This window comes from Pseudomonas sp. NPDC090233, assembly GCF_044772285.1.
In the GTDB taxonomy this organism is placed as follows: domain Bacteria; phylum Pseudomonadota; class Gammaproteobacteria; order Pseudomonadales; family Pseudomonadaceae; genus Aquipseudomonas.
The window spans coordinates 57,452-115,122 of record NZ_JBIVYQ010000008.1; the positions used below are offsets into that span (position 1 = coordinate 57,452).

At 60.3% G+C, this 57,671-nt stretch carries 42 protein-coding genes, 1 other RNA gene and 1 pseudogene (2 of these 44 running past the window's edge); 17 read left to right on the forward strand and 27 right to left on the reverse strand.

Annotated elements, in window-relative coordinates:
* From carB to grpE, 6 genes are all read right to left on the reverse strand, one after another.
* Positions 1–1,056: the 5' end (the start) of a carbamoyl-phosphate synthase large subunit gene (gene carB, locus ACIQUF_RS22060; protein WP_403135423.1), read on the reverse strand. 2,166 nt of this gene lie to the left of the window's left edge; only the first 1,056 of its 3,222 coding nucleotides appear in the window; the start codon lies at positions 1,054–1,056; the stop codon falls past the left edge of the window.
* Positions 1,057–1,162: 106 nt separating this feature from the next.
* The gene (gene carA / locus ACIQUF_RS22065) at positions 1,163–2,299 is read right to left on the reverse strand and encodes a glutamine-hydrolyzing carbamoyl-phosphate synthase small subunit (protein ID WP_403135425.1); all 1,137 of its coding nucleotides are present in this window, start codon (positions 2,297–2,299) and stop codon (positions 1,163–1,165) included.
* 311 nt (positions 2,300–2,610) lie between these two features.
* Positions 2,611–3,414 carry a 4-hydroxy-tetrahydrodipicolinate reductase gene (dapB, locus tag ACIQUF_RS22070; protein ID WP_400798508.1) on the reverse strand — a complete coding sequence of 268 codons (804 nt, stop codon included), beginning with the start codon at positions 3,412–3,414 and terminating at the stop codon, positions 2,611–2,613.
* A gap of 13 nt (positions 3,415–3,427) precedes the next feature.
* Positions 3,428–4,552 carry a molecular chaperone DnaJ gene (gene dnaJ, locus ACIQUF_RS22075; protein ID WP_400798511.1) on the reverse strand — a complete coding sequence of 375 codons (1,125 nt, stop codon included), beginning with the start codon at positions 4,550–4,552 and terminating at the stop codon, positions 3,428–3,430.
* 198 nt (positions 4,553–4,750) lie between these two features.
* Positions 4,751–6,676, reverse strand: a complete 1,926-nt coding sequence (gene dnaK / locus ACIQUF_RS22080) for a molecular chaperone DnaK (RefSeq protein ID WP_403135427.1) — start codon at positions 6,674–6,676, stop codon at positions 4,751–4,753.
* Positions 6,677–6,777: 101 nt separating this feature from the next.
* Positions 6,778–7,332 (reverse strand): nucleotide exchange factor GrpE, encoded by a 555-nt coding sequence (gene grpE, locus ACIQUF_RS22085; protein ID WP_403135429.1) that lies wholly within the window; start codon positions 7,330–7,332, stop codon positions 6,778–6,780.
* A 191-nt stretch (positions 7,333–7,523) separates the two neighbouring features.
* Between grpE and recN the strand changes: the two genes are divergently transcribed.
* Complete coding sequence (gene recN / locus ACIQUF_RS22090; RefSeq protein WP_403135432.1) at positions 7,524–9,197, forward strand: DNA repair protein RecN; 1,674 nt, start codon at positions 7,524–7,526, stop codon at positions 9,195–9,197.
* Positions 9,198–9,290: 93 nt separating this feature from the next.
* Here the strand turns inward: recN and fur are convergent, their stop codons facing one another.
* Positions 9,291–9,695 (reverse strand): ferric iron uptake transcriptional regulator, encoded by a 405-nt coding sequence (gene fur / locus ACIQUF_RS22095; protein WP_046788147.1) that lies wholly within the window; start codon positions 9,693–9,695, stop codon positions 9,291–9,293.
* Positions 9,696–9,792: 97 nt separating this feature from the next.
* On the opposite strand from fur, the gene ACIQUF_RS22100 reads away from it, so the two are divergent.
* On the forward strand, positions 9,793–10,329 hold the full coding sequence (locus ACIQUF_RS22100) for an outer membrane protein assembly factor BamE (protein WP_403135434.1): 537 nt from the start codon (positions 9,793–9,795) through the stop codon (positions 10,327–10,329).
* A 60-nt stretch (positions 10,330–10,389) separates the two neighbouring features.
* Here ACIQUF_RS22100 and ACIQUF_RS22105 read toward each other — a convergent pair whose 3' ends face one another.
* Positions 10,390–10,824, reverse strand: coding sequence for a type II toxin-antitoxin system RatA family toxin (locus tag ACIQUF_RS22105; protein ID WP_403135437.1), 435 nt, complete (start codon positions 10,822–10,824; stop codon positions 10,390–10,392).
* Between the two features lie 148 nt (positions 10,825–10,972).
* Here ACIQUF_RS22105 and smpB point away from each other — a divergent pair, with 148 nt between their 5' ends.
* The gene (smpB, locus tag ACIQUF_RS22110) at positions 10,973–11,455 is read left to right on the forward strand and encodes an SsrA-binding protein SmpB (RefSeq protein ID WP_400798526.1); all 483 of its coding nucleotides are present in this window, start codon (positions 10,973–10,975) and stop codon (positions 11,453–11,455) included.
* A gap of 122 nt (positions 11,456–11,577) precedes the next feature.
* Here the strand turns inward: smpB and ACIQUF_RS22115 are convergent, their stop codons facing one another.
* On the reverse strand, positions 11,578–12,345 hold the full coding sequence (locus ACIQUF_RS22115; RefSeq protein WP_400798528.1) for an FCD domain-containing protein: 768 nt from the start codon (positions 12,343–12,345) through the stop codon (positions 11,578–11,580).
* A 255-nt stretch (positions 12,346–12,600) separates the two neighbouring features.
* Between ACIQUF_RS22115 and ACIQUF_RS22120 the strand changes: the two genes are divergently transcribed.
* The 12 genes from ACIQUF_RS22120 to ACIQUF_RS22175 all read left to right on the forward strand — a co-directional run bounded on the left by ACIQUF_RS22120 (position 12,601) and on the right by ACIQUF_RS22175 (position 25,688).
* On the forward strand, positions 12,601–14,271 hold the full coding sequence (locus tag ACIQUF_RS22120; RefSeq protein ID WP_403135442.1) for a lactate permease LctP family transporter: 1,671 nt from the start codon (positions 12,601–12,603) through the stop codon (positions 14,269–14,271).
* Positions 14,272–14,334: 63 nt separating this feature from the next.
* Positions 14,335–15,480: an FMN-dependent L-lactate dehydrogenase LldD gene (lldD, locus tag ACIQUF_RS22125; RefSeq protein ID WP_403135445.1), complete on the forward strand. Its 1,146-nt coding sequence runs from the start codon at positions 14,335–14,337 to the stop codon at positions 15,478–15,480.
* A 74-nt stretch (positions 15,481–15,554) separates the two neighbouring features.
* On the forward strand, positions 15,555–18,365 hold the full coding sequence (locus ACIQUF_RS22130) for an FAD-binding and (Fe-S)-binding domain-containing protein (protein WP_403135447.1): 2,811 nt from the start codon (positions 15,555–15,557) through the stop codon (positions 18,363–18,365).
* A gap of 438 nt (positions 18,366–18,803) precedes the next feature.
* Entirely contained in the window at positions 18,804–19,073 is a 270-nt protein-coding gene (locus tag ACIQUF_RS22135; protein WP_403135450.1) for a hypothetical protein, read from the forward strand.
* A gap of 4 nt (positions 19,074–19,077) precedes the next feature.
* Positions 19,078–19,326, forward strand: coding sequence for a DUF3077 domain-containing protein (locus tag ACIQUF_RS22140; protein ID WP_403135452.1), 249 nt, complete (start codon positions 19,078–19,080; stop codon positions 19,324–19,326).
* A 199-nt stretch (positions 19,327–19,525) separates the two neighbouring features.
* Positions 19,526–19,819 carry a hypothetical protein gene (locus ACIQUF_RS22145; protein WP_403135454.1) on the forward strand — a complete coding sequence of 98 codons (294 nt, stop codon included), beginning with the start codon at positions 19,526–19,528 and terminating at the stop codon, positions 19,817–19,819.
* Positions 19,820–19,917: 98 nt separating this feature from the next.
* Positions 19,918–20,309, forward strand: a transfer-messenger RNA (tmRNA) gene (ssrA, locus tag ACIQUF_RS22150).
* 187 nt (positions 20,310–20,496) lie between these two features.
* A complete protein-coding gene (locus ACIQUF_RS22155; protein WP_403135456.1) occupies positions 20,497–21,753 on the forward strand; it encodes an integrase domain-containing protein in 1,257 nt (418 codons plus the stop codon).
* 964 nt (positions 21,754–22,717) lie between these two features.
* Positions 22,718–24,115: a YfjI family protein gene (locus ACIQUF_RS22160; protein ID WP_403135458.1), complete on the forward strand. Its 1,398-nt coding sequence runs from the start codon at positions 22,718–22,720 to the stop codon at positions 24,113–24,115.
* A complete protein-coding gene (locus ACIQUF_RS22165; RefSeq protein WP_403135460.1) occupies positions 24,099–24,458 on the forward strand; it encodes a hypothetical protein in 360 nt (119 codons plus the stop codon). Before ACIQUF_RS22160 ends, ACIQUF_RS22165 begins: the two co-directional genes overlap by 17 nt.
* On the forward strand, positions 24,436–25,416 hold the full coding sequence (locus ACIQUF_RS22170; protein WP_403135463.1) for an integrase domain-containing protein: 981 nt from the start codon (positions 24,436–24,438) through the stop codon (positions 25,414–25,416). The genes ACIQUF_RS22165 and ACIQUF_RS22170 overlap by 23 nt, the downstream gene beginning before the upstream one ends.
* Positions 25,413–25,688, forward strand: a complete 276-nt coding sequence (locus tag ACIQUF_RS22175; RefSeq protein ID WP_403135464.1) for a hypothetical protein — start codon at positions 25,413–25,415, stop codon at positions 25,686–25,688. Before ACIQUF_RS22170 ends, ACIQUF_RS22175 begins: the two co-directional genes overlap by 4 nt.
* Positions 25,689–25,756: 68 nt before the next feature.
* Here ACIQUF_RS22175 and ACIQUF_RS22180 read toward each other — a convergent pair whose 3' ends face one another.
* From ACIQUF_RS22180 to ACIQUF_RS22255, 16 genes and pseudogenes are all read right to left on the reverse strand, one after another.
* On the reverse strand, positions 25,757–28,795 hold the full coding sequence (locus tag ACIQUF_RS22180) for a DEAD/DEAH box helicase (protein ID WP_403135466.1): 3,039 nt from the start codon (positions 28,793–28,795) through the stop codon (positions 25,757–25,759).
* Positions 28,796–30,841, reverse strand: coding sequence for an EH signature domain-containing protein (locus ACIQUF_RS22185; RefSeq protein ID WP_403135469.1), 2,046 nt, complete (start codon positions 30,839–30,841; stop codon positions 28,796–28,798).
* A complete protein-coding gene (locus ACIQUF_RS22190) occupies positions 30,838–31,602 on the reverse strand; it encodes a flagellar motor protein MotB (protein ID WP_403135471.1) in 765 nt (254 codons plus the stop codon). Before ACIQUF_RS22190 ends, ACIQUF_RS22185 begins: the two co-directional genes overlap by 4 nt.
* A complete protein-coding gene (gene zorA / locus ACIQUF_RS22195) occupies positions 31,602–33,947 on the reverse strand; it encodes an anti-phage ZorAB system protein ZorA (RefSeq protein ID WP_403135473.1) in 2,346 nt (781 codons plus the stop codon). The genes ACIQUF_RS22190 and zorA overlap by 1 nt, the downstream gene beginning before the upstream one ends.
* 46 nt (positions 33,948–33,993) lie before the next feature.
* Positions 33,994–35,967 (reverse strand): DUF262 domain-containing protein, encoded by a 1,974-nt coding sequence (locus ACIQUF_RS22200; protein ID WP_200928820.1) that lies wholly within the window; start codon positions 35,965–35,967, stop codon positions 33,994–33,996.
* A 29-nt stretch (positions 35,968–35,996) separates the two neighbouring features.
* On the reverse strand, positions 35,997–37,709 hold the full coding sequence (locus ACIQUF_RS22205) for a restriction endonuclease subunit S (protein WP_403135476.1): 1,713 nt from the start codon (positions 37,707–37,709) through the stop codon (positions 35,997–35,999).
* A complete protein-coding gene (locus ACIQUF_RS22210; RefSeq protein WP_200928822.1) occupies positions 37,706–39,190 on the reverse strand; it encodes a class I SAM-dependent DNA methyltransferase in 1,485 nt (494 codons plus the stop codon). Before ACIQUF_RS22210 ends, ACIQUF_RS22205 begins: the two co-directional genes overlap by 4 nt.
* 2 nt (positions 39,191–39,192) lie before the next feature.
* On the reverse strand, positions 39,193–40,026 hold the full coding sequence (locus tag ACIQUF_RS22215; RefSeq protein ID WP_403135481.1) for an HNH endonuclease: 834 nt from the start codon (positions 40,024–40,026) through the stop codon (positions 39,193–39,195).
* A 3-nt stretch (positions 40,027–40,029) separates the two neighbouring features.
* The gene (gene hsdR, locus ACIQUF_RS22220) at positions 40,030–42,402 is read right to left on the reverse strand and encodes an EcoAI/FtnUII family type I restriction enzme subunit R (RefSeq protein ID WP_403135484.1); all 2,373 of its coding nucleotides are present in this window, start codon (positions 42,400–42,402) and stop codon (positions 40,030–40,032) included.
* A gap of 793 nt (positions 42,403–43,195) precedes the next feature.
* Positions 43,196–43,720: pseudogene (locus ACIQUF_RS22225) on the reverse strand (helicase-related protein); the annotation flags it as partial.
* A gap of 308 nt (positions 43,721–44,028) precedes the next feature.
* A complete protein-coding gene (locus ACIQUF_RS22230) occupies positions 44,029–44,757 on the reverse strand; it encodes a hypothetical protein (RefSeq protein WP_403135486.1) in 729 nt (242 codons plus the stop codon).
* A 135-nt stretch (positions 44,758–44,892) separates the two neighbouring features.
* Positions 44,893–45,555, reverse strand: a complete 663-nt coding sequence (locus ACIQUF_RS22235; protein WP_403135489.1) for a hypothetical protein — start codon at positions 45,553–45,555, stop codon at positions 44,893–44,895.
* 665 nt (positions 45,556–46,220) lie between these two features.
* Positions 46,221–48,614 (reverse strand): TonB-dependent siderophore receptor, encoded by a 2,394-nt coding sequence (locus tag ACIQUF_RS22240; protein WP_403135492.1) that lies wholly within the window; start codon positions 48,612–48,614, stop codon positions 46,221–46,223.
* A 239-nt stretch (positions 48,615–48,853) separates the two neighbouring features.
* The gene (gene gabP / locus ACIQUF_RS22245; RefSeq protein WP_403135494.1) at positions 48,854–50,245 is read right to left on the reverse strand and encodes a GABA permease; all 1,392 of its coding nucleotides are present in this window, start codon (positions 50,243–50,245) and stop codon (positions 48,854–48,856) included.
* A 367-nt stretch (positions 50,246–50,612) separates the two neighbouring features.
* Positions 50,613–51,956, reverse strand: a complete 1,344-nt coding sequence (locus ACIQUF_RS22250) for an MFS transporter (RefSeq protein WP_403135497.1) — start codon at positions 51,954–51,956, stop codon at positions 50,613–50,615.
* A gap of 125 nt (positions 51,957–52,081) precedes the next feature.
* Positions 52,082–53,032, reverse strand: coding sequence for a 2-hydroxyacid dehydrogenase (locus ACIQUF_RS22255; RefSeq protein ID WP_403135499.1), 951 nt, complete (start codon positions 53,030–53,032; stop codon positions 52,082–52,084).
* 100 nt (positions 53,033–53,132) lie between these two features.
* Here ACIQUF_RS22255 and ACIQUF_RS22260 point away from each other — a divergent pair, with 100 nt between their 5' ends.
* Complete coding sequence (locus ACIQUF_RS22260) at positions 53,133–54,020, forward strand: LysR substrate-binding domain-containing protein (RefSeq protein ID WP_403135502.1); 888 nt, start codon at positions 53,133–53,135, stop codon at positions 54,018–54,020.
* 77 nt (positions 54,021–54,097) lie between these two features.
* On the opposite strand, the gene gudD is transcribed toward ACIQUF_RS22260, so the two are convergent.
* Together gudD and ACIQUF_RS22270 are read right to left on the reverse strand one after the other, a co-directional pair.
* Entirely contained in the window at positions 54,098–55,453 is a 1,356-nt protein-coding gene (gudD, locus tag ACIQUF_RS22265; protein ID WP_403135505.1) for a glucarate dehydratase, read from the reverse strand.
* A gap of 19 nt (positions 55,454–55,472) precedes the next feature.
* Entirely contained in the window at positions 55,473–56,825 is a 1,353-nt protein-coding gene (locus ACIQUF_RS22270) for an MFS transporter (protein WP_403135508.1), read from the reverse strand.
* A gap of 253 nt (positions 56,826–57,078) precedes the next feature.
* Here ACIQUF_RS22270 and ACIQUF_RS22275 point away from each other — a divergent pair, with 253 nt between their 5' ends.
* Positions 57,079–57,671, forward strand: the 5' portion of a protein-coding gene (locus ACIQUF_RS22275) for a FadR/GntR family transcriptional regulator (protein ID WP_403135511.1). It continues 106 nt past the right edge of the window; 593 of the gene's 699 nt are visible here — the first part of the coding sequence; its start codon is at positions 57,079–57,081; the stop codon falls past the right edge of the window.

Here is a 57,671-nt window from a genome sequence, read left to right on the forward strand (position 1 = left end):
GATCGACGGCTCGAAGGACGCCGGGGTGCGACCGCCGGTGATGTCGTTCTGCAGTTCGTCGAGGGTGTAACCGATGGCCAGCTTGGCGGCGATCTTGGCGATCGGGAAGCCGGTGGCCTTCGACGCCAGGGCAGACGAACGCGATACGCGCGGGTTCATCTCGATGACGACCATGCGACCGGTGTTCGGGCAGATACCGAACTGCACGTTGGAACCGCCGGTTTCGACGCCGATTTCACGCAGCACCGCCAGCGAGGCGTTGCGCATGATCTGGTATTCCTTGTCGGTCAGGGTCTGCGCCGGGGCAACAGTGATCGAGTCGCCGGTGTGCACGCCCATCGGGTCGAAGTTCTCGATCGAGCAGACGATGATGCAGTTGTCCTTTTTGTCGCGGACCACTTCCATCTCGTACTCTTTCCAGCCGATCAGCGATTCGTCGATCAGCAGCTCTTTGGTCGGCGACAGGTCCAGACCACGGGTGCAGATTTCTTCAAATTCTTCACGGTTGTAAGCGATACCGCCGCCAGTGCCGCCCATGGTGAACGATGGGCGAATGATGCATGGGAAGCCGAGCTTCTCGAGGACCGCATTGGCCTCTTCCATGCTGTGGGCGATACCGGAGCGCGGGCACTCCAGGCCGATGTCCTTCATTGCCTTGTCGAAGCGCGAACGGTCTTCGGCCTTGTCGATGGTGTCGGCGTTGGCACCGATCATCTCTACGCCGAATTTTTCCAGAACGCCGTGGCGCTCCAGGTCCAGGGCGCAGTTCAGTGCGGTCTGGCCACCCATGGTCGGCAGCACCGCGTCCGGGCGCTCTTTCTCGATGATCTTGGCCACCGATTGCCACTTGATCGGCTCGATGTAGGTGGCGTCGGCCATGGCCGGGTCGGTCATGATGGTGGCTGGGTTGGAGTTCACCAGGATGACGCGGAAACCTTCCTCGCGCAGGGCTTTGCAAGCCTGGGCGCCGGAGTAGTCGAATTCACAGGCCTGGCCGATCACGATCGGGCCAGCGCCGAGAATCAGGATGCTTTTGATGTCTGTACGTTTTGGCATGGTTGTCACTCAAATCCGCGGGTCAGTCGGCAAGCCGTCTTGAACAATCTGGGTCAGGCGCGTCCGGGCGCGGCAGATGCCGCCCCGGGGCCTTGATGCAGGATGCTCAGCGGCGCTTGGCCATGGCATCGGTGAAACGATCGAACAGTGGCGCGACGTCGGTCGGGCCTGGGCTCGCTTCAGGGTGGCCCTGGAAGCTGAACGCGCTCTTGTCGGTACGCTCGATACCCTGCAGGGTGCCGTCGAACAGCGACTTGTGGATGGCGCGGACATTGCCCGGCAGGGTGGCTTCGTCGACGGCGAAACCGTGGTTCTGGCTGGTGATCATGACCACGCCGGTGTCCAGGTCCTGGACCGGGTGGTTGGCACCATGGTGGCCGTGGCCCATCTTCACGGTCTTGGCACCGGAAGCCAGGGCCAGCAGCTGGTGGCCGAGGCAGATGCCGAACACCGGGATCTCGGTTTCGAGGATCTCTTTGATCGCCTGGATGGCGTAGTCGCAAGGCTCCGGATCGCCAGGGCCGTTGGACAGGAACACGCCATCGGGGTTGAGCGCGAGCACTTCGCTGGCCGGGGTCTGGGCAGGCACCACGGTCACGCGGCAGCCACGGGCGACCAGCATGCGCAGGATGTTCAGCTTGACGCCGTAGTCGAAGGCGACCACGTGGTAAGGCAGGTCAGCGGCTTCGATGGTCGGGTGGCTGTCGGTTTTCAGTTCCCACACGCTGGAGCGCCACTCGTAACGCTCCTTGGTGGACACGACCTTGGCCAGGTCCATGCCCTTCAGGCCTGGGAAGGCGCGGGCAGCGGCGATGGCGGCTTCTTCGCTGATGTCGTCACCGGCGAGGATGCAACCGTTCTGAGCGCCCTTTTCACGCAGGATACGGGTCAGGCGGCGAGTGTCGATGCCAGCGATGGCGACGACATTGTTGGCCTTCAGGTAGTCAGGCAGCGACTGGGTGTTACGCCAGTTGCTGGCCAGCAGCGGCAGGTCACGGATGACCAGGCCAGCGGACCAGACACGGTTCGATTCGGCGTCTTCCGGGGTGGTCCCGGTGTTGCCGATGTGCGGATAGGTCAGGGTAACGATTTGCTGCGAGTAGGAAGGGTCTGTAAGGATTTCCTGGTAGCCGGTCATAGCGGTGTTGAATACCACCTCACCAACGGTCTGACCGTCGGCACCAATGGCTTCACCGCGAAAAATACTGCCGTCGGCAAGGGCGAGTATGGCTGGCTTTGTCAAGAAGACCTCCCGTAAATCAAGCATGAAAGGGCGATCGCAGGTTGCAAAAAAGCGGAGTGACGTATGGACACGTCACCCCGCTTTCATGTGCTGAATTCAATTCGCTGCGCGCTTTTAGTGGACACACTAAAGCTGTAGCTTACAGAAAAGTGCTTTTTGGGTCTACCGTAAATGTGCCTCTAAAACACATGATTGCGACAGAGCCGATGAACCGTGATGTCCTCTCGCGGATGAATCCGCTCCTACAGGTAAATCGCAAAACCGCGTAGGAGCGGATTCATCCGCGAAACGAACCCCGCCGATCTGAAGGATCAACGCAGCTCCAGCACATCCTGCATGTCGTACAGGCCTGCCTCACGCCCATCCAGCCACAGCGCGGCACGCACCGCGCCCTTGGCGAAGGTCATGCGGCTGGAGGCCTTGTGAGTGATTTCCAGACGCTCACCTTCAGCAGCGAACAACACCGTGTGATCACCAACCACATCACCTGCGCGTACGGTAGCGAAACCAATGGTCTTGCGATCACGCGCACCGGTCTGCCCTTCACGGCCATACACCGCCACTTCCTGCAGGTCCCGCCCCAGCGCATTGGCAACCACTTCACCCATGCGCAGCGCGGTACCCGATGGCGCATCGACCTTGTGCCGGTGGTGCGCCTCGATGATCTCGATGTCGACATCATCGCCCAGCACCCGCGCCGCCATATCCAGCAACTTGAGGCTGAGGTTGACGCCGACGCTGAAGTTGGCAGCGAACACGATTGGGATGTCCTTGCCCGCCTCGGCCAGCAGTTGCTTCTCCTCGACAGAGAAACCGGTGGTACCGATGATCATCGCCTTGCCGTGCTTGCGGCAGAACGCCAGGTTCTTCAGGGTCACCGAAGGGTGAGTGAAGTCGATCAGCACGTCGAATTCGTCGGCAACTTTGGCCAGGTCATCGGACAGCAGCACACCGATTCGACCGAGGGCCGCCAGTTCACCCGCATCCGCGCCGACCAGCGAGCTGTCCGGACGATCGATCGCCGCCGTCAGCCCGGCACCTGGGGTTTGCTGCACGGCTTCGATGAGGGTCTTGCCCATCCGCCCTGCCGCGCCCATCACTGCAATACGTCGCATAGCCATGTCCTTGTCAGAGATCGCCGAAGAAGCGCTTCACACCATCGAACCAGCCACTGGCCTTGGGCGAGTGGGAGCTGTCGCCTTCGAGCGAGTCACGCAACTCTTCGAGCAGCTCGCGCTGGCGACGGCTGAGGTTGACCGGGGTTTCCACCGCCACACGACACAGCAGGTCGCCCGCACCACCACCACGCACCGGCGCGACGCCCTTGCCACGCAAGCGGAACTGCTTGCCGGTCTGGGTGCCTTCCGGAATTTTCAGCTTCACACGACCATCGAGGGTCGGCACTTCCAGCTCGCCACCCAAAGCGGCATCGGTGTAGCTGATCGGCACTTCGCAGTACAGGTGCTTGCCGTCACGCTGGAAGATCTCGTGCTCACGCACGTTGATGACCACGTACAGGTCGCCAGTCGGGCCACCGTGAGTACCCGCCTCGCCTTCGCCAGACAGGCGAATGCGGTCGCCGGTATCGACGCCTGCCGGCACTTTGACCGACAGGGTCTTGTATTCCTCGACACGGCCTTCGCCATGGCACGAGCTGCAAGGGTCGGTGATGATCTTGCCCTGACCATGGCAGCGCGGGCAGGTCTGCTGCACCGAGAAGAAGCCCTGCTGCATGCGCACCTGGCCGATGCCGCCGCAGGTTGGGCAGGTGGACGGGGTCGAGCCCTTCTTCGCGCCGCTGCCGTCGCAAGGCTGGCAGTTGACCAGTGTCGGTACGCGGATGCTGACCGTGGTGCCGCGCACGGCTTCTTCCAGGTTCAGCTCCAGGGTGTAGCGCAGGTCGCTGCCGCGCGCGGCACCACCACGGCCACCGCCACGGCCACCGCCGAAGAAGTCGCTGAATACGTCGCCGAAGATGTCGGAGAAGTTGGCGCCGCCGAAGCCCGCACCACCGCCACCCATGCTTGGGTCGACGCCGGCATGGCCGTACTGGTCGAACGCGGCGCGCTTGCTGGCGTCGGACAGCACTTCGTAGGCCTCGTTGGCCTCCTTGAACTTGTCTTCCGACTCTTTATCACCCGGGTTGCGGTCCGGGTGGTATTTCATCGCCAGGCGACGATACGCCTTCTTCAGGTCACCTTCACTGGCGCCGCGCTCGACACCCAGGACCTCATAATAATCACGCTTGGACATAGGTCATTTGCACCTTGTTGGGCGTTCGGCATCCGCGCCGCGCCATCAGCACCTGCCCGCGAACCACGCGTGGCAGCAGACAAATACTGTAAAAATTCTCGAATTCCAGATACGCCAACGCGGGAGCAAGCCCCCGCGCGGCGACATCCTACCAGCCCACCGACAAAGGCCGGTGAGCTGGCCGACCACATGCAACGATTACTTCTTGTCGTCGCCTTTGACTTCTTCGAACTCGGCGTCAACCACGTCATCGTGCTTGGCTTCCGGCTCGGCCTGTTGAGCGCCGCCCTGAGGCTGTTCGGCCGACTGCTCGGCGTACATCTTCTGGGCTACCGGCGCAGAGACCTTGGACAGCTCTTCGACCTTGGCGTCGATGGCAGCCTTGTCGTCGCCTTTGACAGCGGCTTCCAGGGCAACCACGGCCGCTTCGATGGCAGTCTTCTCTTCGGCAGTGACCTTGTCACCGGCGTCAGCGACCATCTTGCGGGTCGAGTGAACCAGCGCGTCACCCTGGTTACGGGCAGCGGCCAGCTCTTCGAACTTGCGGTCTTCCTCGGCGTTGGCCTCGGCGTCACGCACCATTTTCTCGATCTCTTCATCGGACAGGCCTGAGTTGGCCTTGATCACGATCGACTGAGTCTTGCCGGTGGCCTTGTCTTTAGCGCCGACGTGCAGGATGCCGTTGGCGTCGATGTCGAAGGTCACTTCGATCTGCGGAACACCACGCGGTGCAGGCGGGATGTCAGCCAGGTCGAACTTGCCCAGCGACTTGTTGCTGGCCGCTTGCTTACGCTCGCCCTGCAGCACGTGGATGGTCACGGCGCCCTGGTTGTCGTCGGCAGTCGAGAACACCTGCGACTTCTTGGTCGGGATGGTGGTGTTCTTCTCGATCAGCGGAGTCATCACGCCGCCCATGGTTTCGATACCCAGGGTCAGCGGGCTGACGTCCAGCAGCAGCACGTCTTTCACGTCACCGGCCAGCACCGCGCCCTGAATGGCAGCACCCATGGCGACAGCTTCGTCCGGGTTGACGTCCTTGCGCGCTTCTTTACCGAAGAAGTCGGCAACGGCCTTCTGCACCAGCGGCATACGGGTCTGGCCACCGACCAGGATCACGTCGTCGATCTTGCTGGCGTCGATGCCGGCGTCTTTGAGGGCGATGCGGCATGGCTCGATGGTGCGCGAGACCAGGTCTTCGACCAGCGACTCCAGCTTGGCGCGGGAGATCTTCACGTTCAGGTGCTTAGGACCGGTGGCGTCTGCAGTGATGTACGGCAGGTTGACGTCGGTCGATTGCGCCGAGGACAGCTCGATCTTGGCTTTTTCAGCAGCTTCTTTCAGACGCTGCAGGGCCAGCGGATCGTTCTTCAGGTCCATGCCGGACTCTTTCTTGAACTCGTCGACGAGGTAGTCGATCAAGCGCATGTCGAAGTCTTCGCCACCCAGGAAGGTGTCGCCGTTGGTGGCCAGTACTTCGAACTGGTGCTCACCGTCGACTTCGGCGATTTCGATGACCGAAACGTCGAAGGTACCACCACCGAGGTCATAAACGATGACAGTGTGGTCGCCCTTGGCCTTGTCCATGCCGTAAGCCAGCGCAGCGGCGGTCGGCTCGTTGATGATGCGCTTGACGTCAAGACCTGCGATGCGGCCGGCGTCTTTGGTGGCCTGGCGCTGGCTGTCGTTGAAGTAGGCCGGAACGGTGATGACCGCTTCGGTGACTGGCTCGCCGAGGTAGTCTTCGGCGGTCTTCTTCATCTTCTTCAGCACTTCGGCGCTGATCTGCGGTGGCGCCATGTCCTTGCCGCTGGCCTGTACCCAAGCGTCGCCATTATTGGCCTTGACGATCTTGTACGGCACCAGCTTGATGTCTTTCTGTACGACGTCTTCTTCGAAGCGACGGCCGATCAGGCGCTTCACGGCGAACAGGGTGTTGTGCGGGTTGGTGACGGCCTGGCGCTTGGCCGACTGGCCAACCAGGATCTCGCCGTCGTTGGCGTAGGCCACGATCGAAGGGGTAGTACGCGCGCCTTCGGCGTTTTCGATGACCTTGACGTTACCGTTTTCCAGAATGGAGACGCACGAGTTGGTGGTCCCCAGGTCGATACCGATGATTTTGCCCATGTTATCTCTCCCGAAACTTGAATTAGGTGGCAGCGGCTACATTGGCCAACTGCGGTAATACTTGAATGCTTGACACCTAGATGGGGTTGCCCAAACGGATTTCAAGCCTTCTCATCGATAGAAGGTTGCGCCGCCGCTGGCGCCTTGCTGACCACCACCATGGCGGGGCGCAGCAGGCGGCCGTTGAGCAGGTAACCCTTCTGGAAGACGTTCAGCACGCTGTTCGGCTCCACCTCGGCGCTTTCCTGCATGGCCATCGCCTGATGATGCTCGGCGTTGAAAGGCTGGCCGTGCGGGTCGATGGCTTCGAGGTTGTAACGCTTGAGGGTGTCCTGGAACATCTTCAGGGTCAGCTCGACGCCTTCGCGAATTTTCTTCACTTCGTCGTTTTCGGCACTGGAGTGCGCGAGAGCGAGTTCCAAGCTGTCGATCACCGGCAGCAGGTCGGTGGAAAATTTCTCAAGGGCGAATTTGTGTGCCTTCTCGACATCCAGTTCGGCGCGGCGGCGCACGTTCTGCATGTCGGCGGCAACGCGCAGGGATTGATCCTTGGCGGCGGCCAGCTGCTCCTCGAGCTCCTGAACGCGGGCGCCGTTATCCACTGCACCAGTCTCTTCGGGGTTAAGGTCTTGGTCTTTCAGCTGTTCGTCAGCCATGGGGTCTCTCCTGCGCAATTTCTGTGGTACGAGCAAAGCTCGCCGTGTCTGCCGGCTATATGGGGCCGGAAAAACCAGCTTCAAGGGGCAGGCGGCTTTTAAGGGCACACGCAAAATCCGCCAGAGGGCATTGGCAGCCTGGAAAAAACTACTGTATAAATAACCAGACTTGATCTCCGGGAGCCGCCCCCATGCTGGTGCACCTGTCCATTCATAACTACGCCATCGTCGAGCACCTCGACCTCGAACTTGCCCGCGGCATGTCCGTCATCACCGGCGAGACCGGCGCCGGCAAGTCGATCATGCTCGACGCCCTAGGCCTGACCCTGGGCGACCGCGCCGACAGTGGCGTGGTGCGCCCCGGCGCCGACAAGGCGGATATCCTGGCCACCTTCGACCTGGTGGACATCCCCGAAGCCCATATCTGGCTCGCCGAGCGCGACCTGGCCAACGAAGGCCTGTGCATCCTGCGCCGGGTGATCACCGCCGAGGGCCGCAGCCGCGGCTATATCAACGGCACGCCCTGCCCGCTGGGCGACCTCAAGGCTCTCGGCGAGCTGCTGATCGACATCCACAGCCAGCACGAACACCAGTCACTGCTAAAGACCGACACCCACCGCCGCCTGCTCGACGAGTACGCCGGCGCCATCGACCTGGCGCGCCAGGTGCAACTGGCCGCCAAGCGCTGGAACCAAACCCGCCTGGAGCTGGAGCGCCTGTCCAATTCCGGCGACGAGCAACGCGCCCGTCACCAGTTGCTCAGCTACCAGCTGGAAGAGCTGGACAACCTCGGCCTGGGCGAAAACGAACTGGAGCAGTTGGAGCAGGAGCACAAGAACCTGACCAACGCCGAGGCCCTGTTCGGCATCTGCCGCCAGGTCATCGACCAGTGCAGCGAGAGCGACTCGGGCAATGTGCTCGCCGCCCTCACCAACAGCCTCAACCGCCTGGGCGCCGCCGCCAACACGCCAAAAGCCCTGGGCGAGGCCTCCAACCTGATCGCCAGTGCGCAGATCCAGATCGAGGAAGCGATCGGCGAACTCAACCGCTTCCTCGACAACTTCGACGCCGACCCCATGCGCCTGCAAGCCCTGGAAGAGCGCCTCGACACCATCTACACCCTGGCGCGCAAGCATCGCGTGCACCCGACCGAGCTGCCCCACCTGCAGCAACAGTTGATGGATGAGCTGGAAGGCCTGAATGCCAGCGACGAGTCAGTCGAGCGCCTTGGCGAAGAGCTGTCCGCCTTTGCCCAGCATTATCAGGAGCGGGCCATCGAACTGAGCGCCCTGCGCCAGCAGGCGGCGCAGCAGCTGGCCATTGCCGTGGAGCAGGAAATCCAGCGCCTGGGCATGCCGGGTGGACGCTTCTGCATCGAACTGACGCCCAATGAAGGCAGTGACCCTTCGCCACATGGCCTTGAGCAGATCGAACTGCTGGTCAGCGCCAACCCCGGGCAGCCGCTCAAAGGCTTGGCCAAGGTCGCTTCGGGCGGTGAGCTGTCACGCATCAGCCTGGCAATTCAGGTGATCACCGCGCAGACCTCGCGCATTCCAACGCTAGTGTTCGACGAGGTCGACGTGGGCATCGGCGGCCCTACCGCCGAGATCGTCGGCCAATTACTTCGCCGGCTAGGTGAACGCGGCCAGGTGCTGACCGTCACACACCTGCCACAGGTCGCGGCGCAGGGCCATCACCACCTGTTCGTGCACAAGGTGCGCAACAGCGATACCACTCACACCGCCGTGGCCAATCTGGGCAAGCGGGAGCGGGTCGAGGAAGTGGCGCGGATGCTAGGCGGCATCGACCTGACCAAGGAATCGCTGGCGCATGCGCGCAAGATGGTGGTCAGCGGCAAGGCTTGAAGTCTAGTTGCCCCGCGAAGAGGCCGTCACAGCCAGCAGAAAGCACAAAGGCGACCCTAGGGTCGCCTTTATTATTGGTAACGACCGAAATCGTTACTTTTTCTTACGCACATAGAGGACCAGGTTATGGTCCACCAGCTCGTAGCCATGCTCGGCCACGATTTCCTTTTGGCGCCGCTCGATTTCAGCGTCCATGAACTCGATGACTTCACTGGTATCCACGTTGACCATATGGTCGTGGTGGCCGCCGTCCGCCAGCTCAAATACCGCGTGGCCGCCATCGAAGTTGTGGCGTACCACCAGGCCAGCAGCCTCGAACTGGGTCAGTACGCGATAAACGGTTGCCAGACCGACGTCCTCGCCAGCCTCCATCAGCGCCTTGTAGACATCCTCGGCGCTCATGTGACGTTGCTCGGTCGAGTCGAGCATCTGAAGGATCTTGACTCGAGGCAGTGTCACCTTGAGACCGGCTTTGCGCAATTCGCTATTTTCAACCATGGTCAGCTTTCTCGCCGATGCTGCTTCGCAGCTTCTCTTAATACGGGTATGATCGGGGTTTACGTTGTCCAGCCAAGATAGTGGAAGTCGCCCACCGATGCAAAACAACACCAAGCACTTGCTAACCAGCCTCACCTTCGTGGGACTGCTCGCACTCGCCGGTTGCTCGTTTCCCGGGGTTTACAAAATCGACATCCAGCAGGGCAATGTCGTCACGCAGGACATGATAGACCAATTACGCCCCGGAATGACCCGTCGGCAAGTAAGGTTTATCATGGGCAACCCCTTGCTCCAGGATACGTTCAACACCAATCGTTGGGACTACCTGTACAGCTTGCAGCCTGGTGGCGGCCAACGCCAGCAGGAGCGCATGAGTATCTTCTTCAATGACAGCGACCAACTGGTCAGCCTGTCGGGCGATTTCATGCCAGGTGTAAGCCGCGACCAGGAAATCCTCGGTGGCAGCAGCGACACCACGGTCAGCCCAGGCACGCAGCCTGAGCAGCCAGCGCCGCAGCCAGACGAAAAACCGGCCAAACCAGGTTCGGTGGAAGAGTCCATCCAGCGCGAAATCGACACCATCGAGACTACGCCGGTCCCGACCCCAGCACCACTGGAAACTTCGCCGCAGTAATTGCAGGCGACACAAAAAGCCCGGATCAATGTCCGGGCTTTTTTGTGGGCGGGCGAGACGTCAGCTGTAGAGCTCTTTAGCCCGCTGGCAGAACGCATCCACCAAGGTATTGGCCGCCTGATTGAACAGCGGGCCCAAGGTGGCGCGCACAATCGACCCCGCATAATCGAACGACAGGTCCAGGCTGATCTTGCAGGCCTTCTCACCCAGCGGCTTGAACACCCACACGCCATGTAGCTGGGTGAACGGCCCTTCCTCCAGGTTCATCTCGATCGACTGCCCCGGCACCAGCACATTGCGGGTAACGAAATGCTGGCTCATACCACCCTTGGCCACATCCAGCTTGGCACGCATGTGCGTGTCGCTGGCCTCGATCACGGTCGAATCCGAGCACCAGGGCAGGAATTTGGGGTAGCTGGCTACATCATTGACCAGATCGTAGAGCGCCTGGGCAGGGTACGGCAGCAGGGCGGAGCGTTGAATATGGGTGGTCATCCAGGCATCACTTCCAAGGCTGGGTAGCGGCGAAAACAGGTTCTGTGCGTATGACAGGGGCTGTATTGTCCGGTATTCATTGCAGTGGCTCAAGCGCACCTAAATCCCGTAGCCGACTGCGCAATGAGTTGCCTATAATGCCGCCCCTATGGCTAAACAAAAGAAACATCCGACCGGGACCATCGCGCAAAACAAGAAAGCGCGACACGATTACTTCATCGAACACAAGTTCGAGGCCGGGCTGGTCCTGTCCGGTTGGGAAGTAAAGAGCCTGCGGGCCGGCAAGGCGCACCTGACCGACAGCTACGTGCTGCTCAAGGATGGCGAAGCCTGGCTGTTCGGCAGCCACATCACCCCGCTGACCACCGCCAGCACCCACGTCATCGCCGACCCTATTCGCACGCGCAAGCTGCTGCTGAACAAGCGCGAGCTCGAGCGTGTGGAGGCCGCGGTGGCGCAGAAGGGCTACACCTGTGTGGCCTTGGCGCTGTACTGGAGCAAGCACCTGATCAAGTGCGAGATCGCGCTGGGCAAGGGCAAGAAGGAATACGACAAGCGCGACACCGTGCGCGAGCGTGATTCCAACCGCGAGCTGCAGCGGGCGGTGCGCAACAAGGGCAAGGAAGACTAAGTCTTTCTGTTGCTCATGCGGGCCTCTTCGCGGGGCAAGCCCGCTCCCACAGTGACAGCGTTGAGCTCAAGAACTGTGGGAGCGGGCTTGCCCCGCGAAGAGGCCAGCATGCCAAAAAGATCTCAGCGCCCGCTGCGCCGCTCTGCCCGCGCCACCCGCTGTGCCTCATGCTGCGCCTCTTCCAGCACCTCCTGCACATACAGAATGTGCCGACTGGACACCTCTCGCGCCTCCTCCGCCCTACCCTCGACAATCGCCTGATACAACTCACGGTGCTGACTGATCAGCATGTCGCGCGTTTCCGTGCGCTGCTGGTACATGCCACCAATGTTGGTCACCACGTTGCGCTTGAGCAGGTCGAACAGCCCGCGGATGGTATGCAGCAAAACCGCATTGTGGCTAGCCTCGGCAATCGCCAGATGAAACTGCGCATCCGCCGTCCCCTCCTCCGCACGCGTCACCTCGTCAGCCCGCGCATAGCAGTCCTGCAGCCTGTCGAACGCGGCCTTGAGGCGGAGCCGATCAGGTTCCGTGGCCCGTTGCGCCGCGTAATACGCGCACGAGGCTTCCAGCGTATGGCGAAACTCCAGCAGGTCGCGCTGCGCCTCGGCACTGTGTTCGAGCAACTGCAGCAACGGGTCGCTGAAGGTCGAGCCCAGTGACTCAGCCACGTAATTGCCGCCACCCTGGCGACTGACCAGCAGCCCCTTGGCCACCAGCTTCTGAATGGCCTCACGCAGTGACGGCCGCGACACGCCGAACTGTTCGGCCAGGGCGCGCTCGGCCGGCAGCCGCTGGCCAGAGGTCAGCGTGCCTTCCAGGATCATCCCTTCCAACCGATCGACGATGTCGTCGGACAGGCGCCGTTGGCGGACCTGATCAAAAACCATCACTCACTCTCCACGAACCCCCGGCAAATTTCAGGGGGCGTCTATTCTCGCCGATCCGCGCCACGCCAGCACCCATCAGTCGACAATTTTCCCAGGCCATCAGCCGCCCGCTCATCGGCACACGACCAAAGTTTTGCACAGGACAAATTGACACACCCACGACTGCGCTTTTAACCTAGCGACCAGCCATTGTAAATTGGTCTTACCAATTATCCAATGCCAGTGCTGACCAACAACAATTAGGGGTTACCCCATATGCAAACCTGGCAACAACTCTATTCCCCGCTTGGTAGTCTTGGCCTGTCCGCACTGGCGGCGGTCATCCCGATCGTGTTCTTCTTCCTGGCCCTGGCCGTGTTCCGCCTCAAAGGCCACGTCGCCGGCAGCATCACCCTGGCGCTGTCGATCCTGGTGGCGATATTCGCCTTCCAGATGCCTGTCGACATGGCCCTGGCCGCCGCAGGGTACGGCTTCCTCTACGGCCTCTGGCCGATTGCCTGGATCATCGTTGCCGCGGTGTTCCTGTACAAACTCACGGTCAAGAGCGGCCAGTTCGAAGTGATCCGCAGCTCGGTGCTGTCGATCACCGACGACCAGCGCCTGCAAGTGTTGCTGATCGGCTTCTGCTTCGGTGCCTTCCTCGAAGGTGCGGCCGGCTTCGGCGCCCCGGTGGCCATCACCGCCGCACTGCTGGTGGGCCTGGGCTTCAACCCGCTGTACGCCGCCGGCCTGTGCCTGATCGCCAACACCGCACCGGTGGCCTTCGGCGCCCTGGGCATCCCGATCATCGTCGCTGGGCAAGTGACCGGCATCGACGCCTTCCACATCGGCGCGATGACAGGCCGCCAACTGCCATTGCTGTCGCTGTTCGTGCCGTTCTGGCTGGTGTTCATGATGGACGGCCTGCGCGGCGTGAAAGAAACCTGGCCTGCCGCCCTGGTCGCCGGCCTGAGCTTCGCCGTCACCCAGTACTTCACCTCCAACTTCATCGGCCCAGAACTGCCGGACATCACCTCGGCCCTGGCCAGCCTGATCAGCCTGACCCTGTTCCTGAAAGTGTGGCAGCCCAAGCGCGCGTTCGCCGAAGCCAAGGGCAGCGTCGGCGCCGCCGTGGTGCAACCGAGCGGCAGCCAGCCAAGCCCCTACAGCTTCGGCGAAATCTTCAAAGCCTGGTCGCCGTTCCTGATCCTCACCGTGCTGGTCACCATCTGGACCCTGAAGCCGTTCAAGGCCGCGTTCGCCCCGGGCGGCGCGATGTACAACTTCGTGTTCAACTTCGCAATCCCACACCTCGACCAGTTGGTGATCAAGACCGCCCCGATCGTCACCGCGCCGACCGCAATGCCAGCCGTATTCAAGCTGGACCCGATCTCCGCCACCGGCACGGCGATCTTCCTCTCCGCACTGATCTCCATGGCAGTGCTGAAGATCAATTTCAAAACTGGTCTGACCACTTTCAAAGAGACCTTCTGGGAACTGCGCTGGCCGATCCTGTCGATCGGCATGGTGCTGGCCTTCGCCTTCGTCACCAACTACTCGGGCATGTCCTCGACCATGGCCCTGGTCCTGGCCGGCACCGGCGCCGCGTTCCCGTTCTTCTCGCCGTTCCTCGGCTGGCTGGGCGTGTTCCTGACCGGCTCCGACACCTCGTCCAACGCCCTGTTCAGCTCGCTGCAGGCCACCACCGCGCACCAGATCGGGGTCAACGACACCCTGCTGGTAGCGGCCAACACCAGCGGCGGCGTGACCGGCAAGATGATTTCGCCACAGTCGATCGCCGTGGCCTGCGCCGCCACCGGCCTGGTCGGCAAGGAATCCGACCTGTTCCGCTTCACCGTCAAGCACAGCCTGTTCTTCGCCACCATCGTCGGCCTGATAACTCTGGTCCAGGCCTATTGGCTGACCGGCATGCTGGTTCATCACTAAAGTGAAAGGGGCCGGGCGCCCAGGCGCGCCCGGCATCTCCTTCAACCCACGCTGCGAGAATCCATGATCATTTCCGCCTCCACCGACTATCGCGCCGCAGCACAGCGCAAGCTGCCTCCCTTCCTGTTTCACTACGCCGATGGCGGCGCGTACGCCGAGCACACCCTGCGCCACAACGTCTCGGACCTGGCCAGCATCGCCCTGCGCCAGCGCGTGCTGAAGAACATGTCCGAGCTCAGCCTCGAAACCAAACTGTTCGACGAGACCCTGAGCATGCCCGTGGCCCTGGCCCCGGTCGGCCTCACCGGCATGTACGCCCGCCGCGGCGAAGTGCAGGCGGCCCGCGCAGCTGCCGCGCATGGCATCCCGTTCACCATGTCCACCGTGTCGGTGTGCCCGATCGAAGAAGTCGCCCCGGCCATCGACCGGCCGATGTGGTTCCAGCTGTACGTCCTCAAAGACCGCGGCTTCATGCGCAACGCCCTGGAGCGGGCCAAGGCCGCCGGGGTGAAAACCCTGGTATTCACCGTCGACATGCCCGTACCCGGCGCCCGCTACCGCGACGCCCACTCCGGCATGAGCGGCGCCAACGGCCCGATGCGCCGCGTGCTGCAGGCCATGACCCGCCCCGAGTGGGCCTGGGACGTCGGCGTGATGGGCCGCCCGCACGACCTGGGCAATATCTCCAAATACCGTGGCAACCCCACGGGCCTGGCCGACTACATCGGCTGGCTGGGCAACAACTTCGACCCATCGATCTCGTGGAAAGACCTGGAGTGGATCCGCGAATTCTGGGACGGCCCGATGATCATCAAAGGCATTCTCGACGCCGACGACGCCCGTGACGCAGTCAAGTTCGGCGCAGACGGCATCGTCGTTTCCAACCACGGCGGCCGCCAGCTCGACGGCGTGCTGTCCAGCGCCCGCGCCTTGCCGGCGATTGCCGATGCAGTGAAAGGCGACCTCAAGATCCTCGCCGACTCCGGCATCCGCAGCGGCCTCGACGTGGTGCGCATGATCGCCCTCGGCGCCGACACCGTCTTGATCGGCCGCGCCTTCCTCTGGGCCCTGGCCGTACATGGCCAGGCCGGGGTGAAAAACCTGCTCGAACTGTTCGAGAAGGAAATGCGCGTGGCCATGGTGCTTACCGGCGCCAAGACCATCAGCGAGATCAGCCGCGACTCGCTGGTCCGCGAACTGGGCGCCTGAACGCCTGCAACAACACCGCCTGAATGACCGGGGCACACCGCGCACCAGACGCCGTGGCCCCGCGAGGAGATTGCATGAGCCTGCCCGCCGCGTTCCTGCGTGATGCCGAGCGCCTGATACCCGCCGAACGCCGCTTCGACGACCCCACCTCGACCCTGGCCTTCGGCACCGACGCCAGTTTCTACCGGCTGATTCCCAAGTTGGTGGTGCGCGTCGAGTCCGAAGACGAAGTGGTCGGGCTGCTGCACCTGGCCCAGCGCGAGCGCGTGCCGGTGACCTTCCGCGCCGCCGGTACCAGCCTGTCCGGCCAGGCCATCAGCGACTCGGTGCTGATCGTGCTCGGCGATAACTGGAACGGCCGGGAAATCCGCGGCCAGGGCGAGCAGATCCGCCTGCAACCCGGCGTCATCGGCGCCCAGGCCAACGCCTGGCTGGCCCCCTTCGGGCGCAAGATCGGCCCGGACCCGGCCTCGATCAACGCCTGCAAGATCGGTGGCATCGTCGCCAACAACGCCAGCGGCATGTGTTGCGGCACCGCGCAGAACACCTACCACACCCTGGCCGGCCTGCGCCTGGTGCTGGCCGATGGCACCCGCCTGGACAGCGAAGACCCGGCCAGCGTCGCCGCCTTCGAAACGTCCCACGCCGAACTGCTCGAATCCCTCGCCAGCCTCGGCCGCGAAACCCGCGCCAATACCGAACTGGCCGACCGCATCCGGCACAAATACCGGCTGAAAAATACCACAGGCCTGTCACTCAACGCCCTGGTGGACTACGACCAGCCGCTGGATATCCTGCAGCACCTGCTGGTCGGCTCCGAAGGCACGCTGGGCTTCATCAGCGCCGTCACCTACGACACCGTGCCCGACCACCCGCACAAGGCCAGCGCTCTGCTGGTATTCCCCAGCGTGGAAAGCTGCTGCCGCGCGGTCACCGTGCTCAAGCGCCAGCCAGTGTCCGCCGTTGAGTTGCTCGACCGCCGCAGCCTACGCTCGGTGCAGAACATGCCTGGCATGCCGCTGTGGGTAAAAGGCCTGTCGGACAATGCCTGTGCCCTGCTGATCGAATCCCGCGCCGCCAGCCAGACGCTGCTGCACGAGCAGCTGCAACAAACCATGGCCGCCATCGCCGACTACCCGCTGGAACAAAAGGTCGACTTCAGCGAAGACCCGGCGGTGTACAACCAGCTGTGGAAAATCCGCAAGGACACCTTCCCCGCTGTCGGTGCCGTGCGCCAGACCGGCACCACGGTGATCATCGAAGACGTGACCTTCCCCATCGAGCAACTGGCCGAGGGCGTCAACCGCCTGATCCAGCTGTTCGACAAACACCGCTATGACGAAGCGATCATTTTCGGCCACGCGCTGGAAGGCAACCTGCACTTCGTCTTCACCCAAGGCTTCAACAGCGCCGAAGAAGTCGCCCGCTACCAAGCCTTCATGGACGACGTGGCGCAGCTGGTGGCGGTCGAGTTCGGCGGTTCGCTCAAAGCCGAACACGGCACCGGCCGCAACATGGCGCCATTCGTGGAGCTGGAATGGGGCCACGACGCCTATCAGCTGATGTGGACGCTCAAGCGCCTGCTCGACCCCAACGGCATCCTCAACCCCGACGTGGTGCTCAGCGAAGACCCCGACATCCACCTGAAAAACCTCAAGCCGCTGCCCGCCGCCGACGAGATCGTCGACAAATGCATCGAGTGCGGTTTCTGCGAACCGGTGTGCCCGTCCAAAGGCCTGACCCTCAGCCCGCGCCAGCGCATCGTCATGTGGCGCGACATCCAGGCAAAAAAACGCGCCGGCATCGACACCCGCGAACTGCTTCAAACCTACCAGTATCAAGGCCTCGACACCTGCGCCGCCACCGGCCTGTGCGCCCAGCGCTGCCCCGTCGGCATCAACACCGGCGAGCTGGTGAAGAAGCTGCGCAGCCAGGCCGCCGACCACGCCAAAACCGCCAACTGGCTGGCCGACCATTTCAACACCGCCCTGGCCGGCGCCCGCCTGACCCTCACCGCCGCCAACACCGCCCGCAAGCTGCTCGGCGCCCCGCGCCTGGCCCGCCTGAGCGCCACGTTCAGCAAGACCAGCAAAGGCCGCCTGCCGCAATGGACCCCGGCCATGCCGCAGCCCCTGCGCAGCATCGCCTTCGGCCCCGCCAGCAACGACGCCCGCCCCCGCGTGGTGTACCTGGCCGCCTGCGTCTCACGGGTGATGGGCCCAGCCTTCGCCGACCGCGAACAAAGCTCACTGCTCGACAAGACCCGCGCCCTGCTGGAAAAAGCCGGTTACCAAGTCGTCTTCCCCGACAACCCCGACAGCCTCTGCTGCGGCCAGCCGTTCGCCTCCAAAGGCTACCCCGAGCAGGCTGAACACAAGCGTCAGGAGCTGATCACCGCCCTGCTGCACGCCAGCCGCGGCGGCCTCGACCCGATCTACTGCGACACCAGCCCCTGCACCCTGCGCCTGGTGCAAGACCTGGGCGACACCCGCCTCGACCTGTACGACCCCGTGCGCTTCATCCGCACACATCTGATGGACAAACTGGAGTTCACCCCACAGGAAGAACCCGTGGCCGTGCACGTGACCTGCAGCACCCAGCACCTGGGTGAAAGCCAGGCGCTGATCGACCTGGCGCGGCGCTGCAGCAAGCAAGTGGTGATACCAGAGGGGATTCATTGTTGCGGGTTTGCCGGTGACAAAGGCTTCACTACGCCGGAGCTGAATGCGCACTCGCTGCGCAGCCTGAAGGACGCCGTGCAATATTGCAGTGAAGGGATTTCCACCAGCCGGACCTGTGAGATCGGGCTTTCCAGCCACAGCGGCATCGACTATCACGGCCTCGTCTACCTGGTAGACCGCGTAACCCGCGCCCGCATTATTTGACGCCGCGCACGGCTCAAATAAAAGCAACTGCCTAGCGCAAAACCCTGAAGCCCGCGCGATCCCTGTGGGAGCGGGCTTGCCCGCGAACGAGGGCAAAGCCCTCGCCCGCACTCCAGCCGTACGACATTTCCGAACCTGCAACCAAATGCTTCTGAATTGGATGCTTTGGGAATTATCCTACGACCCACGCTGCCGTTTCGCTGTTGTTGCTCACACCCATCAGGGCTAATTTCCCAGAGTCGTTTTCGGACGACGGGGTGTGAGAACCTCGTAAACATGACAGCAGCCTCGTAATGGCGGCCCTGCGTGGGCAGACCTCGGTCTGGCCGGATTTCCCATGTTTACCGGTTTCTCACCCCACGCATGGCTGCCACCCAATCCCGTGAGAAAGGATCGAGTTGGTAGCTCCTGTCGAGCAATCAAACTGGGATTTGCATCATGAAAAAAATCGTCCCCGACCCACCCCGCCTCAAACTCATCGCCAACCCTTACTTCTCCATCCACACCGACATGCCCACCCCAGACGCCCTGGCCCACGCCAGCGAGCTATTACGCGGCGTCATCGAAACCATCGACGAACACTGCCGCACCTACGCCGGCGAACCCGGGTTCAACATGCTCAGCAACGCCGCCCACGCCTCCGAAACCTCCCGAGCGCTGATCGAGCACGCCTTGACCGACCTCTACAACGCACAAAGGCAAAGGTGATCCCATGAGTGACGAACTGAAGAAGATCACCACCGCCGGCAAGGAATCATTCGACCTCTTCCGCCTGCAACCCGGCGTCCCCTTCGAACACGCCTTCAGCCAGCTGTCCGTCCTGCTCGGCTGCATCCGCCACCTCACCACCGAAGCCGAAATGGAAAACGACCGCCAGGCCGGCAGCGCCGCGCGCATCCTCAGCGAGATGGCCAAGGCACTGATCGATGACATGGAACGCGGCCTGAGCAAACCTCACTAAACCCACCCCACTCCCGCAGCCCCAGCACAATCTACCCTGTGGGAGTGGGCTTGCCCCACGAATCGAGGGCAAAGCCCTCCCTCGCAACATCCCGCCACACCCATCATGCCGCCTAGCCACTATCTCAATGGAACCCTCGCCAACCCACAGCAGTCCACCCTTACAGGCCCACCTCCCAGAGGCCTTCAAGGAGACACCCATGAAAGGTACCGCGCTTTCGGCCCTCTTCGCGGCCGCCACCCTCCTGGCTTCCCCGGTGTTCGCCGCCGACGACCTGTGCACCATCAACCTGCAGAAGATCGACGACAGCATGGCCACCGCCGGCGCCACCTCCGAAGGCCTGGACAAAGCCATGACCGAACAAGTCGACAAAGCCAAGGCCGCCCAAGCCTCGGGCGACACCAAAGAATGCATCGCCATCACCAGCAAGGTGCTGGAACGCCTGGAGAAAACCGAAAAAGGCAGCGGCTCGGCCGGCGGCAGCGGTGCCTGACCTAAAGCGGGCGGCCGAACCCGCAGTCGACGCCGCCCGCTTTAGCGCGTATACTCCACCCCACGTGCCGAAAGGTACGGTCAGCTAGAGCTGAGTGTGGGGCCGATTAGGATTCGACGCCGGTAGCGAAACTCTAGGTGCATGCCGAGTTGGTAACAGAACTCGTAAATCCACTGTTGCAACTTTCTATAGTTGCCAATGACGAAAACTACGAGGGCTACGCTCTCGCTGCGTAAGCAGCTGAGCCCGCTCTCCTGGTAGCTTCGGCTCCAGCAATCATCAGGGGATGCCTGTAAACCCGAAATGATTGTCATACAGAACAGGATCGTCGTGTAGCACGTTGGGGGCAAAGCGACTAAAACTTACCCAACTCATCCAAAGCACCCTGCCCGTCGGGCGGCTGCGGATTAAATCAATAGACACGGCTAAGCATGTAGTACCGACAGCGGAGTACTGGCGGACGGGGGTTCAAATCCCCCCGGCTCCACCAAATGATCAATCAAAGACGTCCATGGACGTCTTTTTTTGTGCCTGTAACTCAATAAAATCAATCACTTGCAGCGCTTTTGAGGGCCAGAGAGGTTTTTTGAGTTCCAGACGGTTTGGTATCCCAGGTGGTATCCCGGGCCACCCGGTGCTATTTTTAGGATACCAAAACGGTGCCGGAGGTAGCTCTCATGCCTACTCAAGCAAGCCGTCTCTCCGACCGCCAGCTCAAGGCGGTCAAGGCAACTGGTAAAGATTTCGTCCTCAGCGATGGTGACGGCCTACAGCTTCGCGTCAGAGCCAGCGGCTCGATGATGTGGAACTTCAATTACCGCGAACCGTTGACCAGAAGCCGTATCAACATGGCACTCGGTCCATACCCCGACCTCTCACTAGCCAATGCTCGGAAAAAAGCTGTCGAGGCGCGCGAGCTGCTTGCCCTGGGTATTGATCCCAAGGTCCAACGTGATGAAGTAAGGCAAGCCAAGCTTGCAGAGACCGAGCACACCTTCGAGAAGGTGGCCACCGCCTGGTTCGAACTGAAGAAAGACTCGGTAACCCCCGCCTACGCCGAGGACATTTGGCGATCGCTCACCCTTCACGTTTTCCCGAGCATGAAGACAACGCCGCTTTCGGAAATCACCGCCCCGATGGTCATCAAGATCCTTCGACCCATCGAAGCCAAAGGCAGCTTGGAAACCGTGAAGCGGCTTAGCCAACGACTCAACGAGATCATGACCTATGGGGTGAACGCCGGCCTGATACACGCGAATCCGCTCAATGGAATTCGTGCGGTGTTCAAGAAACCGAAAAAAGAAAACATGGCTGCGCTTCCACCAGAAGAGCTCCCCGAGCTCATGCTGGAGATCGCCAATGCCAGCATCAAACGCACTACCCGCTGCCTGATCGAGTGGCAGCTACACACGATGACTCGCCCCGCCGAGGCGGCGACTACTCGCTGGGCAGACATCGATTTTGCGCGGCGTGTCTGGACCATCCCACCGGAGCGGATGAAGAAGCGCCGCCCGCACAGCATCCCGTTGAGCGATCAAGCCATGTCATTGCTGGAGATACTGAAGTCCCACAGTGGTCATCGGGAATACGTCTTCCCCGCAGACCGAAACCCTCGTACTCATGCCAATAGCCAGACCGCCAACATGGCATTGAAACGCATGGGCTTCCAGGACCGCTTGGTCAGCCACGGCATGCGCTCGATGGCCAGCACCATCTTGAATGAACATGGGTGGGACCCGGAGCTCATCGAAGTGGCGTTGGCGCACGTCGACAAGGATGAGGTGCGCAGTGCCTACAACCGGGCCGACTACATCGAGCGACGGCGGCCGATGATGGCTTGGTGGAGCGAGTACATTCTGAAGGCATCGACGGGCAATCTCTCGGCCAGCGCGATGAATGTGGCTAGGGATCGAAACGTAGTACCCATCCGATAGGGCGGCGACAACGGCGACACTGGCGACAGACCGCGTGCCATCTACATCCTTGCCGTCTGAGCGGATGGCGACAGTCGCCAACTCGCCTCGATTTTGGCTTCTCCGGCTAAGCCCGTGAGCATGGGGAGGCTTCGCATCCCCATGCTCACGGGCTAACACTAGAAAAGCGACAAACGGCCACTCTGCCACTGACACCCACCGACTTCCAAGGCACGCCAGAGGTGGAATCTGGCGCATTTCCATGTGCCCGTCACCAATTGACCCGTGCCGCGGTGACCGATAGAACGAAGATTCAAAGCGCTGCCTTAGGCAGCACCCCAGATGGCCAGAGCCTTCAAGGTCATGCCGCTAATCCGGTGGTTCATCCCAAAGTGCGATTCGCGCCCGGAGGCTCGCACGGTCATTCGCCAGAATGATGGACGCCCTCTAAACAATCCGCCCAGTGCGGCTGCCCACTAACCCTTTAGCCCTGCAGCAACGAACCTGCTCGGCCAGCGTTTTGCGCCAACCGTTCGCCCGTCTCTTTTTCCAGAAAAGAGACGGGCGCTCCTACCACTGCTGCAGCCCTCATCGCACAGGGCTTTGCGGCAATTCCCCGCGTGACAATCGGCGTGACAAACGCCGATGTCACCAGCAACAGCGCTGTAGATGATGGTGCCGCAGACCAGGGAATGGACTGCACCTGACTGACAGTCAGGCATGCCCCGGTCATCGCAGTGCTGCTTGCACCTGGCTCAGGATCTCGCGGCACTGGTCTCGTCAGCCAATGCAGCCTCCACCCGCCTACCGGCAACGGTGCTCAGGAGGCCAGATCATGGGATGCCCTCGCTCCTGGTAGTAAGGAGCCGCCAGTCCCGCGTCAGTGGACACCCTCACAGGTCGCAGGGGCCTTGATCCCTGATAACACTCAGCATTCTTGGCGGGACGACGTGAGGGAGAGGTCGGTAATTTATGGAGGAAGGCTATGCAACTGCGCGAAGTACAAGGGCCACCACGCCGCTTGTTGGAACAGCAGATAACGCCCCTACCCTACCCGGTCGTGGCGCTGGGCGATCTATTGGGGCCTGCCGTGGAACGCATGGCCGATGTGATCGGCGTGCCCTGCGCCATGGCCGCGCAATCCGCTCTAGCCACGGCAGCTTTGGCGAGCCAGGCGCACGCCAATGTTCACCTCGACGGCCGAATCTATCCGTTGTCGCTGTACTTGCTGACGGTGGCTTGCTCGGGTGATCGCAAAAGCGCGGTGGACCATATTGCGCTGCAGGCCGTACGCGACTGGGAGAGACAGCAGTGGATCGCCTATGGCGAACAACTCAAGGCACACCGCGCTGCAATGAGTATCACCGCTAAATCACCGACCTCGAAAAAATCCGCACAGGCAGCGTCAGATGCCCAACCTGAACCAGTCCAACCAAGACTGCTCAGTGCTGAGCCAACCATTGAAGGTCTGGTCAAAAGTCTGTGCCATGGTTTGCCGAGCATGGGGCTGTTCAGCGATGAAGGCGGGCAGTTTTTGGGCGGCAGCACCATGAGCAAAGACAACATGATCAAGGCGATCACTCACTTGTCGACGCTGTGGGACGGAAGCCCGATTGATCGGTCGCGCGCGATGGCTGGGGAAAGTCTGCGTGCCTATGATCGCCGCCTCAGCATGCACTTGATGCTTCAGCCCCGCCTGGCAGACCGCTTGCTGCAGGACGCTGATATCAAAGACCAGGGCATCCTGGGACGCTGCCTGATCAGTTGGCCAGAGCGTCTGGTTGGACAACGGCTGTACAAAGCCATCGACCTGACCCGAGATCCAACGGTGCACCTGTACCAGCAGCGCATTGCCGCGCTCATGCAGAAGCCTTGGTCACGCCATAAAGACGGCGGCCTCAACCCTGTAACCCTAGAGTTAAGCCCCCGCGCCCGTGAAGCATGGATTGCCATTCACGACACCATTGAATGCGAGTCAGGGGAGTTCGGCGAGCTGGTCAACATCCAAGCTGCTGCGGGCAAAGCCGCCGCGAACGTTCTTCGCATGGCTGGTGTGGTGGCGGTGGTTGAGGAATCGACCGTCTTGGAAGAAGTGCACATTCAGCGCGCCTCTACGCTGATGGATTACTACCTGGCCGAGAACCAACGACTGACTGAACAGGAACCACTGAATAAGCTTCGCGCAGAGGCTGATTGCCTGCTGCGCTGGTTGATAAAGAAGAACTGGCCACCGTTTCGCCTGCGCGACCTTACGCGCAACGGCCCCCGCTTTGCCCGTAAAAGCACGCGGCACACCTTCGAGTTATTGCTGCAACTGGTTGCCCATAACTGGCTGGACAATGACGGGGACATATTCGAGGTGCGCCATGTTCCGACTCAATGACGCCGTGCGTCGCTACCAGGCGCAACATCGCTCGCCGACCGAGTTACGGTGTGTCGCCGCCACTGCCACCACTTTGTCGCCACGTGCCAATCAAGATGCGGCAGGGGTTGTCGCCCGTGTCGCCGCTGTCGCCGCTCCAACATCTGAGTCAATCGACCTCGCTCGGCTCATCGAGCAATTGCAAGGAGAAGGGGCTTTGCTGCAACACAGCGAAAATGCCCTTCTCATCCGCCCAGCGCACTGGGGACAGTTGGACAGCGTCAGTGCCCACTGGAAAGCCCTGCTGCTGAATCTACAAACCAACGATCAAGGTGAAGACAATGGCGCTGGTCGGTCGGCGTGACGGTCGCAACTTTGGCTATGGTCGCCAACTGAGCTACGCCGGTAGGCAGGCATTGGAAGATCTGTTTGCCGGCGGCCACTTCGCCACCGTGAAAGCGCACAACGATCGCTGGCAAGCCTTCGTGCGCTGGTGCCGCTCAGAGAACGGTCCCGGCTACAACGATGCGCGCCAGATCGATAGACAGACGCTACAAGACTACACCGAGTATCTGCGCCATCAGATTCAGCAAGGTGCACTCTGCATCGCCACCGCGCAGAACCGCCTGAGCAGCGTCAACCGCACCCTTGCTGCGCTGCGCGGTGATCAGGATGTTAGGATCGCCAGCCCGAGTCGGGCGTTGAGACAGCAGCGCTCGAGCGTACGCAGTCGCGCGCCGGATGGACAAGATCACCAACAGGTGCAGCGACTGGCTGAGATGCTCAGCGAACAGCAACACGATCGGGTAGCCGCCATAGTCCTTTTAGCTCGAGCAACCGGCATGCGCCTGCGCGAAGCGATCCTGGCTGACCTGCCACGCTTACACCGCGAAGCCGAACGCTTAGACCGCATCAACATCCAGGACGGCACCAAAGGCGGCCGTTCAGGCTCATCAGCGCCGCGATGGGTCGTGACCAGTGAAGCGGTGAAAACAGCCCTGCAGTTGGCTCGTCAGGCATCGCCGACCGGCAGCCGCAACTTGCTGGCCCGAGACGAAAGCTACGCCTTATTTCTTCACCAAACCGTGCTCCCCGCCCGCGAAACGCTGCACGCACACGGGCTGAAGAGTTTTCATGAACTGCGCGCAGCTTACGCCTGCGAACGTTACGAGCAGCTCACGGGCCACGCCGCACCGGTCAATGGCGGCCACTGCTATCGCATTGACCGTGACCTTGATCAACAGGCTCGCCAACAAATCAGCCTAGAGCTCGGGCATAACCGGATCGATGTGGTGTCGGCCTACATTGGCGGGAGAACATGAGCAAACCCTTCGATATGACGCTGTTCCTGAGCGGCGTACTGACCGGCTCAAAGGCCACGCAGCAACGTCACCTACGCCAAGCACGAATCATGCAAGCAGCCATTCAACAGCGATGGCAACGCGATAATCCCTGGACCTGGCAGCTCAAGCATGTGCGCTGGTTTCTCACTCAGCACCTGAAAGACCATTCCGACGCCACCCGGTATTACTATCGACTCACCGCCCTATTGATCTGGAAGCGATTAGGGAGCGGCCGAGGATTGCTAATCTGACGCTCGAATCGAGGGTAGGCAGTCCATCAATAAATCTATCCCCCTTTCACCTCGCCCGTACAGATTCTTTAAAGGCCCATCGACTGAATCATCTCACCTTCACTGACCGACTCCGGCGTCACAACGGCATCCTTGAGCATCAGTTTTCCGCGCAACAAGCGGTCAAGGTGCACATCGAATGAATCAAACTGGGGATGAGTGACAGCAGGCAGGTGAATGAATACCGGTTTGGTCTGGCCGATCCGGTAAACCCGGTCAGATGCCTGTGCCTCTTTGGCCGGGTTCCAGTGGCGCTCCAGATGCACCACATGATTGGCCCCGATCACGGTCAGACCGACCCCCGCAGCGACTGGCGACATGATCAGTACATTGAAACCGCTGTGGGCTTCAAATTCGGCAATCAGCCGCTTGCGCGTCATGTCTTCCGCACGTGTCGCGACCGCTTTGGTATCGCCATTGATAACAGATACATTCAAGCCATAGATCTGGTCCAGCCAGAGCTTGAGGACTCGCTGCAGACGCTTGGTCATCATGAATAAAATGACCTTTTCACCCTTGCTACGGATCTCATCGAGCAACTGCAGCATCACCGCCAGCTTGCCGGACTCCATCATCAGTTGCCGCGCTTGCTTGCCGTCCTCGCTGTACAGCGCCGGCTCATTCTCCAGGCGTGGGTGCAGGGAAATCGAGCGCAGCTGAGTCAATGCTGCCAGTGCGGTACCCCGCATATCCTCAGCACTCGCACGTCGCGCCCGGTAGCTGTTGAGGACTTCATCGTAGATCTGCAACTGGTTGCCTTTCATCACCACACCCAACTGCGTCGCATGCCGTTGCAGGCCATGATCAGCTTGCTCGACACCACTGAGAATGGTCTTGGTTGGCAGGCCCTTGAGCTGATCCTCTTTCACCCGACGTAGCATGAATATGCCAACCGCACGCCGCAGCTGCTCGCCTAAATACGCCCGGACCTCATCTCGCTCATCATCGCTGGCAGCCAGGATCGGCTTGATCCAGGTATCGCGGAAGTTTTCCCATCCCCCCAGCAAACCGGGCTGCACCGTATGCATCAGGCACCAGAAATCGCCCAGGCTGTTTTCTACCGGCGTGCCGGTTGCCAGCAGTTTGAAATCCGCCTTGAGCCCTTTGGCCGCAATAGTCTGTAGCGCATTGGGGTTCTTGATGTTCTGCGCCTCGTCGAAGATGACCATGCCCCAGTCGATACGGCACAGAGAGAACTGATAATCGCGCAGGGTCTGGTAGGTCGTCAGTACCAAGCGGCGATCCATATCCAGACGATGCACACCAGCTTCCGGCCCTACATGAAGCGCATAGCGAATGCTCTGCTCATCCATCATGTCACTGCTGTCATCGATCATAGACGCCAACTGCACCGATTCGCGCTCAGCACCGTTGACGCGATAGTCGCGCAGACTCCGCCCCGATTGCAGCACCACCACATCGCGGAACGGAATGCCGGCGAAAGTCTTGCCGACTTCATCCTCCCAGTTTTCCAGCAGGCTCAGCGGCGCCACCACCAGAACTGGTTTCTGTGGTTTGTCAGCCGCGCGCTGACTGGCCAGATATTCCCCGACCGTAACCAGCGACATGTAGGTTTTGCCGAGGCCCATGTCATCAGCCAACAGACCACCCTGCAGGCGATACAGGTCATCCGCTTCATCCTGCAAGGCAGCACCCATCAGTTTCAACATCCACTCGATCCCCTCACGCTGATGAGGGAACGGCTGCCGGGCATAAACCGACCAGTCGGGCACAGTCAACGGCGTTGCAGCAGCCGCCTTGTGCAACAGTGCAGAATTTATCTCGTCGGCATCCTTGAGAATGACCCCGACCTTTTCCTTGCCTTTCGGGGGCTCATACTCCTCGTCACGCGATTCGCTATCGCTGACCGGGTGCATGTTCTGGCGAGCCTTGGCCAGCTCCTGCTGAACGGCCGGGGCATCGGAGATATCGATCACCTCGCCAGCAAACGCCACACTCGTCGCGCCCTGTTCATTAGCCGCCTGCAGTACCCCTTCGAAGCGCTGCAAATCCTCGGGAGACTGAATCAGCTTGCCCAGAATAGCGGCAGGTGCCGGGCGTTTGTCCAGTGCAAACCAGTCATTCTTAGTTGCATCCAGCGCGCCGAAGTCCATGTGCTGAAGCTTGCCGATGCCCGCAACCCGGGCGGAGAAGCCCACCTCCAGATTGACCAGCGCAGCATCGAGAAACGCCGTGGGCGTCGCAATAAACTCGTTTACCTGGTTAGCCGGAATACGCTTGTTCGCCAGCACATTGCGGATACCCTCCATCCTCGCCTGATCCAGCAACAGCACACGATTGTCAATCCGCAGCACGCCGCCATCGGCCGTCATGTCCAACTGCGACCAGCGTTTCTCCAACTGATCAGCAGTGGAGCCATCCCCCAGGCTAGGGCAGAGCTGAAGGCTGCCATCTGGCAAGCGCGTGGCGATAACCCCGATGTTCTCCGGCACCACCACATCCAGCCGCTCGAAGTGGCTCAGGTCAATGCGCATACCGCTGCGTGCGGCGGTCTGCAGTTCAGCCATCAAACGCAGATTGGCCGCCTCACCACGCTGCTCCGGCAGCAGCGCCTCATGCCGCTCCCAGGCCTGCAAACCCATCATTTCAGCCGGCGTCAGCCAGTAGCACTCACTGCTGGTCAGGAACAAATAAGGGCCTTTGCGTGTGAAGCTGGCAGCGCCATCCGGCATTTCCAAGGTGATCGCCACACGAAAACCACTGTTGCCTGTGCGTCCACTGATCGAGGTCAGAAAGCGCCCCGGCAAGCGCCTTGGCAAGCGCAGGATTTCCGCCTGCTCAAGGTCCATCCCCGAAACATCTTCGACACCGATGTGGAAACCGTTAGCGGTGGTTTCAGCAATACCCTGCTCAGTCAGCATGTTGAACACGATCAACTGTACTTTTGCCAGCGCACTACCCTGCCCAGTTTGCAACGCCTGGAAGGCCGGTATGGGCATGAAGAAGTTCAAGCCATTGGAGTCCGGTTGCGACTGAAAGCCCTGCTGAGTACTCAACGCGCCATCCCGCTCACCGATGAGCGAGCGGAAAATATCCATCAAACCCATCTATTCGGCCCCTTCCTGTTCATCCAACGCCTCAAGCGCGAGACGTGCTGCCTCATTCACCGTCCAGCCGTACTGCTCATCGCGCACGCACATGTCCTTCAATGGGCCATACAAGATCTGATTGATTTCTCGCGTTTCGACACCGAACACATTCGCCGCATAGCGGACTTTATCGCCTGGGTTATCCACAAAGTAGCGCAGTATCTTCAGGGCCGAGGGTTTCAACCCTGCCAGCCGTCCTTCGCTTGCCTGCATCGGAGGAGCCGTGACAGGAGCATTCACTACGGAAGGACTTATATAGCGCGGCACTACGGGATAATGCTGCTGAGTGCCTTGCCGTACTGAAGAAGACGGAGAAGACGTCACAGCACGCGAAGCCAATGGTTCTTGTGCAGGAGTAGCTCTGGATTCTCTCGTTACCTGTGCTACAGGCGCACGCCCCTGAGGCGCTGACAGCATTGTCGCCTCAGTCCTGTCAGCAGCGGAACGCGCCGGCTCTGCAGGAGAATCTACCTGTCGAGGAGGCGGCACTGCTGTACGCCTGGCATTGACCACAGGCATACCAAACTTGCGCAGGTAAGACTGGTAGTCACTGCGATTGAGCAACTGCTCGATATCCAGAGCGATACCGTTATCAGCCAGGAAGCTGAACACTCTGTTCTGCCAGGAAAGCGGCGGGTGATGCGTGAAGGCATCATAGGGCAGGCTGGGATAAAGCAGCTTGTAGGCTTGAGGAATAGCCGTGGTCAGATCAGCGTGACTGAAACTTGAGCGCTCATAGGAGCGCAGAGCCTCGCCCGGCGAGGCGAGATAAACCCAAACTCTGAAGCTGTGCGAGCCCTCGACCAGGTGGAAATCTCCGCAATCGAGATAGATCACCGCCTTGTCGTTCATCTGCCCGTCCATACGAGCAAATGTGGTCTTGACCTCTTTGCCGAGGATGCGGTTGACTGAATGCTGCGCCCGCCCACCAAGCAGCAAACGGGTATTGCGGATCAGCTTGAGCTTGAAGAGGCCTTCCAGGAACTGCTTGCGTGCAGGGAACATTCGCTGCAGATCGTCGTTCTGAGTTTCGATACCGAACTGTTCCACCGCCTGCAAAAACAGACGCAAGTCTTCCTTGGACAACCATCCCCGAACCTTATGCACCCGCTCGTCACCGAGGAACTGCCACCACTCTCGGTAATTGGCCGAGTTGCGGGAAATACGCGGATCCCCCGCCAGATTGAGGATAAAGTTCAACCAGGCATCGCCCGGTTCCTGCCCGACGCGGTCGATCAAAATCTCCAGCGCGATATGTCCGATTCGCCGCTCGCCCTCGTAGGGCGCCTTGGCCACAGAGGGTTTCTGCAGTTCGTCCAGCACCGGGTCATACTCACCGGGCGAAAGCCCTCGCAGGGTCTCCAGGTAGAAGTGCGCCCGGCAGATATCGCCATAGCGCCCATCGTCAAAGCCCTGAAGACCCAGAGCCTCAAAGGTTGCACTCAGCTCATGGCCGCTGTCGCGAACCTGCTCGACCAGTTGTACCGGGCCGTCAAGCGGCAACAACCAATGTCCATCACGCTTGAGGGTTAACAGCGGATCGGCTTGCGGCCCGCTGACTCTGGGTTCAGGCAACAATTGCAGTTGCTGCAGCAAAACCTGCTCAAGCTTCTCACGCAGCCCCTCGTGCTCGTCCAGCTTGTCGAAGCGACGGAAGTAGAACTGCGCCAGTTGCTGCAGAGTAATGCGCGTCAGCCTCGGCTGCTGCGCCTCCACCAGCACAGTGAGCAAGCGGACACTGAACAGGCGCCTGCCGATAACCTCGTCGTTCAACCACAACCAGGTCAGCGCTCGCGCGGTAAGCCGGCGTTTGAGCAACGCCGGCAAGCCGTCAAAACGCCCGGTGCTGGCCATATCGCGCAAACGCGCCAGCATTGCCTCGAACGCATCACCCTGCCCTGTCGCTGCCGCCATCCTGGCCCCCTTTTCGATCAGAGTCTGCCAGACTTCAATTGTCCTGGCAGGCCACTCGACCACGGGCATATGCAGCGGGGGCAACTTCACGGCTGCACCTCTTCCAGGCGCTGACGCACCTGCTCGTACTGAGCGCTGTCCGGGCGGCGAATGGTGAAGCGGATGTCGATACGGCGGTTACGCTTGAAGTCTTCTTCCGCCTGCTGGTCTACCACCACCGGCCGGGTTTCACCGTAACCACTGACCGAGAACAGTGGCTTGCCATCCTTGTTGTTCAGGCTGGCCAGTTGCTCATCACCTGGCAGGGCAGCGCCCCAGAACTGCCACAAAGAAATGGCGCGGAAGGTTGAGAGCCCCCAGTTGCCCTTGCCCATAAACCCCGGGAACGGCCGATTGTCGGTATGGCCCTCGATGAAGATGGTATCGAGATACTCAATCCTGTCATCACGGGCGATCACCTCATAGATCACCTTGCCGATCTCCAGCGCACGTTCCTGGTAAGCGGCATGAATGTCATAGGCGCCGCTGTCGAACCCGAGCAGATCGTTGGGAATACTCAGTACCGTATGATTTTCGCTGACCTCGACCTTGATGCCGCGACGGCGCAGGGCCTCAACCGCTTCATCCAGAATGGTGCGGCGCACCTGCTCAGCTTTTTTCAGCTCGACGATTTCTTCCTCGAACTGAACCTGCCGCTCCTTCAGCTCCTGCTGAATCTCCATCAACTGCAGGATCAGAATCACCGAGGCCAGAATAAAGATCACTAGCAACGCCGACATGATGTCCGAGAAGGACATCCAGTACGGATTTTCCTCGTCGACGCTGACCTCTTTGGCTTTGCCCAGACGCATTAGCGTGCCTCCAGCTCATCCAGAATGCTGCTCATGTTCTGCACGATGCGGTGCATCTGATCCGCATAGTTCTGAGAGACCTCATTCCACTTGTTCATGCGGTCATCCGTCTGCACGCGCACCTCACCGGCATAGCTACGCAGCCACTCCTCGGCCTGCTTCTCCACCGCCTCGACCTGCTCACGCAGCGCCACGCCCAGCGAGGTAAACTCATGGCGCACCCCGGCGAGGAATTCCTGCTGGGTCGTTTTCATCTCGCCAAAGCCGTTACGCGCCTCGCTGGCAGCCTGTTCAAAGCGCTGAGCGCCTTCCAGCAGGGTGCCCTGCAACTGCGCCAGGATCGTCGCCTGCTGCTGCAGCTGGCCAGCCAGTTCGGCGTTCTGCCCGCCTGCCTGCTCGATGCGTGCAGTCACCTGTTCCAGGCGCTGGCCCAACAGTTCGGCGGCCGAGCGCACGTTGGTCGATAGCAGGCCAAGCTGATTGGCACTGCTGTCCATATGCTTGCTGCTCTGCGCAGCCGCCTCGGTTGCCTGCTTGAGCTGGCCGAGCAACTGCTGGTGCTGCTCCGCCATCAGGCGGCTCTGCTGCTGAGTGGCCTGCACGGCACTGGCCAAACCGGCCAGCAACTCCTGCTGCTGCAGGGCAACCTGCTCAAGCTGCTGCTGGAAGCGCTCCTGCCGCGCCAGCTCGCGAGCCTCGGCCTGCTCACCCTGGGTGCCGATCTGCGTGGTCAGGCCACCCAGCAACTTGTCCACGGTGCTCTGCAATTCACGTTGTTGCTGCGCCGCCGCCTCGTTGAGTGCATTGATCTGCTGCTGGCTGCTCTGCCCCAGGCTGCCCAGCATCAGCTGCTGGCGTTCGAGCAGCTCGGCCTGTTGCTGCTCATGCCGTTGCGCGCGAGCCTGCTCACGCTGCTCGGCGGCGCCCATCTGTGTATCGAGCTGAGTGTTGAGGTTCATCATCAAACGGGAGAACACCTTCCCCAGATTGTTATGGCGCTCGTTGCCGGCCTCGGCCATCGCCTGCATCTGCTCACGGGTCGAATGGGAGAACTGCTCCAGCATCGCCGTCTGGCTGCTGCTGGCCTGCCCCAATACCCGCTCGAACAGCGCCTGGCGCTCTTCGTCACGCTGCTGCGCCGCACCCAGTTGACTCTGTAGCTGGCCGCTCAGGCCCGCCATCAACTCGCTGAAGCGCTGCTCCATCTGCGCCTGACGATCATCAGCAGAACCGCTAATGCGCTGCAATTGCGCCTCGAAGGCCGAGCTTTGCTGCTGCGCCACCGCCATCTGCTGGCTCTGCTGCTCGCTGAGGCTGCTGAACAACTGATTCAGCTGCTCGCTCATGCCACTCACGGCGGCATTCACATTAGCCGCTGCCTGCTGCATCTGCTGGCCCTGCTCACGGCCAACCGAGGTCATGCCTTCCATAAAGTTGCCTACCAGGCTTTCCAGCACCTGAGTGGACTGCTGGCTGGTGGTGCTGACCAAGGTCTGAATGGCCGGCGCCATAATGTTGTTCAGGGCATCAGTGAGGGCGGTCTGCATCGCCTCGTTCATGCCGGTCAGGGTTTCCTGCAGGCGCTCGCCGATGCGCTCGTGCAGCTCCTGCAGCGCCTCCTTGCTCTCCTTGCCGTATTCGGCGATGTGCACCAGCGACTGCTCGGCGGGAATGCGCGGATACAGCGCATCCACATCGTGCTGTAGCGCTTGAATCCCCTGCAGCGCCGCACGCTCGAACATCTTCTCGATGAAGTTGAGCAGCAGGCTGAACAGCACACCCCAGACCGAGGTCATAAAGGCCACGGCAGCACCGGAGATCAGCTTGTTGATCCCGCCCTTGAGCGCTTCGATCTCGCCCGTGCTGCCTACCAGCCCTTCCAGACCAACGGTCAGACCGACGAAGGTACCCAGCACGCCGATGGCCACAAGAAAGCTTGGCGCTGCCGCCAGCAACCGGCTGGCCGTCAAACCACCAGCCAGCGTACGCGGGTTGAAGAAGTGCTCGGCATCCAGCGTGTTGAACAGCTGCTTCTGATCCGAGGACAGCACTAGGCTCTCGTCGAACTCACGCCAGAGCATGCCTACATTCGGCGCCTTGAGCTCCCCCGCCCTCTGTAGGGTTTCCCGGCGGTTCTGCGCTAGCGTCTCCTTGCTCTGCCCTTCCAGCAGCGAGTGCAGAGCCTGCATCCGCGCGCTGAAGCGGCGGTAATGCACCACCAGCGCCCACAGGGAAAAAACAAAGACAAGCGCAGTGGCCAACCAGAACCAGGCACTGATGCCATTGGGGTTGGCGCTGAACATATGGGCGAAGTCAGGAATCAGGTGTTGCAGCAGGTCCATCATGTCAGGGCACCCAAAAACGTTATTCGAATAATCAGTAATTCCAGCATCACTTCGGCATCGGCCAAATCTTCAGCGCGGATGCAAACAGGCTGTCCGCTCGCACCACGATATCTTCCTCATCCCAGGAATCGTTGTCGCCATAGCGCTGGAAGTGGGTGTTGAGCATCAGCAGGCTGGTGGTCACGATCTCCTGCCGCTTCACGGCAAAGGGTTCGTTGCTCAGGGCGGAGTTGAAGGCCTGGGTCACCAGTGTGAGGTTGCCGATACTGTGCAGCAGGCGACGGCGCCTTTCCTGGTTCTCTGGTGTGTCCTCGGCGAGCGGCCAGTTCGTTTGCCACTTCTGCGGCAACACATGCTCCACGGTCAGGCCATCAGGTAGCACCAGGCTCTCCTGCTTGCTACCGCGCATGGACAGCTCCAGCGCCTCGAGAACCGCACGGACCTTGCTGGTGTTGCGGCCCTGGTAAAGAGCGCGATGGCACCAGTTAAGGGCGAAGGCCTCGTCATCCGGCCAGCACTGGCTGTCGCCCTGCAGGGACAGCAACTTGTCGCGCAATGTCGCGGCATCGGTCTTCTGCTCGCGCACCATCTCCACCAGCAAGCGGTTGAGGAAGGTGCGGTTGTAGCTCTTGGTGGTGTAGCCACAGATAAAGCGGCGCACCAAGTAAGACTCCAGATCACCAATGGCCTGCAGGAACTCCGCGGAATCCGGCTTATGATGCTCCAGTAGATACAGCACAAGCGGCGTCACCGTGGATACATCCAGCAGCTTCAGACGCCGGCAGAACAGATCGAGGCGACTCGCCTGCCCCGGCACCATAAAGGTCTGGAAATACCCCGCCAAGTGCGTGATGCGCGCCAGCTCGCGCTGAGTGTCGCGCGGCTCATCCTGCCACCAGTCCTTGAACTCGTTGAATACGTGGGCCACCTTCAGATCCTCGCACTTGCGCATGCCCACGTAGTGGTAAAGCAGCAGGTCCAGTCGCGAGTTCTTCAGGCGGCCCTGCCGCTCCTGCTGCTTCCAGAACTTGGCGCCCTTGCCGGTGCTGGTGTCCACCGTCTCGTCGAAGTGCTGCCAGCCCTGGCGATACAGCTCATCCACGTCTTCGCCGTTACGTGTAGCGTGGAGGAAGATGAAGTTGCGGATCAGGTCGCTCGGCAGCAGCGGTGCGCCCCGGGCATTGAGGGTTTCGAAGATGATCTGCGGGTCGTCCTCGTCCTCCAGCTCCAGCGACATGATCTGGAAGCCCTCGCGCAGGGTGACCAGCAGCGCATGGGCGCGCTCCACCTGCAGCGGCAGGTCGGCGCCCGGCAGTTTCAGCTGGTTGTCCGCGTCAATGGAGCGAATCACCGCATGGGCCACGGTGCGCTCTTCATCCGCCGCGGCGCCCGGCAACGGGTCATCGTAGCGCAGGCCACGCAGGTGGCAGACCAGCATGGCGTGGAAGAACAGGTAGGCACGCACCATCGCCGGGCGTTCCTGATACTGCCGACCAACCTTGGCCGGGAAGCGCTCGCAAACCTTCTCCGCGCTGCCCAGCTCGGCCAGCGCTTGCATCACATCGCGGCCGACATTGGTCGGCAGCACCTTGAGCGAATCGCTACTCTGACGGTACTTACCGATATTCTGCGTCAGCGGCTTGAGGTCGTAGCTCAGCGCCTCGTCATCCAGCGGCGCCACCAGGTCGCGAAACGCCAGCAGCAGGATCTGCAGGGTGGTGATGCGCTGCTGGCCGTCGATCACATCGCGGTTGCCCACGGCATCACTGCTGCCGCCCTTGAGGCTGCCGATCACCACGGTGCCGAGAAAGTGCCGGCGTAGCGGCCTGAGCCGGCCAGCCCCGACCATGGCTGCATCGGCCTGATGCTGGACGATAGCCTCCAGGCGGTCAACGAGGTCTTCCCAGAGCGGCTGCACCTGCTCGTTCAGCGTCCACACGTAACCGCGCTGGAACAAGGGGATCAGGTACTGCGCGCGCTCGGTAAACAGGTCGGTGACGGCTTTCTTGTCGGGACGCATAGGATGTCCTTATCGGTGTTCTTGTTAAATCAGGCCACGGCCTGCTCGACCAGCGCACTGGCCAGATGCTCGTGCACCTGCCGGACCTGGTTCAGGCGGGCTTTGAGTTGATCGCAGAGGGCCATCAGTTGGTCGACTTTGGCGATGATGCGGTGTTGTTCGGCGAGTGGGGGTAGAGGTGTCGAAGCACTGCGAATCAGACCAACGTTCAACGTAGGCTGTGCGAGAGTTCGCGTGTCCCCCAAAAACTGCCGTCGCATTAAATCACTCTGTAGAAGCCACAAAATGTAGCTTTTAGATACATAGCCGCAGGGCACTATGCGGCAAATTGCTCTAGCGATATTGGCGCCTGCCCATGTGTCGGGCGCGATGCCTAGCTTGCCGACGCTACCCACAACCCCCATTAGAATTTCTCCACCCCGAATTCGAGTCCGCTCGAATTGGCTATCTACTTCAGGACTGATTGATTTCTCGGGTTTCACGGGAGGAGCTACTAAATCCAAGTCCGCAATACGAACGAAAGGGATACCATCGACTACATCTGGCCCAGGAACCAGAACGCCGTATGCGATTGGATATTCAGGATCTATAAGGTCGTCAAATGATACCCACAACCAAGTGGGCGGCAATCCAATACCGTTAATCCCCTCAACAGCTATGCCAGTCTTAACACTTCCTTTTTTTGCCTTCGTGCCTGCGACCAATTGCGCGCTGCTTTCGGCAATCCGCTTAAGCAACTCACTGGCTGGTTCATCGTTGGGATCTTGCGGCACCAGCTTGCCCATCACCGCCAGTTGCAGCAGGGTTTGCTTGAGGACGTCGATGCTGGATTCGGTATTGAACAGGGTATGGAAGTGCTCGGCCAGGCGCTGCCAGCTTTGCGCAAAGTCTTCGGCATCGCAGGCCTGAACGAGGCTGCTCACCAGCGCCTGCACCAGTTGGGCATGGGCGCTGTCGGCATCGGTCTGCCGGGCTTCCAGCAGGTCGCACAGGGCCATCAGCTCATCGACTTTGGCGACGATGCGGTGTTGTTCGGCGAGCGGCGGGAGTGGAAACGGATTTGTCTCAACAAAGTCTTTTGGCAAGCGTTTCTGGCCTGCCGTCCCTGTCATCTTGGTTTCGCCAACAAGCAAGAACTGCGGCGACTTCAGATAGGCCAGCACAAATCGTGGATCAAGTGTTCCGCCGACAGGGCGAACAATGTGTAGTTCGGTAGTCCCGGCTCCCAGTCCATTCACGAGATTTGAAAACACGCATGCCTTGCTGTTTTCAAAGCAAGGTGTAATTTTCGCCACACCAATATCGCCCTCTGCGAAATGCGTGAAGCCTTGTTTCACTTCCCCCCACAGGCGAGGCTCTTGCGCATGCTGATCATCGAAGCGCGTACCAATAAAGGTCATAGGCACAAACGAGACCTCAAGTGAATCTGCCGCAGCATTGCGGGGGTTAACAAATGCCACTTGTGCTAATGTCCCCCATCTCCAACCTGCTGGTAGTTCAAACGGTTCTGCTTCCTCGCCAAATTCAGCCAACGTCTTCTGCTTCTTGACCTTCCCCTCCGCCACCAGCCGTGCCTTTTCCTCAGCAATCCGCTTCAGCAACTCACTGGCCGGCTCATCACTCGGATCTTGCGGCACCAACTTACCGCGCACCGCCAGTTCCAGAATCAGCTCACGCAGTTTTTTGATGCCATTTGGTGCCCCCGCCAGCAGCGGCAGGTTATCGGTCAGCACAGTACTCATACGTCACGCTCCGCCGCCTGTGCGGCAAAGGCCTCGGCCAGCACGGCCTTGAGCTGATCGCGCAGCTCACCAATCTCACCTTGCAGCGCGGCGTAGTCACGCAGCAGCTCGTCCGGGTTGTGGCTGATCTGTTCGCCGATGTGAGGGTTCTTGCAGTCGAGGTTCCAGTTGCGGCTTTTCAACTCGTCGATGCTGACCTTCCAGGCGAACTCGTTCTCCTGGCGTGCGGCAAAGCCATCGGCCTCGCTGCCCCACCAGGCTTCCTCGACAGCAAACTCTTCGACTCGCATGGGTCTGGTCTTGGTGTAGCTTTTGTAACCGGCCGGGTACTGGTGCTCGTAGAACCATACGTCCTTGGTCGGTGTGCCCTTGGTGAAGAACAGCAGGTTGGTCTTAATGCTGGTGTAAGGGTTGAACACGCCGTTGGGCAGGCGGACGATGGTGTGCAGGTTGCATTCTGTGAGCAGCTTTTCCTTGATGCGGCTCTTGATGCCTTCACCAAAGAGGAAGCCGTCGGGTAGCACCACGGCCGCGCGGCCGCCGTCCTTGAGCAGGTGCATGATCAGCACCAGGAACAGGTCGGCGGTTTCGCGGGTACGGAAAGTAGCGGGGAAGTTGGTTTCGATGCCGTCTTCTTCCATTCCGCCGAACGGCGGGTTGGCGACGATGCAGTCGACCCGCTCTGCTGGGCCCCAACTGATCAGCGGGCGCCCCAGGGTGTTGTCGTGCTTGATCTGGTTAGGCACCTCAATGCCGTGCAGGATCATGTTGGTGGTGGCCAGCAGGTGCGGCAGCGGTTTTTTCTCCACGCCGAAGATGCTCGCCTGCAGGGTGCGCTCGTCTTCGGCGGTTTTCACATAACGCTTGCGCTTGTGCTCGATGCTGCAGGTGAGGAAGCCGCCAGTGCCGCAGGCCGGGTCCAAGACCTTTTCGTCCAGCTTGGGGTCGACCATGCGCACCATGAATTCGGTGACTGGGCGCGGGGTGTAGAACTCACCGGCATTGCCGGCGTTCTGCAGGTCGCGCAGCAGTTGCTCATACATGTCGCCAAAGGCGTGGCGCTCCTGCGCCTTGTTGAAGTCCACTCCTTCCTGAATCTTGTTGATGACCTGGCGGATCAACTGGCCAGACTTCATGTAGTTGTAGGCATCCTCGAACACGCCACGCACCACATAGGTGGCCGGCGTGGTGCTGTATTCGTGGAGGTTCTGCAGCTGCGGGAACAGGTTGTTGTCGATGAAGTCCTTCAGTGCATCACCGGTGATGCCCTCCGGGTTGGCCGCCCAGGTGCGCCAGCGGCAGCTCTCCGGAATCGGCGAGCGGTAGTCGTCATCCAGCAGCTCCCACTCCTGCTCGCGGTCGTCGAAGATTTTCAGGAACAATATCCACACAAGCTGGCCGATACGCTGCGCATCACCGTCGACGCCGACGTCTTTGCGCATGATGTCCTGGATGGATTTAATGGTGCTGCTGATGGACATGCTTACTTCCTGAAAAGGTGTTCACGGTGCCAGGCCAGATAACCGCGATGCTGCGGCTTGATCTGGCGCAAGCGCAGACAAGGGGTGATGTTGAGCGCACGGGCGCTGTCGGGGTCGAGATCCTCGCCGAGGAGAATCTGCCCCTGATCGTCAAAGCTGATCAGGCCACGGTCGAAGGCCAGATCAAGATTGGGGGTGAGCAACAGCCCGTTGAACGGATCAAGCCGCTCGGCCGGGCTGGCAGCACGCCAGGGTTTGATATGCGAGGCCCGCAACAACTCCGGTACGCAGCAGTCGGTAATCGCACAGCCGCCCCAGTAGGCCAGCAGGTCGTCGCGGTAGCCGCTCTGGCCGATGCGCGCTTTGATCAGGGCATCGCGTTCGGTGTCGGTGAGGTTGGGATCGTTTAGAAATTCCTCTATTGAGACCGAAGATTCAGGAGTCGCGGACTGGAGGGCAGAAACAGAGGATTTATAACCGAGTAGATCAAGCAGTTGATGAAGGTCGGCCTCTGTAGCGATATCCAATGCAATTGCTAATTTACTGTCAGAGCCAGCTACGGTGGGGTAACCTGTCATGTTGGTGTTTCGATACCCGGTATTTGGCAACGAAGGGGAAAGTACCTTGATGGAGTCCCATTTACCTGCGGTGGCATGTTCTGGATGAATGAGGAAGGGCTGCTTGGTAACAGGAGCACCCGTTTTGCTCATTTTGACAAATACACGACCGTTAAAATCAGGTTGCTCATACCCGTTAGCATGTTGATTTTTGACGGTCAGAACAAAGCCCTTACGGATGAGCGCAGCTGCGATTTCTAATGAATTAAGTTTGGGCATCGGTTATCCGTAGAGCTGTCGCTCAAGCTCCTGAATGGCCTGCTGATAGCCCGGTTTGCCGCCAAAGGCCTTGACCAGCTCAATCGGCGCACCGATCTGGCTGAATGGCGCCAGCTGAAGAATCTTGATGTCTTCGATGTGCTCGACGCCGGTGTCGGCGTATTTGTCGAGCAGGGCTTCCAGTACCTGGCGGGCGGCGCCGGAGTATTTGGCGAAGTAGTTGCGTTTTTTCACCTGCTCGGCGCGCTCCTTGCGGGTGAGCGGCAGCTGGTCGAAGGCGATATGGCAGATCAGGTCGAACGGATCGAGCGGCTGGCCGCGCTTGGCTGAGACTTCGTCGTCCAGGGCTTCCCACATCACGCCTTGAGCGGCCAGTTCATCGATGATGACTTTCTTCTGTTCGGCATCGCTCCAGCGGCGCAGGAAGTCATCCAGCGAGGCAAACTGTTTCTTAACGCAGCTGCGGGTGTAGTCGCGTAGCGATTCGGTGATCAGCTTCCCGTCCGGGCCGTAGTACTGCACGCGCTCGGCAATGACGTGCACGGCGACGTTATTGATCACGTATTTGACGCGCTTCTTGCCGCCATCGTCGTCAGCGCCGCCGGTGGTTTCGTCACCTTCGGTTGGCCCAGCGCCACCGTCGATCACGTCACCCTCTTCTCCCTCGGTTTCTTCCGGCGGCACCGGTGAGGAGTCGCCCTCGGGGTTGTAGATCACCACCGGCTCACCATCGAAGGCCGGGTCGGCAAACAGTTCGGTGGCTTTCTTGAAGTCCATAATGGTGAACCAGTACTTGCCGTAATCCTCGTTGATACGGGTGCCACGACCGATGATCTGCTTGAACTCGGTCATGGATTTGATGTGCTGGTCGAGCACCACCAGTTTGCAGGTCTGGGCATCAACGCCGGTGGTCATGAGTTTGCTGGTGGTGGCGATCACCGGGTAGCGCGACTCGGGGTTGATGAAGTTGTCCAGCTCGGCCTTGCCTTCCTTGTCGTCGCCGGTAATGCGCATCACGTATTTGCGGTTTTCCTCAACGCGCTTGGGGTTGAAGTTGACCAGGGCCTGGCGCATGCGCTCGGCGTGGTCAATGTCGTCGCAGAAGATGATGGTTTTCTGGAAGGGGTCGGTGGCGGTCAGGTATTCGGTGACCTTGCGGGCGACCAACTGGGTGCGCGCTTCGATCACCAGGTCGCGGTCCATGTCCTTGAGGTCATAGACGCGGTCTTCGATCAGCTCACCGTTCTTGTCGCGGGTGCCCTTGGGCGGGCGCCAGCCTTGCAGGTCTTTGTCGAAGTCGATGCGCACCACTTTGTACGGAGCGAGGAAGCCATCTTCGATGCCTTGCTTGAGGGTGTAGCTGTACACCGGCTCACCGAAGTAGGTGATGCTGGAAACCTCTCTGGTCTCCTTCGGTGTAGCAGTCAGGCCGATGTGGGTGGCACCGGAGAAGTAATCGAGAATCTCGCGCCAGGCCGAGTCTTCGGAGGCGCTGCCTCGGTGGCATTCGTCGATCACCACGAGGTCGAAGAAGTCGCGGGAAAACTGCTTGTAGATATTCTTCTCTTCTTCGTTGCCGGTCACGGCCTGATACAGCGACAGGTAGATTTCGTAGGACTTTTCGATCTGCCGTTTGGCAATCTTGGTCATCGCCTGGCCGAAGGGCTTGAAGTCGTTGTTCTTGGTCTGGTCGACGAGGATGTTGCGGTCGGCGAGGAAGAGGATGCGTTTCTTCTGCCCGGACTTCCACAAGCGCCAGATGATCTGGAAGGCGGTGTAGGTCTTGCCGGTGCCGGTGGCCATGACCAGCAGGATGCGATCCTGCCCGCGCGCCACGGCCTCGACGGTACGGTTGATGGCGTTCATCTGGTAGTAGCGCGGCATGCGCCCGGAACCGTCGTCGTAATACGGGGCTTCGGCTTTCTGCTGGCTTTCACCACTCAGGCCCTTCCACTGGCAATAGCGCTGCCAGAGCTCATCGGGGCTGGGGAACTGCTCCAGGCTCAGCTCGGTTTCCTTTTGCGCGCCGGTGCCACTGCGATCATGGAAGAGGAAGCCGTCGCCGTTGCTGGAGAATACGAACGGCACATCCAGCGCCTCGGCATAACCGAGCGCCTGCTGCATACCGCCGCCGAGGGCATGCTTGTTGTCCTTGGCTTCGATAACAGCCAGCGGCAGGTTGGCCTGGTGATACAGGATGTAGTCTGCGCGGCGCGATTCGCCCCGGCTGTGCAGCTTGCCACGGACGATGATGCGGCCCTTGGTAAAGCTGACTTCCTCACGGACCTGCTTGTGCAAATCCCAGCCCGCTGCAGTGATGGCCGGCGTGATGTATTTGCTGCAGATGTCGCGCTCAGTCAGTGAATTCTTGTCCATGTATCCGTCCCGTTGAACTGCATTGACCTCGCATATCTGGTTGGCGAGGCGATTATTGGGACGGCGTAAAAGTGTACGCTAGAACCCTTGATTACGTCCCTGATGGCTCTTTGACCTAACTGTGTGCGAACGACGTCACAATATCTATCCAGCCAGCATGGGTAAAGATCGCGCCCCATCAAAACGCGGCTTTTTTGCACAGAGGTAACATCAGTATCCACTCAAGCTACTCGCGCGGCACTGTGACGCCAGCGCATGGCGAAATGCACGTTCCCCCGTGCGATTGGATCACGCCGCTGGATCATCCCAATCCCCCGTCTGTCCTGAAGCTGCCGGGAGCTGTCCACGGTGAGAAAGCAAAGGCAGTTGCGCTCACAGAACAGCGGATGCGAGTAATCCAATAGGCCATCGATGCCGCCGTCACGAAGAATGCGATGCCGAGGCGGATAGCTCTTCGCTCAACCTACTCGACATCATGGACACCACAGCTGCTTCGACGTATGCGCCCTGCGATGCAAACTTCAGCGCACCGTAGGCCATTGAGCTGCCGGCGCCAAGACTGGACAAGCTCACAGGTAAACAATCCAGGCAGGCCTCGCTGGCGGTACTGCGTTAGAACCCCCTCAGACGGCTGAAAGCTCCCCAATTGCAAATGCAGTAATGAACAACCTGCACGCATAATTGACACATAGCTAAGTAACCCCGCATAGGGAGCCAGGCATTAACAGTGTGTCGAGGCTGGCCGTCACCTTTCTAATTCGATTGTGATTTTGATTAATTAAAGGCTCAGCCTTCACCGCGCCCCCAGCAATCCCTCAAAATCCGAAGCCTGAAGCTCCGAAGCCCCACTCAACATATCCCGCGCCAACGCCCGTCGCTTACTCAAAAGTTCATCCAGCGTCGCCTCAAACGTCGGCATCGCTGCATCTCGAACCGTCGGATAGTACACATACACATCCTTCTGCTGCCCAATCCGATAGGCCCGATCGGTCGCCTGATCTTCCTTGGCCGGGTTCCAGCAACGCGTGAAGTGAATGACGTGGTTGGCGGCCTGCACGTTCACCCCGAATCCGACTGCGATAGTGGACAGGATGATGACGGCGAACCCTGGCAGCTCCTGGAAATGATCGATCAGCCTCTGCCGGCTATTGGCGCTCTGACTGCTGGTACTGGTATCACCATTGATGACCGTCGCCCGAAATCCGAAATGCTGCTGAATCGCGTGCTGCAATTCCCGCTGAATATCTCGCAACTCGGTAAAGACGATAACCTTGTCGCCGTTGCCGGCTCGCTTGATCGACTCGAGCGTTTGCATCAGGCGGCTCATTCTTCAACTGACTGAAGCAAAGCTCTAAGCCTTGAAATTGCCACTCCATCAGACTTGAAACCGAGTTGCGCTTCCTCCAGCGACGTTACGTCGTCCCTGATGATCTGGACGGATAGGTGATGCATTTCGTCGCGCACTGTGCGAGGAAGCGCCTCAAACGCGGGCTCATGTAGCTCCAGTGCACGGGCAATGGCCGACGCTCCAACTTGTTTCGCCTCGTATGCAGCCACCACTTCCATGATTCGCGTTGCAATGCTCCGGTTCGACATAGCCATCTAACGACAAGCTAAGCGGCGCAGCTATGCTGCGTCCTTGCTTGAGCTCATTGTTAGCTTTGGTAGAAACTTAACTTCACCCTTGAGAAAAGTATTATAGAACTGAGTTAGTACGTGGTACTTTTGCCCAAAGATAGAGCCATATCTAATATCTACAACCGTAGACCTGCCCGAGACACTGAAAGTGCAAGGAGGTATATCACCATTGATTACTCCACAGGCAAGTGCTTCTAACTCAAACGGTCGTTCAGATTGAACTTCTGTTGAAACCCTTAGAAGGGGCGCACCTGAGTCATCAGGGTTAAAGAAGTTTTCGTAGTCGCTTAGTAACGCTACTTTGTACTTACGAGTTTCTCCAGCGCGAATATCTACTCCATTACCGTTATAGCCATTAGCAAATTCATCACTATATGGAGATCTATTATAGTCATAATTATAAAATTCTACTCTGACATTTTTCGCGGTCACATTAGATGTGTTTTTTATAGTAAAAGTGACTAATTCATCACTGGAGCTGTTTTTTTCTTTTTCTACCCTTGTTATTTCTAATTTAGTCGGATTCTGATCAATGGTGAGGAGGTCTTGAGCACTCAGCTTCGATGGAGCGGGTTCCAGCCATTGGTAAACACCAATAATCCAGATAATCAGCTGAACTGAACCTACAAATATTCCAATTGCAGCTCCAACATAGCCAATTCTATTTAGCATAGTCCAACTTTTGAACTGCTTGGACGATGGTATTAAAAGTTTCAAGTTATCTCCGCTTACTTAGTGAAAGCTAACGTTTGGTTAAGGGGCGGGCCTTAGCCCGCCCCAGTGAGCGTAGCGAACGATTTGAACCAATTGTTATGCTTGAGCACATAGACTGCTAATGCTCGCGGTTTGCTTTTAAATGTCTGCTACCGGGTTGAAGACATGTGCCGCTAATTGCTGCTCGATAATCTCACGACTTTGTTGGAATAACGTGCGCGCAAACTCAGGAACAATAGGGCTGCTCATGTAACGTGCAATGCATTTCATTTTGTCTACATTGCTTTGAGTCGGAATGCTTTGGCCGTATTCATCAGCGATTTTTTCGACTTGAAGCATTAGATCAGCAGAGAATTCTAGACACAGAGTGAGAATGTCTTGCTTCGGGGCTTCAAGGCTAATAAATTTCCCTTTGCTGTCAATTCTTTCTATATTGCTCGCAATGTAATACTTGCCATCAGTGTAGGCGTTGATGATTTGCATGCCGTCATGCGTTATGGCATTTCTGCATTCCTTGAAAAATGCAGATTGCCTTACTTCTGAGAAGTATGACCAAGCAATTTTCTGGCTTGTAGCTGTTTCTAAAGAGTCTTTAAGTGACTGGAAGGTATTAACGAAAGCATTGAAGGTGAAATTTATGTCTTCATCGCTTGTGTTGACAGGGTTGATTCCGGCTAAGAAGCTGTTGTTGACTAGATTGCAAATGCTTATAATTTTTCTTAGGAAGCACTCATATTCTTCCAGCTTGTTTTTTATAAAGCTGCCAACGATCATCTTATGGTGTGTTTCTTGTTCAGTCATCCGTTGAGACTCTTCACACAACTATAAATAGACACCAATTGGTGTATAACTGCGCGGACGGGCGTGGTGTATAACATTCCTTGTTCCTTTCGTTATCCCTGTCTAGGCTGGAGCTGTTGGCGTTTCGATGAGCGTACAAGGGAGTTACACACCATGGAAGGACAGCCTCGTTTGCTCGATCAGATGCGGGAGCAAATTCGCCTGCGACACTACTCGATCCTCACGGAGCGTGTCTATTGCAGGCGCGTTACACCGTGCGGCAGATATGTCCACAGAAGCCGAGGCAGCTCATGTGAATTTCGCAGCGTGTGACTACACCTTTACCAGGACTCAGCACCTGGCATCACCTGCTCTGATCCTGACGGTCAGCTTTTGGTGGCGCAGCATCAGAGAATCAAAGCCTCAGACTGAACTGCCGTCGTCACGGCCTCAGACGAGCCCGCGCACCGTGAAATCGAGCTTTCGGTATTCCAATTGGTATTTCATGACCACTTTTAGACCGAGTTTTTTCAACCAAAAGAGTGGCTTAGCCAATCAATTCAGATCACCCCGGCCACTAAATCCGAAAAAAAGAAGACGCCCTCGGGCGTCTTCTTTTTGTGCCTGCAGTCCGTGCAAAGCGAGGCGGTGCCCACCCCACAGTGGGCACCACGTCCAACCCCGCCCTACCAGCTATAGCTCACCTTAGCCGTAACCTCCCGTCCCGGGTTGTAGTAGTTCGCCGTCCCCGACCCCACCACATGCTGCTCATCAAACAAATTGCTCACGTTCAGCGCCAGGTCGGTCCCCTTGGCAATCCGATAATTCAGCGCCGCATCAAACAACGTAGTCCCATCACTCTTCTTGGTATTAGCCGCATCCATGTAATAAGCCCCCACATACCGCGCCCCCAGCCCAACGCTCACGTCAGTCCCCGGCACGTCGTAGTAGCTCCACAACGAAGCCGTATGCTTCGGCGCCGTCGTAAACTCATTCCCCTTGAGCGAAGCACCACTGCGCAACGTCCCGCGCACCACCTCGGACTCCATATAGGAATACGCCCCGATCAGGCTGATCTCCTGAGTCAGCTGCGCCTTGGCCTCCAGATCGAGACCCCGCACGCGGGACTCACCCACGGTCTGCTGCTCGATGATCCCGCTCGGCAGCACCACGGCGATGGTGACGTTCTCCTGGGTCAGGTCGTAAACAGCTGCGGAGAACAGTGCGTCCATGCCCATGGGCGAGTACTTAACGCCCACTTCGTACTGCTTGCCGGTCTGCGGTGTCACGCCAACCTGTGGCGGCGAAACGGACTCGACCATGCTCACGTAGGTCGACACCTCATCGTTGACGATGTAGGTCAGTGCCGCTCGGTAGGAGGTTTCGGAGAAGTTGTCTTTCTCAGTCCCCGCAGCGCCGATGTATTCCTTGCTGGACAGGTCCATCGAGTCGTTACGCACGCCGGCGGTGGCGATCACGCGGTCGTAGAACGACAGGTTCTGCTGCAGGAAAACGGCCTTGGTGGTGGCGTCGTTCTTTTTGCGGGTGTAAGGCGTTGCGCCGCCTGGCACGCCGGTGAATACGGGGTTGGCGATGTCGATGGAGGGCGCCAGGCCGTAAACGGAGCTTTGGGTGGTGGTCGAGTCCAGGTATTCCACGCCCACCAGCGTGCTGCTGTCGATGTGCTCGAACTGAGCATCGTATTGCAGCATCAGGTTGCCGTTGAGTTGGTCGGCGTCGCTGTCGGTACCGAAGATGTAGCGTGGGATGGTGGTGCCAACACGTGTCGGGCTGTCGCTCAGGTAGGCGTAGCCGAAATCGTCGGTCAGCTCGCTGTAGCGCAGGTTGCTGCGCAGGACGAAGCCGTTGTCGAAGTCGTGGGTGATGTTGCCGCTGAGGCTGGTGCGTTCGACATCGTGGAAGTTGTAGCTGGGTTCGCCGAAGAAGTCGCTGCGGTCGTATTCCTTGTCCAGCGGATAGCCGCCGCTGTTCGGGGAGCTGTTGGTCTTGAGGTAGTCGAGCACCATGGTGGCGGAGGTGTAGTCAGTCGGGGCCCAGGTCAGGCCGCCCATGATGAAGCGGTTGTCGTCCTGGGAGTGGTCGTACTCGCGGTCGCTGTTCTGCATCTTGGCGGTGAAGCGACCGGCCAGGGTTTGTTCGTCGTTCAGTGCGTCGCCGACGTCAATGCCGGTTTCGGCGTGGTCGTAGGAGCCGTAGGTGACGTAGCCTTGGCCGAACTTCTCGAAGCGTGGCTGCTTGGTCACGAAGTTCACCGAGCCGCCGGGGTCGGCTGGGCCGAACAGGGTGGAGTTGGCGCCGCGCAGGATTTCGATGCGCTCGTAGGCGTATGGGTCTTCGCGCACGCCGCGCATGGAGCTGAGGGTCAGGCCGTCGCGGTAGGTGGTGGCCTGAAAGCCGCGGATCAGGAAGTAATCGTTGCGGTCGTCGGAGCCGTAGTAGTCGCTGACCACGCCGGGGGTGTATTGCAGGGCTTCTTCGGTGGTGCTGACGCTGCGCTGTTCCATTTCCTTGCGGGTTACCACAGACACCGACGCGGGGGTGTTGAGGATGCTGGTTGCGACCTTGCCGCCTACCCACAGCTCCTTGGCGACGACCGAGTTGATGTCATCGTCGGCACTGGCCTTGACCTTGGCATTGATGATGACCGGGGCTAGGCGATAATCCTCGGTCGCACCCAGTTCGAGTGGGCCGGCAGGTTTGGTTTGTGGGATCACCAGGTAGGCATTCGGCCCTTGTGGTTCGAGCTGCAGCTCAGTGCCCTGCAACAGCGACGACAGTGCGGCCGAGGTGTCCAGCGCGCCGTGTACGCCCTGGGTGCTGCGGTTGGCGACGTTTTGCGCATCGAACGACAGGCTGATGCCTGCCTCGCGGGCAAAGCGGTCAAGTGCGGGGGCCAGCGGGCCGGCCGGGATGTCCCACTGCTTGAGCGGGTTGTTGCGGTCCGCTGCCAGGGGTTGGGCAAGCGATGGCATGGCATAGCCGCTGACCATCAAACCAAAGAGCGCAGCATGCAGGGCACGATTCAAAGGATGGCGCTGTGAAACAGGGGTAGAACTCATTCTCTCGCTCCGTGGAGGGTGTCGGCGGACTGGCCTGTATTCCGGCCTTTTGTAGAGGTCGGACGAGAATGAGAAAGCACCTCATTTATTTTCAGTTAATTTGTGGTTTGCGTTGCTTCCTTCGCGGCTGAAGTTGCTCCCACTGGGATGGGACTACACATAGGCCCCCCACGCCGTTAGCACCAGCGCAGCAATTGTCGCACCAGTGGTGCGACAATTGCCGCAGTGAAAAAACCCAATCACCCCAACGACCGCGCCCCCACCCCTTGCGCATGCCCCCGCGATGTGACGATCCCAAGGAATGAAATTACGATCGCCAACCCCAACGTCGCACTCACTTCCGCACGATGCTCCGGCGTATACATCATCACCGCCAGCGCCCCGGCAATGAACAGGATCACCGCCCAGGTCAGCCACGGGAACAGCCACATGCGGAACTTCAGCTCGGCATTCTCGCGCTCCAGGCGGCGGCGCATGCGCAGCTGCGAGATGGCGATGACCAGGTACACCAGCAGCGCGATGGCGCCGGAGCTGGCCAGGAGGAACTCGAACACGCCCTTGGGCGCGAAGTAGTTGAGGATGGCGATGGCCGCACCGATCAGGGTGCTGCCGAACACGGCGGCGCGGGGCACGCCGACCTTGGAGGTCTTGTTGAGGAAGGCCGGGGCGTCGCCGCGCTTGGCCAGCGAATACATCATTCGCGAAGCGATGTAGATCGACGAGTTCATGCAGCTGGTCACCGCCACCAGCACCACTAGGTCGACCATGAAAGCCGCGTTGGGGATGTTCATGATTTCCAGTGCGCGCTGGTACGAACCTACCACCGCCAGCTGCGGGTCGTTCCACGGCACGATCGAAATGATCACGAAGATCGACAGGATGTAGAAGGTGCTGATGCGCCAGATCACCGAGCGTGTGGCCTTGGCGATGTTGCGCGACGGGTCGCTGGATTCCGAGGCGGCGATGGTCACCGCTTCGGTGCCGATGAAGCTGAACATCACGGTGATGAACGCCCCGATAACGGCCGACCAGCCGTTGGGGGTGAAGCCGCCGTAGTCTTTCATCAACCCGCTCAACCCGCTGACTTCGCGGTTGGGCAGCCAGCCCATCAGCGCGGCGAAGCCCAAACCGATGAAGGCCAGGATTGCCGTGACCTTGAGAATGGCGAACCAGAACTCGAACTCGCCGTACTTGGCCACGCTGAACAGGTTGGTGCAGGCCAGCAACAGTACTGACGCCAGGGCGAAGATCCAGCTGTCCACCTGGGGGAACCAGGCGTTGAGCACATGCCCGGCGGCCAGTGCCTCGATGGGAATTACCAAAACCCAGAACCACCAATACAACCAGCCGATGGTGTAGCCGGCCCAGCGGCCGATGGCCTGGTCGGCGTAGGTGGAGAACGAGCCGGTGTCAGGGTGCGCCACGGCCATTTCGCCGAGCATGCGCATGACCAGCACCACCAGGGTGCCAGCGACGAAATACGAAACGATGGTGGCTGGCCCGGCCGCCGCGATGGCGTGCCCGGAGCCTACGAAAAGTCCGGCACCGATGATGCCCGCGATGGACAGCATCGTTACATGACGTGGCTTGAAACCTTGCGCAAGGTTGCCATCAGATCCCACGGTGTTCATTGATGTTGTTCTCTTTTTGCTGACACAAGGAAGGACGGGCAGGCGTAGGCGAAAATATCTCCTTTGAAATCAATAAGTCGACACCTTGTTTGCGCGCTGTTGTTGATCTTTGGCACGCGTCACAGCGCAAGGCGCCAATGCGGTTCGGGGTTCATTTAAGCCTCGTGAGGCTGTGGGAAATTACACGAGAACGCCTCGGAACTGTTCGATCACGACAGCGCTTTTCCAGAAACGCCAGATGTCGTGAATGGCATATCCAAACGCGCCTGCTGGCCGTTTGGAGGTTTCGTTTTTCATTTGGATATGCATTTCAGGCGCACACAAAAAAGCCCCGGTCTCCCGGGGCCTCTGTTGCCAAGGCGTCTGCCTACGCCTGCCCGGTACGCTCGAAGCGTCGGGCCAGCAACAGGTAAGCGATGATTCCCAGCACGCCATGGGCGGCCACGAACCAGAGTGCGTTGTGGAACGAGCCGGTGCTGGCTACCACGTAGCCGATCACCAGCGGGGTGACGATGCCGGCGACGTTGCCGATGCCGTTGAACACGCCACCGCACAGGCCGACCATTTTCTTCGGCGCCACATCCGACAGCACCGCCCAGCCCACCGCAGCCAGGCCCTTGCCGAAGAAGGCCAGGGTCATCATGGCGATCACGGCCGCGTTGCTGTCGACGTAGTTGGCCAGCACCAGGCTGGTGGACAACGCCATGCCGATCACGAAGGGGGTCTTGCGCGCTTTGGACGGGTGCACGCCACGGCGGATCAGCCAGTCGGACACGAAGCCACCGAGGATGCCGCCGGTGAAGCCGCAGATGGCCGGCAGCGCGGCAACCCAGCCGGCTTCCATGATGGTCATGCCACGGCCCTTGATCAGGTAGATCGGGAACCAGGTGATGAAGAAGTAAGTGAGCGCGGTGATGCAGTATTGGCCCAGGTACACCGCCCACAGGTTGCGGCTGGTGAACAGCTGCGCGATCTCGGCGCGGGTCGGCTTGCTCTTGGCTGTCTTGCGTTCCTGCTCCAGGTCGACCAGGGCGCCGCCTTCGCGCATGTAGTCGAGCTCTTCGCGGCTCAGCCCCGGTGCGCTGTGCGGCTCGTGGTAAAGGCGGAACCACACCACGCTGAGCAGCAGGCCGAGCACGCCCATCCAGATGAACACTTGCTCCCAGCTCAGGGTGTGGGTCATCCACGCCATCAGCGGCGCGAACACCACCACCGCCATGTACTGCGCCGAGTTGAACAGCGCCGAAGCGGTGCCGCGTTCGCGGGTGGGGAACCAGCAACTGACGATGCGCGAGTTGGCCGGAAACGCCGGGGCTTCAACGAGGCCGAGCATGAAGCGCATGGAGAACAGCGCCACGGCGGCCGACACGCCGGCCAGGCCCATCCACCCCACCGTGCCCTGCAGCAGGGTGAACAGCGACCAGAGGATCAGGCTGATGCCATACACCCGGCGCGCACCGAAGCGGTCCAGCAGCCAGCCGCCGGGTACCTGACCGAGGGCGTAGGCCCAGGCGAACGCGGAGAAGATCATGCCGAGCATGACCGGGTCGAGGCCGAGGTCGGCGAGCACCTGGGTGCCGGTGATCGACAGGGTGGCGCGGTCGGCGTAGTTGATCACGGTGATGACGAAGATCAGCGCCAGGATCATGAAACGATGGCGGCCGATCCCGGCCACGGCCTGCGGAGCGGCGACGGCGGATTTGCTGTTCATGTGGACCCTCTTTGCTCCTCATGGGGAGCGATTGTTTTTGTGCAGAGAAGGTGTGGCCTTGGGGCCTTGTGCTGCTTTTGGCGGCCTCATCGCGGCTAAAGCCGCTCCTACATTCGCGAATGGCCCTACAGGTCGATCACCCGATTCGGCGGCACCTCGCCACGGAAGCAGGCCGCGAGGTTGTCCACCACCATCTGCCCCATCTCCAGCCGGGTCTGCAGGGTGGCGCTGCCACGGTGCGGCTGCAGGCTGACCTGGTTGAGGTCAAGCAACGCGGGCGGCACATGGGGTTCATCGACGAATACATCCAGGCCGGCGCCAGCAATGCGCTGCTCGCGCAACGCCTCGACCAGCGCCTGCTCATCTACCAACTTGCCGCGCGCCACGTTGATCAGGTAACCCTGCGGCCCCAGCGCATCGAGCACTTCGGCGGTCACCAGCGCCTGGCCGCCATCGGCTGAGGCAGCCACTACCAGCACGTCCACCGAACGCGCGAGTTCCACCAGGTCAGCCTCGAAGCGGTAGCCACAATCGGGCTGTTCGCGCCGGCCGTTGTAGGCGATGCGCATATCGAAGGCGGCAGCGCGGCGGGCAATCGCTTTGCCGACTTGCCCAAGGCCCACGATACCCAGCGCGATGCCGCTGACCTTGCGCGCCAGTGGCAGGTTGACCGTGCCCCACAAGCCATCGCGCACCAGCCGCTCGCCCTCGCCCAGGCGGCGGAGGGTATTGAGGATCAAGCCCATGGCCATATCCGCCACATCAGCCGTGAGCACACCCGGGGTGGTGGTCACATGAATGTCACGGCTGGCCGCGTGACGCAGGTCGACGGCATCGGTGCCGATGCCACTGATGGCGATGATCTTCAGCGCAGGCAGCTGATCCATCAGAGCGTTGCTCAGGCCCTTGGCACCACCGGTGACCACGCCGCGAATGCGCGGGCCAACTTCATCGAGCAGCTGTTGCGGGTTGTCATGCTGGTACAGGCGGTGCACCCGATAGGCATTGACCAACTGCGCATCGATGGCCTCCGGGACGGGTTGAGTCAGCAACAGTTCGACGGTGTCGTGGTTCATCGTTGGCATCCGGCAGTTCCTAAGTCGTCACTCGATGCTAGGCCGGCATTTGATACAGGTCTAATATAGATACTGGATCGAATAATTCAGGAATTGAATCATGGAGCTGCACCAGTTGCGCTGCTTCGTGGCCGTCGCCGAAGAGCTGCATTTCGGCCGCGCCGCCACCCGCCTGCACATGACCCAGCCGCCGCTGAGTCGGCAAATCCAGATGCTGGAACATTCGCTCGGGGTACTGCTGCTCGAACGCAACAATCGTCAGGCGCGGCTCACCCTGGCCGGTCAGAGTTTTCTGGAGGATGCGCGGCGGGTGCTGCAGATCGCCGAGTCGGCCAGCCAATCGGCGCGGCGCATCGCCCACGGCGAGGCTGGGCGGTTGACGCTGGGCTTCACTGCTGTGGGCGCCTACAGCATGATCCCGCGCCTGCTGGTGCATGCAGGGCAGACCGTGCCCGACATCGAGCTGGTGCTCAGCGAGCGCATCTCTTCCACTCAGGTGCATGACCTGGAAGCCGGCCTGATCGATGTCGGCCTGGTGCGACAGGTGCTGCCCAGCGCATGTGTGGAATACCTGCCGATCCACCGCGAGCCCTTCGTCGCCGCCCTCCCCGCCGGGCATGCGCTGACGGCGCGCGAGCGGCTCAGGCCGAGCGATTTCGACGACCAGCCATTCGTGATGTACAGCGCCAGCGAAGGGCGTTACTTCCACGACCGCATCGCCAACCTGTTTGCCCGGCACGAGGTGCAGCCGCGGTATCTGCATCAACTGGGGCAGACGCATTCGATTTTGGGTTTGGTGAATGTCGGGTTGGGCTGTGCGGTGGTGCCGGCTTCGGCGCAGGCGTTGCGGCTGGAACAGGTAGAATTCAGGCCGCTGGTGGGGACGGATCAGCAGGCGGAGATCTTTTTGGCGTATTGCCGGGATAATCCCAATCCGGTGTTGGGGGCTTTTGTGGCGATGGCGCGGGCTTTTTTTGAAGCGGGGTGAATCTGTGCAGGCCTCTTCGCGGCTGAAGCCGCTCCCACAGTGTGGGAGCGGCTTTAGCCGCGAAGAGGCCCTAAGACTCAGCGCACCAGGCAAGGCCGTTTGTTATCGAACGTCCAACCCGGAATCAAAAACTGCATCGCCACGCCATCATCCCGCGCCCCCAGCCCCATGTTGCGGTAGCACTCATGGGCCTTGGCCAACTGATCTTCATCCAGCTCCACGCCCAGCCCAGGCCGCTCTGGCACGCGCACATGCCCGTCGACGATGCGCAGCGGCTCGCGGGTCAGGCGCTGGCCGTCCTGCCAGATCCAGTGGGTGTCGATGGCGGTGATCTCGCCCGGCGCCGCTGCCGCCACCTGGGTGAACATCGCCAGCGAGATATCGAAGTGGTTGTTCGAATGCGAGCCCCAGGTCAGGCCCCAGTCGTTGCACATCTGCGCCACCCGCACCGAACCCTGCATGGTCCAAAAATGCGGGTCGGCCAGGGGGATGTCGACCGACTGCAGCTGGATCGCATGGCCCATCTGCCGCCAGTCGGTGGCGATCATGTTGGTGGCGGTCGGCAGCCCGGTGGCACGGCGGAATTCGGCCATCACTTCACGGCCCGAATAGCCGTTCTCGGCGCCGCACGGGTCCTCGGCGTAAGCCAGCACATCGTGCTTGTCGCGGCACAGGGCGATGGCTTCCTTCAGTGACCAGGCGCCGTTGGGGTCGAGGGTGATGCGCGCTTCGGGGAAGCGTTCGGCCAGGGCCGTGACCGCTTCCATTTCCTCTTCACCGCGCAGCACGCCGCCCTTGAGCTTGAAGTCGCTGAAGCCATAGCGCTGCTTCGCCGCTTCGGCCAGACGTACCACGGCTTCGGGCGTCAGGGCCTTTTCGTGGCGCACACGGAACCAGTCGTCATCGGCATCGGCTTCGTTGCGGTAGGCCAGGTCGGTCTGCTGGCGGTCGCCGATGTAGAACAGGTAGCCGAGCATCTTCACCGCGTCGCGCTGCTGGCCTTCGCCGAGCAGCGCTGCGACCGGCACATTGAGGTGCTGGCCGAGCAGGTCGAGCAGTGCCGATTCGATGGCCGTTACCGCGTGCACGGTGATGCGCAGGTCGAAGGTCTGCAGGCCACGGCCCGCGACATCGCGGTTGGCGAAGGTCTGGCGCATGGCATTGAGTACGCGCTGGTAATGGCCGATCGGCTGGCCGACCACCAGGCTGCGGGCGTCTTCCAGGGTCTGGCGGATCTTCTCGCCACCGGGCACTTCGCCAAGGCCGGTGTTGCCGGCGCTGTCACGCAGCACCACGACGTTGCGGGTGAAGAACGGGCCGTGAGCGCCACTGAGGTTGAGCAGCATGCTGTCATGGCCGGCCACCGGGATCACGCGCAGGTCGGTGACTACGGGCGTGCTGGTGTGGAGTGCGGGAGTCGTCTGCATATTCATGGTTGTTATCTCGCAGTCATCAGTGGTTCTGGCTCAGCGCCGAGGGCGCCTTGAGCTCATTGGAAGGGGCGCCCTTGGGGCGCAGGCGGACGAAGAACACGGCGATGGCGGCCAGCACCGAAGTCACGGCCAGGCCGTACAGCCCGCCCTGGATCGACCCGGTCTGCTGCTCCAGCAGGCCGAAGGTGGTAGGTGCGACGAAGCCGCCAAGGTTGCCGACCGAGTTGATCAGGGCGATCACCGCCGCAGCGATGCGTGCATCCAGATAGCCCTGGGGGATCGGCCAGAACAGCGACGAAGCCGACTTGAAACCGATGGCGGCAAAGCACACCGCGACGAAGGCGAACACCGGGCCGCCGGTGGTCGACATGAACATGCCGATCGCTGCGGTCACCAACGCGCCGGCCACCCAGGCCTGCTGGAATTTCCAGCGCACGGAGCCTGCGGCGAAGGCATACATGGCCAGGATCGAGATCAACCACGGGATCGAGTTGAAGAAGCCGACCTGCAGGTCGCTGAGGTCGCCCATGCGCTTGATGATGCTCGGCAGCCAGAAGGTCGCGGCATAGATGGTCAGCTGAATGCAGAAGTAGATCAGGCAGAACAGCACGATCTGGCGGTCCTTGAGCAGGCTCCAGGACGACGGTTTGACCGTGCCGATGGCCTCGCGCTCACGCTGCTCGCGGTCGATGGTTTCGACCAGCGCGTCTTGTTCGGCTTTGCTCAACCACTTGGCATCATGCGGTTTGGAGTCGAGCCAGAAGAACACGAAGAAGCACAGGATGACCGAAGCCATGCCTTCGATGAACAGCATCCACTGCCAGCCGTGCATGCCCAGGCCCTGGATCTGCATCAGCGCCCCGGCCAGCGGGCCGGATATCAGCGAAGCGAGCGCCGAACCACTGAGGAAGATGGCAATCGCCTTGCCGCGCTCGGCGGCTGGCAGCCAGCGGGTGAAGTAGTAGATCACCCCAGGGAAGAAGCCGGCTTCGGCAACGCCGAGCAGAAAGCGCAGCACGTAGAACTGGGTTTCGGTCTGGACGAAGGCCATGGCCGTGGCCACCAGCCCCCAGGTGAACATGATGCGGGTCAGCCACAAACGGGCACCGACACGTTGCAGCAGCATGTTGGAGGGCACTTCGAACAGCGCATAGCCGATGAAGAACAGCCCGGCGCCGAAGCCATAGGCAGCGGCGCTGATGCCCAGGTCGCTTTCCAGGTGCGGGCGGACGAAGCCGATGTTGACGCGATCGAGGTAGTTGACGATGAACATGATGACGAACAGCGGCAGGACGTGGCGTTTGACCTTGGCCACGGCACTGGCCAGCACGTCGCCTTCATTCCGGGCAGACGGAGCGAGGGTGTCGTTCACTGGTGGATCTCCCACTAATTGTTTTTGTGCGGGTCGTTGTCTGACATGACAGTGGGGTGGAGCATATGCGCGACGGAGTTGTACGACAAGACGCCGAATGTCGCCTAACTAACAAAATACAAGCTGATAAATAGCGACATTGACGTGATAAAGCAGATAACGTGTTAGACAGATCAACAGCAGGCAGGAAAAAACAAGGCAAAAAATATTTTTATCGATTAACTTGTCGTACAAGCACTCACGTAGCAGGCCTATGACTCAACCAACCACAAAACGCAGCCACAGCCGCGCGCATGACCTGGTGTCGAGCCTGACCCAGCAGATCCTGCTGGGCACCTTCAAACCGGGGGACAAGCTGCCGTCGGAAAACACCCTGGTGCGTGAGCATGGCGTCAGCCGCACCGTGGTGCGTGAGGCACTGTCGAAATTGCAGGCCTCGGGCCTGGTCGAACCACGCCACGGCATTGGCACCTTCGTGATCGAGCGCCAGGGCCAGGCGCGCTTGCGGGTGGGGGCGGAAAATGCCGCGAGCGTGCGCGATCTGCTGGAATTGCGCATCGGCCTGGAAGGCCAGGCCGCCGCGCTGGCCGCCGTGCGCCGCAGCGACCAGCAGCTGGCGCGCATGCGCCAGGCGCTGGACGATTACCAGGACCTGGCCGCCGCCGGTGACAGTTGCATCGAAGCCGACCGGCGTTTTCACCTGCTGATCGCCGAGGCCACCGGCAACCTGTATTTCAGCGAGATGATGGCGCAGCTGGGCAATGGCCTGATCCCGCGCAACCGCATGGCCATCGCCGAACGCGCGGGGTCCAACCTGGCCCGGCATGCGTACCTGGCCAATCTGGA

Coding starts and splice junctions, on each gene's coding strand:
- ACIQUF_RS22180 (WP_403135466.1), bottom strand. CDS start 28,795: ATGGGTTTGATGGATATTTTCCGCTCGCTCATCGGTGAGCGGGATGGC.
- ACIQUF_RS22175 (WP_403135464.1), top strand. CDS start 25,413: ATGAGCAAACCCTTCGATATGACGCTGTTCCTGAGCGGCGTACTGACC.
- zorA (WP_403135473.1), bottom strand. CDS start 33,947: ATGATGGACCTGCTGCAACACCTGATTCCTGACTTCGCCCATATGTTC.
- ACIQUF_RS22255 (WP_403135499.1), bottom strand. CDS start 53,032: ATGAACCACGACACCGTCGAACTGTTGCTGACTCAACCCGTCCCGGAG.
- ACIQUF_RS22240 (WP_403135492.1), bottom strand. CDS start 48,614: ATGAGTTCTACCCCTGTTTCACAGCGCCATCCTTTGAATCGTGCCCTG.
- ACIQUF_RS22205 (WP_403135476.1), bottom strand. CDS start 37,709: ATGAGTACTGTGCTGACCGATAACCTGCCGCTGCTGGCGGGGGCACCA.
- hsdR (WP_403135484.1), bottom strand. CDS start 42,402: ATGGACAAGAATTCACTGACTGAGCGCGACATCTGCAGCAAATACATC.
- ACIQUF_RS22120 (WP_403135442.1), top strand. CDS start 12,601: ATGCAAACCTGGCAACAACTCTATTCCCCGCTTGGTAGTCTTGGCCTG.
- fur (WP_046788147.1), bottom strand. CDS start 9,695: ATGGTTGAAAATAGCGAATTGCGCAAAGCCGGTCTCAAGGTGACACTG.
- ACIQUF_RS22170 (WP_403135463.1), top strand. CDS start 24,436: ATGGCGCTGGTCGGTCGGCGTGACGGTCGCAACTTTGGCTATGGTCGC.
- ACIQUF_RS22130 (WP_403135447.1), top strand. CDS start 15,555: ATGAGCCTGCCCGCCGCGTTCCTGCGTGATGCCGAGCGCCTGATACCC.
- ACIQUF_RS22215 (WP_403135481.1), bottom strand. CDS start 40,026: ATGCCCAAACTTAATTCATTAGAAATCGCAGCTGCGCTCATCCGTAAG.
- gabP (WP_403135494.1), bottom strand. CDS start 50,245: ATGAACACCGTGGGATCTGATGGCAACCTTGCGCAAGGTTTCAAGCCA.
- ACIQUF_RS22155 (WP_403135456.1), top strand. CDS start 20,497: ATGCCTACTCAAGCAAGCCGTCTCTCCGACCGCCAGCTCAAGGCGGTC.
- grpE (WP_403135429.1), bottom strand. CDS start 7,332: ATGGCTGACGAACAGCTGAAAGACCAAGACCTTAACCCCGAAGAGACT.
- ACIQUF_RS22135 (WP_403135450.1), top strand. CDS start 18,804: ATGAAAAAAATCGTCCCCGACCCACCCCGCCTCAAACTCATCGCCAAC.
- gudD (WP_403135505.1), bottom strand. CDS start 55,453: ATGAATATGCAGACGACTCCCGCACTCCACACCAGCACGCCCGTAGTC.
- dapB (WP_400798508.1), bottom strand. CDS start 3,414: ATGCGACGTATTGCAGTGATGGGCGCGGCAGGGCGGATGGGCAAGACC.
- ACIQUF_RS22235 (WP_403135489.1), bottom strand. CDS start 45,555: ATGACTGAACAAGAAACACACCATAAGATGATCGTTGGCAGCTTTATA.
- ACIQUF_RS22115 (WP_400798528.1), bottom strand. CDS start 12,345: ATGGTTTTTGATCAGGTCCGCCAACGGCGCCTGTCCGACGACATCGTC.
- recN (WP_403135432.1), top strand. CDS start 7,524: ATGCTGGTGCACCTGTCCATTCATAACTACGCCATCGTCGAGCACCTC.
- ACIQUF_RS22260 (WP_403135502.1), top strand. CDS start 53,133: ATGGAGCTGCACCAGTTGCGCTGCTTCGTGGCCGTCGCCGAAGAGCTG.
- ACIQUF_RS22200 (WP_200928820.1), bottom strand. CDS start 35,967: ATGCGTCCCGACAAGAAAGCCGTCACCGACCTGTTTACCGAGCGCGCG.
- ACIQUF_RS22140 (WP_403135452.1), top strand. CDS start 19,078: ATGAGTGACGAACTGAAGAAGATCACCACCGCCGGCAAGGAATCATTC.
- ACIQUF_RS22165 (WP_403135460.1), top strand. CDS start 24,099: ATGTTCCGACTCAATGACGCCGTGCGTCGCTACCAGGCGCAACATCGC.
- dnaK (WP_403135427.1), bottom strand. CDS start 6,676: ATGGGCAAAATCATCGGTATCGACCTGGGGACCACCAACTCGTGCGTC.
- ACIQUF_RS22210 (WP_200928822.1), bottom strand. CDS start 39,190: ATGTCCATCAGCAGCACCATTAAATCCATCCAGGACATCATGCGCAAA.
- ACIQUF_RS22190 (WP_403135471.1), bottom strand. CDS start 31,602: ATGCGTCTGGGCAAAGCCAAAGAGGTCAGCGTCGACGAGGAAAATCCG.
- ACIQUF_RS22100 (WP_403135434.1), top strand. CDS start 9,793: ATGCAAAACAACACCAAGCACTTGCTAACCAGCCTCACCTTCGTGGGA.
- ACIQUF_RS22105 (WP_403135437.1), bottom strand. CDS start 10,824: ATGACCACCCATATTCAACGCTCCGCCCTGCTGCCGTACCCTGCCCAG.
- ACIQUF_RS22160 (WP_403135458.1), top strand. CDS start 22,718: ATGCAACTGCGCGAAGTACAAGGGCCACCACGCCGCTTGTTGGAACAG.
- smpB (WP_400798526.1), top strand. CDS start 10,973: ATGGCTAAACAAAAGAAACATCCGACCGGGACCATCGCGCAAAACAAG.
- ACIQUF_RS22250 (WP_403135497.1), bottom strand. CDS start 51,956: ATGAACAGCAAATCCGCCGTCGCCGCTCCGCAGGCCGTGGCCGGGATC.
- ACIQUF_RS22145 (WP_403135454.1), top strand. CDS start 19,526: ATGAAAGGTACCGCGCTTTCGGCCCTCTTCGCGGCCGCCACCCTCCTG.
- lldD (WP_403135445.1), top strand. CDS start 14,335: ATGATCATTTCCGCCTCCACCGACTATCGCGCCGCAGCACAGCGCAAG.
- dnaJ (WP_400798511.1), bottom strand. CDS start 4,552: ATGTCCAAGCGTGATTATTATGAGGTCCTGGGTGTCGAGCGCGGCGCC.